General features: G+C 63.6%; 49 protein-coding genes, 1 tRNA gene and 1 riboswitch (2 of these 51 cut by a window edge). Of the genes, 30 read left to right on the top strand and 20 right to left on the bottom strand.

Features of this window, described 5'->3' with window-relative positions; all coding sequences use genetic code 11:
• From LB551_RS20980 to LB551_RS20960, 5 genes are all read left to right on the top strand, one after another.
• Positions 1-1,013, top strand: partial view of an ABC transporter ATP-binding protein gene (locus tag LB551_RS20980; protein WP_140552730.1) — the 3' portion only. The gene continues 85 nt to the left of window position 1, outside the view; the window shows 1,013 of its 1,098 coding nt (coding positions 86-1,098); its start codon lies off the left edge, out of view; its stop codon occupies positions 1,011-1,013.
• A gap of 31 nt (positions 1,014-1,044) precedes the next feature.
• Complete coding sequence (locus LB551_RS20975; protein WP_224660329.1) at positions 1,045-2,208, top strand: mandelate racemase/muconate lactonizing enzyme family protein; 1,164 nt, start codon at positions 1,045-1,047, stop codon at positions 2,206-2,208.
• Between the two features lie 23 nt (positions 2,209-2,231).
• The gene (locus tag LB551_RS20970; RefSeq protein WP_224660328.1) at positions 2,232-2,972 is read left to right on the top strand and encodes a ribonuclease activity regulator RraA; all 741 of its coding nucleotides are present in this window, start codon (positions 2,232-2,234) and stop codon (positions 2,970-2,972) included.
• Between the two features lie 789 nt (positions 2,973-3,761).
• Positions 3,762-4,097, top strand: a complete 336-nt coding sequence (locus tag LB551_RS20965) for a hypothetical protein (RefSeq protein ID WP_224660327.1) — start codon at positions 3,762-3,764, stop codon at positions 4,095-4,097.
• 31 nt (positions 4,098-4,128) lie between these two features.
• Positions 4,129-4,473, top strand: a complete 345-nt coding sequence (locus LB551_RS20960) for a hypothetical protein (RefSeq protein ID WP_140496551.1) — start codon at positions 4,129-4,131, stop codon at positions 4,471-4,473.
• Positions 4,474-4,582: 109 nt separating this feature from the next.
• Here the strand turns inward: LB551_RS20960 and ggt are convergent, their stop codons facing one another.
• From ggt to LB551_RS20945, 3 genes are all read right to left on the bottom strand, one after another.
• Positions 4,583-6,322: a gamma-glutamyltransferase gene (gene ggt, locus LB551_RS20955; RefSeq protein ID WP_224660326.1), complete on the bottom strand. Its 1,740-nt coding sequence runs from the start codon at positions 6,320-6,322 to the stop codon at positions 4,583-4,585.
• A 110-nt stretch (positions 6,323-6,432) separates the two neighbouring features.
• Complete coding sequence (gene rhaI / locus LB551_RS20950) at positions 6,433-7,725, bottom strand: L-rhamnose catabolism isomerase (RefSeq protein ID WP_224660325.1); 1,293 nt, start codon at positions 7,723-7,725, stop codon at positions 6,433-6,435.
• 175 nt (positions 7,726-7,900) lie between these two features.
• The gene (locus LB551_RS20945; RefSeq protein WP_224660324.1) at positions 7,901-10,003 is read right to left on the bottom strand and encodes a bifunctional rhamnulose-1-phosphate aldolase/short-chain dehydrogenase; all 2,103 of its coding nucleotides are present in this window, start codon (positions 10,001-10,003) and stop codon (positions 7,901-7,903) included.
• Positions 10,004-10,190: 187 nt separating this feature from the next.
• Here LB551_RS20945 and LB551_RS20940 point away from each other — a divergent pair, with 187 nt between their 5' ends.
• From LB551_RS20940 to LB551_RS20910, 7 genes are all read left to right on the top strand, one after another.
• Positions 10,191-10,994 (top strand): DeoR/GlpR family DNA-binding transcription regulator, encoded by an 804-nt coding sequence (locus tag LB551_RS20940; protein ID WP_224660323.1) that lies wholly within the window; start codon positions 10,191-10,193, stop codon positions 10,992-10,994.
• Between the two features lie 56 nt (positions 10,995-11,050).
• Positions 11,051-12,046 carry a rhamnose ABC transporter substrate-binding protein gene (gene rhaS / locus LB551_RS20935; protein ID WP_224660322.1) on the top strand — a complete coding sequence of 332 codons (996 nt, stop codon included), beginning with the start codon at positions 11,051-11,053 and terminating at the stop codon, positions 12,044-12,046.
• Between the two features lie 185 nt (positions 12,047-12,231).
• A complete protein-coding gene (locus LB551_RS20930; protein ID WP_224660321.1) occupies positions 12,232-13,773 on the top strand; it encodes a sugar ABC transporter ATP-binding protein in 1,542 nt (513 codons plus the stop codon).
• Positions 13,770-14,747 (top strand): ABC transporter permease, encoded by a 978-nt coding sequence (locus LB551_RS20925; protein ID WP_224660320.1) that lies wholly within the window; start codon positions 13,770-13,772, stop codon positions 14,745-14,747. Before LB551_RS20930 ends, LB551_RS20925 begins: the two co-directional genes overlap by 4 nt.
• A gap of 5 nt (positions 14,748-14,752) precedes the next feature.
• Positions 14,753-15,748: an ABC transporter permease gene (locus tag LB551_RS20920; protein WP_224660341.1), complete on the top strand. Its 996-nt coding sequence runs from the start codon at positions 14,753-14,755 to the stop codon at positions 15,746-15,748.
• Positions 15,748-16,065 (top strand): L-rhamnose mutarotase, encoded by a 318-nt coding sequence (rhaM, locus tag LB551_RS20915; RefSeq protein WP_224625015.1) that lies wholly within the window; start codon positions 15,748-15,750, stop codon positions 16,063-16,065. The genes LB551_RS20920 and rhaM overlap by 1 nt, the downstream gene beginning before the upstream one ends.
• Positions 16,062-17,438 carry an FGGY-family carbohydrate kinase gene (locus LB551_RS20910; RefSeq protein WP_224660319.1) on the top strand — a complete coding sequence of 459 codons (1,377 nt, stop codon included), beginning with the start codon at positions 16,062-16,064 and terminating at the stop codon, positions 17,436-17,438. The genes rhaM and LB551_RS20910 overlap by 4 nt, the downstream gene beginning before the upstream one ends.
• Before the next feature lie 16 nt (positions 17,439-17,454).
• On the opposite strand, the gene LB551_RS20905 is transcribed toward LB551_RS20910, so the two are convergent.
• Both LB551_RS20905 and galE read right to left on the bottom strand, forming a co-directional pair.
• Positions 17,455-18,705 (bottom strand): D-amino acid dehydrogenase, encoded by a 1,251-nt coding sequence (locus tag LB551_RS20905; RefSeq protein WP_224660318.1) that lies wholly within the window; start codon positions 18,703-18,705, stop codon positions 17,455-17,457.
• A gap of 102 nt (positions 18,706-18,807) precedes the next feature.
• Positions 18,808-19,803 carry a UDP-glucose 4-epimerase GalE gene (gene galE / locus LB551_RS20900; protein WP_224625012.1) on the bottom strand — a complete coding sequence of 332 codons (996 nt, stop codon included), beginning with the start codon at positions 19,801-19,803 and terminating at the stop codon, positions 18,808-18,810.
• 276 nt (positions 19,804-20,079) lie between these two features.
• On the opposite strand from galE, the gene hemA reads away from it, so the two are divergent.
• Positions 20,080-21,357, top strand: a complete 1,278-nt coding sequence (gene hemA / locus LB551_RS20895) for a 5-aminolevulinate synthase (protein WP_140513285.1) — start codon at positions 20,080-20,082, stop codon at positions 21,355-21,357.
• Positions 21,358-21,429: 72 nt separating this feature from the next.
• Here the strand turns inward: hemA and LB551_RS20890 are convergent, their stop codons facing one another.
• Both LB551_RS20890 and mscL read right to left on the bottom strand, forming a co-directional pair.
• Positions 21,430-22,596 carry a pyridoxal phosphate-dependent aminotransferase gene (locus LB551_RS20890; RefSeq protein WP_224660317.1) on the bottom strand — a complete coding sequence of 389 codons (1,167 nt, stop codon included), beginning with the start codon at positions 22,594-22,596 and terminating at the stop codon, positions 21,430-21,432.
• Positions 22,597-22,706: 110 nt separating this feature from the next.
• Positions 22,707-23,129 carry a large conductance mechanosensitive channel protein MscL gene (gene mscL / locus LB551_RS20885; RefSeq protein WP_140552746.1) on the bottom strand — a complete coding sequence of 141 codons (423 nt, stop codon included), beginning with the start codon at positions 23,127-23,129 and terminating at the stop codon, positions 22,707-22,709.
• A 238-nt stretch (positions 23,130-23,367) separates the two neighbouring features.
• Between mscL and LB551_RS20880 the strand changes: the two genes are divergently transcribed.
• Positions 23,368-26,874 (top strand): NahK/ErcS family hybrid sensor histidine kinase/response regulator, encoded by a 3,507-nt coding sequence (locus LB551_RS20880; RefSeq protein WP_224660316.1) that lies wholly within the window; start codon positions 23,368-23,370, stop codon positions 26,872-26,874.
• Between the two features lie 2 nt (positions 26,875-26,876).
• On the opposite strand, the gene LB551_RS20875 is transcribed toward LB551_RS20880, so the two are convergent.
• Entirely contained in the window at positions 26,877-27,533 is a 657-nt protein-coding gene (locus LB551_RS20875) for a TetR family transcriptional regulator (protein WP_140552748.1), read from the bottom strand.
• Positions 27,534-27,627: 94 nt separating this feature from the next.
• Between LB551_RS20875 and LB551_RS20870 the strand changes: the two genes are divergently transcribed.
• Both LB551_RS20870 and LB551_RS20865 read left to right on the top strand, forming a co-directional pair.
• Complete coding sequence (locus LB551_RS20870) at positions 27,628-28,284, top strand: O-methyltransferase (RefSeq protein WP_224660315.1); 657 nt, start codon at positions 27,628-27,630, stop codon at positions 28,282-28,284.
• Between the two features lie 124 nt (positions 28,285-28,408).
• Positions 28,409-29,695: an MDR family MFS transporter gene (locus LB551_RS20865; protein WP_224660314.1), complete on the top strand. Its 1,287-nt coding sequence runs from the start codon at positions 28,409-28,411 to the stop codon at positions 29,693-29,695.
• A gap of 21 nt (positions 29,696-29,716) precedes the next feature.
• Here LB551_RS20865 and LB551_RS20860 read toward each other — a convergent pair whose 3' ends face one another.
• On the bottom strand, positions 29,717-30,376 hold the full coding sequence (locus tag LB551_RS20860) for a response regulator transcription factor (RefSeq protein ID WP_140552750.1): 660 nt from the start codon (positions 30,374-30,376) through the stop codon (positions 29,717-29,719).
• 126 nt (positions 30,377-30,502) lie between these two features.
• On the bottom strand, positions 30,503-30,937 hold the full coding sequence (locus LB551_RS20855; RefSeq protein ID WP_224625006.1) for a hypothetical protein: 435 nt from the start codon (positions 30,935-30,937) through the stop codon (positions 30,503-30,505).
• Positions 30,938-31,044: 107 nt separating this feature from the next.
• Between LB551_RS20855 and LB551_RS20850 the strand changes: the two genes are divergently transcribed.
• Both LB551_RS20850 and LB551_RS20845 read left to right on the top strand, forming a co-directional pair.
• Positions 31,045-31,395, top strand: coding sequence for a DUF952 domain-containing protein (locus LB551_RS20850; RefSeq protein ID WP_224660313.1), 351 nt, complete (start codon positions 31,045-31,047; stop codon positions 31,393-31,395).
• Positions 31,392-32,471 carry a quinone-dependent dihydroorotate dehydrogenase gene (locus tag LB551_RS20845; RefSeq protein ID WP_224660312.1) on the top strand — a complete coding sequence of 360 codons (1,080 nt, stop codon included), beginning with the start codon at positions 31,392-31,394 and terminating at the stop codon, positions 32,469-32,471. Before LB551_RS20850 ends, LB551_RS20845 begins: the two co-directional genes overlap by 4 nt.
• On the opposite strand, the gene LB551_RS20840 is transcribed toward LB551_RS20845, so the two are convergent.
• Entirely contained in the window at positions 32,464-33,804 is a 1,341-nt protein-coding gene (locus tag LB551_RS20840) for an MATE family efflux transporter (RefSeq protein ID WP_224660311.1), read from the bottom strand. The genes LB551_RS20845 and LB551_RS20840 overlap by 8 nt on opposite strands.
• A gap of 132 nt (positions 33,805-33,936) precedes the next feature.
• Between LB551_RS20840 and LB551_RS20835 the strand changes: the two genes are divergently transcribed.
• Positions 33,937-34,839 (top strand): histone deacetylase, encoded by a 903-nt coding sequence (locus tag LB551_RS20835; RefSeq protein WP_224660310.1) that lies wholly within the window; start codon positions 33,937-33,939, stop codon positions 34,837-34,839.
• A gap of 3 nt (positions 34,840-34,842) precedes the next feature.
• Here the strand turns inward: LB551_RS20835 and LB551_RS20830 are convergent, their stop codons facing one another.
• Positions 34,843-35,106: a DUF6460 domain-containing protein gene (locus tag LB551_RS20830; RefSeq protein ID WP_140496599.1), complete on the bottom strand. Its 264-nt coding sequence runs from the start codon at positions 35,104-35,106 to the stop codon at positions 34,843-34,845.
• A 446-nt stretch (positions 35,107-35,552) separates the two neighbouring features.
• Between LB551_RS20830 and LB551_RS20825 the strand changes: the two genes are divergently transcribed.
• The 4 genes from LB551_RS20825 (at position 35,553) to LB551_RS20810 (ending at position 40,416) form a co-directional block, all read left to right on the top strand.
• Positions 35,553-36,581 (top strand): glycosyltransferase family 2 protein, encoded by a 1,029-nt coding sequence (locus LB551_RS20825; RefSeq protein WP_140552756.1) that lies wholly within the window; start codon positions 35,553-35,555, stop codon positions 36,579-36,581.
• Positions 36,582-36,650: 69 nt separating this feature from the next.
• Positions 36,651-38,141, top strand: a complete 1,491-nt coding sequence (locus LB551_RS20820; protein ID WP_224660309.1) for a hypothetical protein — start codon at positions 36,651-36,653, stop codon at positions 38,139-38,141.
• 201 nt (positions 38,142-38,342) lie between these two features.
• Entirely contained in the window at positions 38,343-40,235 is a 1,893-nt protein-coding gene (locus LB551_RS20815) for an acyltransferase family protein (RefSeq protein ID WP_224660308.1), read from the top strand.
• 107 nt (positions 40,236-40,342) lie between these two features.
• A tRNA-Gly gene (locus tag LB551_RS20810) sits at positions 40,343-40,416 on the top strand.
• A gap of 541 nt (positions 40,417-40,957) precedes the next feature.
• Here LB551_RS20810 and LB551_RS20805 read toward each other — a convergent pair.
• Entirely contained in the window at positions 40,958-41,947 is a 990-nt protein-coding gene (locus LB551_RS20805) for a LysR family transcriptional regulator (RefSeq protein WP_224660307.1), read from the bottom strand.
• Positions 41,948-42,237: 290 nt separating this feature from the next.
• On the opposite strand from LB551_RS20805, the gene chvE reads away from it, so the two are divergent.
• The 4 genes from chvE to araD1 all read left to right on the top strand — a co-directional run bounded on the left by chvE (position 42,238) and on the right by araD1 (position 47,420).
• On the top strand, positions 42,238-43,308 hold the full coding sequence (gene chvE / locus LB551_RS20800; protein ID WP_140496611.1) for a multiple monosaccharide ABC transporter substrate-binding protein: 1,071 nt from the start codon (positions 42,238-42,240) through the stop codon (positions 43,306-43,308).
• Between the two features lie 98 nt (positions 43,309-43,406).
• The gene (gene mmsA, locus LB551_RS20795; protein ID WP_224624998.1) at positions 43,407-44,939 is read left to right on the top strand and encodes a multiple monosaccharide ABC transporter ATP-binding protein; all 1,533 of its coding nucleotides are present in this window, start codon (positions 43,407-43,409) and stop codon (positions 44,937-44,939) included.
• Positions 44,936-46,228: a multiple monosaccharide ABC transporter permease gene (mmsB, locus tag LB551_RS20790; protein WP_140550026.1), complete on the top strand. Its 1,293-nt coding sequence runs from the start codon at positions 44,936-44,938 to the stop codon at positions 46,226-46,228. The genes mmsA and mmsB overlap by 4 nt, the downstream gene beginning before the upstream one ends.
• 199 nt (positions 46,229-46,427) lie before the next feature.
• Positions 46,428-47,420: an AraD1 family protein gene (gene araD1 / locus LB551_RS20785; protein WP_140550479.1), complete on the top strand. Its 993-nt coding sequence runs from the start codon at positions 46,428-46,430 to the stop codon at positions 47,418-47,420.
• A 48-nt stretch (positions 47,421-47,468) separates the two neighbouring features.
• Here the strand turns inward: araD1 and LB551_RS20780 are convergent, their stop codons facing one another.
• Both LB551_RS20780 and LB551_RS20775 read right to left on the bottom strand, forming a co-directional pair.
• Positions 47,469-48,242 (bottom strand): ABC transporter substrate-binding protein, encoded by a 774-nt coding sequence (locus LB551_RS20780; protein WP_140523972.1) that lies wholly within the window; start codon positions 48,240-48,242, stop codon positions 47,469-47,471.
• A gap of 98 nt (positions 48,243-48,340) precedes the next feature.
• Complete coding sequence (locus LB551_RS20775; RefSeq protein ID WP_224660306.1) at positions 48,341-49,435, bottom strand: 2'-deoxycytidine 5'-triphosphate deaminase; 1,095 nt, start codon at positions 49,433-49,435, stop codon at positions 48,341-48,343.
• Positions 49,436-49,512: 77 nt separating this feature from the next.
• A riboswitch (SAM riboswitch) is annotated at positions 49,513-49,590 on the top strand.
• Positions 49,591-49,647: 57 nt separating this feature from the next.
• Between LB551_RS20775 and LB551_RS20770 the strand changes: the two genes are divergently transcribed.
• Positions 49,648-50,838, top strand: a complete 1,191-nt coding sequence (locus LB551_RS20770; RefSeq protein ID WP_224660305.1) for an O-succinylhomoserine sulfhydrylase — start codon at positions 49,648-49,650, stop codon at positions 50,836-50,838.
• Between the two features lie 22 nt (positions 50,839-50,860).
• Here the strand turns inward: LB551_RS20770 and LB551_RS20765 are convergent, their stop codons facing one another.
• The gene (locus LB551_RS20765) at positions 50,861-52,012 is read right to left on the bottom strand and encodes a ceramide glucosyltransferase (protein WP_224660304.1); all 1,152 of its coding nucleotides are present in this window, start codon (positions 52,010-52,012) and stop codon (positions 50,861-50,863) included.
• 231 nt (positions 52,013-52,243) lie between these two features.
• Between LB551_RS20765 and apaG the strand changes: the two genes are divergently transcribed.
• Positions 52,244-52,636, top strand: coding sequence for a Co2+/Mg2+ efflux protein ApaG (gene apaG, locus LB551_RS20760; RefSeq protein WP_140639917.1), 393 nt, complete (start codon positions 52,244-52,246; stop codon positions 52,634-52,636).
• Positions 52,637-52,694: 58 nt separating this feature from the next.
• Here apaG and LB551_RS20755 read toward each other — a convergent pair whose 3' ends face one another.
• The 3 genes from LB551_RS20755 to LB551_RS20745 form a co-directional block, all read right to left on the bottom strand.
• Positions 52,695-53,726 carry an Hsp33 family molecular chaperone gene (locus tag LB551_RS20755; protein WP_140550032.1) on the bottom strand — a complete coding sequence of 344 codons (1,032 nt, stop codon included), beginning with the start codon at positions 53,724-53,726 and terminating at the stop codon, positions 52,695-52,697.
• Positions 53,727-53,849: 123 nt separating this feature from the next.
• Positions 53,850-54,761, bottom strand: a complete 912-nt coding sequence (argF, locus tag LB551_RS20750; RefSeq protein ID WP_140550033.1) for an ornithine carbamoyltransferase — start codon at positions 54,759-54,761, stop codon at positions 53,850-53,852.
• Between the two features lie 15 nt (positions 54,762-54,776).
• Positions 54,777-55,976: an aspartate aminotransferase family protein gene (locus LB551_RS20745; protein WP_224624990.1), complete on the bottom strand. Its 1,200-nt coding sequence runs from the start codon at positions 55,974-55,976 to the stop codon at positions 54,777-54,779.
• Between the two features lie 355 nt (positions 55,977-56,331).
• On the opposite strand from LB551_RS20745, the gene LB551_RS20740 reads away from it, so the two are divergent.
• Positions 56,332-56,850 (top strand): GcrA family cell cycle regulator, encoded by a 519-nt coding sequence (locus tag LB551_RS20740; protein WP_224660303.1) that lies wholly within the window; start codon positions 56,332-56,334, stop codon positions 56,848-56,850.
• Positions 56,851-56,977: 127 nt separating this feature from the next.
• Here the strand turns inward: LB551_RS20740 and LB551_RS20735 are convergent, their stop codons facing one another.
• Positions 56,978-57,671, bottom strand: the 3' portion of a protein-coding gene (locus LB551_RS20735; RefSeq protein WP_224624989.1) for a magnesium and cobalt transport protein CorA. 314 nt of this gene lie beyond the right edge of the window; 694 of the gene's 1,008 nt are visible here — the last part of the coding sequence; the start codon falls outside the window, past its right edge — the gene reads right to left on this strand; it ends in the stop codon at positions 56,978-56,980.

The following is a 57,671-nucleotide window of genomic DNA, read 5'->3' as shown; positions in this document are numbered from 1 at the left end:
GCGAGTTCGTTGCGCTGGTCGGCCCTTCAGGCTGCGGCAAGACAACCACGCTCAATCTCGTCGCGGGGCTGACCTCGATCACATCGGGCGACATCGTCATCGGGGACCGGGTGGTCAATGATCTCGACCCCAAGGACCGCGACATCGCCATGGTGTTCCAGAACTACGCGCTCTACCCGCAGAAATCGGTCTACAAGAACCTGGCGTTCCCGCTGCAGATGCGCAAACTCTCCAGGGACGAGATCGACAAGAAGGTCAGGGAAGCTGCGCGCGTTCTCGACATGACGCACCTGCTCGAGCGCAAACCGCGGGAACTTTCGGGCGGGCAGCAGCAGCGCGTGGCCCTTGGCCGTGCCCTCGTCCGCGATCCCGCCGTGTTCCTCATGGACGAGCCGCTCTCCAATCTCGACGCCAAACTGCGCGTGCAGATGCGGTCCGAGATCAAGCGTTTCCACCAGGACCTCAAGGCAACGATCATCTATGTGACGCACGACCAGCTCGAAGCCGTGACCATGGCCGACAAGATGGCGGTGATGAATGGCGGCTATCTGCAGCAATACGATTCACCGGCGCAGGTCTTTGCCCATCCAGTCAACATGTTCGTCGCCAGCTTCATCGGCAGCCCGGCGATGAGCCTCATTCCGCTGGAGGCTTCAACGGCGAACGGCAGCACCGCGTTGACCAGCGCGGAAGGCTGGACGCTTGAGCTGTCGCAACTCAACGCGCGCAAGGTTGAGGGGGCGACCACCAAGAAGGTCGTGCTCGGAGCGCGGCACTCGACGATCAAGCTGCACAAAAGCGCGGTTCCCGGCGCCATTCCGGCCAAGGCCTATACGGTGGAGCCGACCGGAGACGTCACTTTCGTGCAAGCATTCCTGTCGGGCGCCATCGTCAATATCAGCGTGTCGCCCAACGTCGCCGTCAAACCTGATGAGCGGATCTGGCTCGAGTTCGACCAGGAGCGGATGCATCTGTTCGACGGCGAAACTGAAATGGCCCTCAAGGTCGACTGAGATAGGGGATGCGCGTGGAACGCGGGCGTGGATGACTAAGAACCTGAAGATCACCGCGATCAAGCCCTACCCGGTGTGGGTGGGAACGCGCAACCAGATGCTCGTCAAGGTCGAGACCGGCCAGGGTATCTTCGGCTGGGGCGAGAGCGGCTTGAGCGGCCGCGAGAAAGCCGTGGCGGGCGCGGTCGAGCACTATCGCGAATTTCTCATCGGCCGCGACCCGATGCAGATCGGGCGTATCTGGCAGGAGGTTTATCGCAGCCAGTACTTCGAAGGGGGTCGGGTCCTGCAGGCGGCGATTTCCGCCATCGACATCGCCCTTCATGACATCAAAGGCAAGGCGCTGGGGGTGCCAGTCTACGAGCTGCTTGGCGGCAAGCAGCGCGACCGCGTGCCCACCTTCGCCTCGACCGGAGACGAGGCCGAGGGCGATGTTGCGATCGAACGCGCCCGCGAACTGCGCGCGCAGGGGTGGCAGGCGATCCGCTTCTTCCCCATCGGACAAAGCAGCAAGGACGTCTTCGAGCCGCGTGAATCGATCGGCCCTACGGCGAGCATGCTGAACAAAGCGCGCGAGGCGCTGGGCGATGAGGTGGTGCTCGGCGTCGATTATCATCACCGGTTGTCGGTGGCCGAGGCGGCGAGCTTCTGCAACAAGCTCGGCCGCGGCGTGCTTGATTTCCTCGAGGAGCCTATACGGGCCGAGACACCAGAGGCGTACGAGTCCCTTCGTACGATGACCGACATCCCCTTTGCCATCGGCGAGGAATTTGCCAGCAAGTGGCAGTTCCTGCCTTACATCGAGCGCGGCATCCACCAGTTCAACCGGCTCGATGTCTGCAATGTCGGCGGGCTCACCGAGGCGATGAAAGTCGCTGGCTGGAGCGAGGCGCACTATGTGGACCTGATGCCGCACAATCCCCTTGGCCCGGTGTGCACGGCCGCAACCGTGCATCTCGCCGCCGCGGTGCCCAACTTCGCGTGGCTAGAGACCAGGATCCCCGAAAGGAAGCTGGGTTTCGACAATTCCGACTTTTTCCCCGTACAGCCAAGGCTCGACGGGACCGATTATCCGGTCAGCGACCTGCCGGGGCTCGGCGTCGAGGTCAATGAAGCGGCGGTCCAGGCGCAGAGTTTCCGTTTCTGGGAAGCGCCACATCTCAAGCGCCGCGACGGCTCTGTCACCAACTGGTAATTCAATTCAACCGGAGTCCGAAAATGACGCATACTCCCGATATCACGCGGCCGCCCAAGGACCTGATCGACGCGCTAAGGGAGATCGGCGCCGCTACGGTCGCGGGCACACTTGGCCATATGGGCTTTCGCAATCCGCACATGGTCGGCCCGGTGCCGCAGAACCATGGGAAGTCGATCGTCGGGCCGGCACTGACATTGCAGTTCATGCCGCAGCGACCGGACCTCTTCACCGAGGGAGAATATGCCGATCCGGAGACGCAACTTCACAGACATGTGCTCTACCATGCGCAGGAGGGCGACGTGGTCGTCGTCGACGCGCGCGGCGACATGAGCTCCGGTGTCTTCGGCGATATGATGTCAACCTATTTCAAGGGCAGAGGCGGCGCGGGCATCGTCATCGACGGGTGCATGCGCGACCGGCCCAATGTCGAAAAGCTAGACCTGCCTCTTTGGCTGCGCGGCTGGACGCCAAATTATCATGTGCAGACCAGCATCTATCCCAATGCGGTCAACGTTCCGATTGCCTGCGGCGGTGTCACGGTGATTCCCGGCGATATCATCGTCGCCGATGACGACGGGGTGGTGGTGCTGCCCGTCGCAATGGCCCCGAAGGTCATCGAAGAATCCCAGAAACATCACGATTGGGAGGAATTCTCACGAATGAAGCTCATGGGGGGAGCGCCGTTGCAACGCTACTACCCACTGCACCCAAGCGCGAACGACGAGTACGAGGCTTGGCGGAAAGCCAACGCCAAATCTTGATAGACAGGATAAGCTGACAGTCGCCGGCGCGCGTCAGCGATTCCCCCCAATTTATCCTGGTGCCGCATTGTGCATCGAACAGGTGCGCCTTTGCGCACCATCATCTCCAGCCCGATCTCCTGATCAGGTTTGAATGGCGGTCGATCCGGCTCTCCGCCCGCTCGTTGACCTAAGCTGGATTTAGTCCCTAGCCACTCCAGACCTGTCCCTGCCGAAAGCCGGCGGCTTTTGCATCGGGAGATACCTGACCGCGCTGGTGGCGACACATTACCGTAACGGAAGCGGCCCTATCATTCATTCGGTGATTTTGGGCGGGGGCCGGAGGATCGCAGGCCGGGACCGTCAGAATTAGGGGACCTGATATGGCCACGCAGCTTTGTCACATAGAGACAGCATCCTCGGGAACGGGCTCGGCAATGGCTCCAAAGTTCGCGGAATCATGCGCTTGGGCAAGTGCACGAGGCGTAACAATCTATCAGCGTTCAAAAACGGTATGGATCGCGGCCGGCGGCTATCGAGGCCGCGATTTGAAAGTAAAGGGCCGGTCGCCGGCCACCGCGCTCGCACTATGGATTGAGGCTGTCCAGTACAGAGGTTCGACATGGGGCTGACCAACGAGGCGTCCAAGGCACGCAAGGAGATCAGCATCCATCGCATCGCCGCCCTGATACCAGTTTAGGAGATCGCAGGCCGTCGCCGAAATTCGACCCCGAGCCGGGCTTTGTCCACGCGATCAGCCCCGGACCGCTTTCGTCGAGCTTGGTTCATCATGAGCCCGCGAGCGCCAGCATGACGCTCGCCCCAAGTGCGGAACACACCTGGCTCAACATCAAGCGGACCCCTGGAGCTGAACATTTTAAGCGGCCGCGCCTGGCGCCGCGGCTCCGGTCGCGTAAAAATGCTTCTGCCGAAGCCGAATCAACTCCGCCATCATGTTTTTTCCAGAAGAAGCGCCCATATTTAAAAACAGGTGGGCGGACCGTTGCCATTCGGGCAGACACCGCTGGAGTTGCGGCGATGATCCGAACCCGCCAAAACGGTTGGCGCGCCCAGCCGGAACGGTTTGATATCGCGGTCAACACGCAGGGAGAAACACGCGATCGGGTTGCGCTCGGCATGTGTTGATGGTTTGTTGCCGGTCAGCGGAGAACGAGTGATGCGAGAATCCATCGGTCAAGACGAATACGGGTCGACCAGCCCCTTCGATCCGGATGACCTGCCGAATTTGAATGCGATCGGTCCGGCAATGGGCAGCGGTAACGACTTCGAGAGATACGCGGTCGCCGTCATAATCGTGTTCGGCGCCCTGATCATAGGCGGGCTGATGGCCGCGTCGATGACCTTCGGCCACCGCAACGGTTTCCTGTTCGCGCTCGGCGGCGCCACATCTGCCTGGATATCGGGAAACGCGCTTCTGCTCGACCGGCCGCGCATCTACGCACTGTTCGTCGGCATCGCGGCCCTGATGCTGATCGCATCCACCGTCACGCTGATTTCGTGACGGCTTGATCGCCAATCAGGGCGGTCGTTTCACGGAAACTAAACCGCCCTGTCTTTTCGTCTTCGACGCGATTGCGGACGCGGGTTCACGCGCCTTCGGAGTGCGCCAGTCAATAGCCGAGCGCCTCGCCGGAGGCGGCGCGGCTGTCGATGGCGCCGTTGTAACGGGCGCCACCCCCCTTCTCGATTTCCGCCAGGCTCTTGCCGCCGACCAGGATGCCGGCCGCCTGGCCCCAGGTCTTGTCGCCGATGTCGAGATGATAACCCATGCCGGCCAGCAGCCTTTCGGTGTCGGGCGAGAGTCCGAACGGCTCGATATAGACCGTGTCGGGCAGCCATTGGTGATGGATGCGCGGCGCGTCGATCGCCTCCTGGATGTTCATGCCGTGGTCGATGACGTTGACGATGGCTTCCAGCGTGATGGTGATGATGCGCGAGCCGCCGGGGCTGCCGATGACCATGAACGGCTTGCCGTCCTTGGCCACCACGGTCGGGCTCATCGACGACAGCGGCGTCTTCTTCGGCTGGATGGCGTTGGCCTCGCCCTGGACCAGGCCGTAGAGGTTGGGCACGCCGGGCTTCTGGGTGAAATCGTCCATCTCGTTGTTGAGCAGGATACCGGTGCCGTCGGCGACCACGCCGGCGCCAAACGAGCCGTTGAGTGTGTAGGTGACCGCGACCGCGTTGCCGTCCTTATCGACGATCGAATAGTGGGTCGTCTCCTTGCTCTCGCCGAACCCCTTCGGCATCAGGTCCTGAGAGACGCCGGCCCGGAACGGATCGATCTTGTCGCGGATGTCCTTGGCGTAGGCCTTGTCCAGCAGTTTCGAGACCGGATTGTCGACGAAATCGGGATCGCCGAGCGCCGAGTTGCGATCGACATAGGCGTGGCGCATCGCCTCGACCATGACATGCACGGTCTCTGCCGAACCGGCGCCGAGATAGGAGAGCGGATAACCTTCCAGCACGTTGAGGATTTCGCAGATGATGACGCCGCCGGAGCTCGGCGGCGGCGAGGAGATGATCTCGTAGCCGCGATAGGAGCAGGTCACGGGTTTTAGTTCGCGCACCGCATATTGCTCGAAATCACCCTTGGCCAGGATGCCGCCCTTGGCGCCGCTCGCCTTGACGATGGCATCGGCGATGGCGCCCTTATAGAAGGCGTCGGGGCCTCTCTCGGAAATCGCCGAGAGCGAAGCGGCAAGATCTGGCTGGACGAGCCGCTCGCCGATGCCATAAGGCTTGCCGTCGGGTTTCAGGAAGATGGCGGCCGCTGCGGGGTCCTTCGCCAACCTGTCGGCGTTCCCGGCAAAAGACGCGGCGTCGCCCTGGTTGAGGATGAACCCGTCCTTGGCATAGCGAATGGCCGGCGCCATCAGGTCCTGCCGGGACAAGGTGCCGTATTTTTCGCGCGCCATTTCGAAGCCGGCCACCGAACCCGGCACGCCGACGGCGAGGTAGCCATCGAGGCTGGCACCCTTCACTGGGTTGCCGTCCTTGTCGAGATACATCGTCTTGGTCGCCGCCAGCGGCGCACGCTCGCGGAAATCGAGGAAGGTCGACCTGCCGTCCTTGAAGCGGACGGTCATGAAGCCGCCGCCGCCGATATTGCCGGCATTTGGATAGACGACGGCGAGCGCATAGCCGACAGCGACCGCCGCATCGACGGCGTTGCCGCCCTTCTTCAGGACTTCGACGCCCACCTCCGACGCCAGATGCTGCGCGGTGACAACCATGCCGTTCTCGCCCTTGGCAGGCGCTGGCGAGGCGGCGATGGCGGCCGCCCATGGCGTGAAAGCGATCGTGAAGGAGAGGCTGACGGCGATCAGCGTGCGGCGAGTGATATGCATGGCGGGGCTCCTGGCGAGGACGCCTAGGAAAACCCGTTAGGGCGGGTGAGTCCAGCCAATAGTAAAGGTTTCACACCCCCCGTCTTATCGACGGAGAGCCTGAGCAAGGTCTACACGATCCCACCGCTGCCGCCGGCAACCGCCGGGCGTTCCGCCGCGACCTTGGCGCGGTAGCCTGCCGCCCGGTAGGCGGCGACCGGGTCGATGGCGCCGCCGGCGTTCAGCCGCGCCATGGCCAGGATCGGCTCCACGTCGGTGCGGTAGGCCGCCTTCAGCGTCTGCGTCGCCATAAGCGCATCATTGGCCTCCTGAAAACCTTCCAGCGCCTTGCGGTCGACCAGCAGCGCCTGCGCGTAGGCGCGTTGCACCTCGACGGCGGACAGCATCAAGCTCTCGATGGGATCGGTGACGTTGTGGCTCTGGTCGAGCATATGCGCCGGATCGAACCCTTCGGCGCCGGCCAGTTCGGCATCGACCAGTTCGTTGAAGACCAGGAACAGCCGGTAGGGGTCGATCGAGCCGGCATCGAGGTCGTCGTCGCCATATTTCGAATCGTTGAAATGGAAGCCGCCCAGTTTCCTGAACTGGATCAGCCGCGACACGATCATCTCGATGTTGACGTTGGGCGCGTGGTGGCCGAGGTCGACCAGGCAGAAGGCCTTGTCGCCCAATTCCCTTGATATGATGTAGTTGGTGCCCCAGTCTTGGACGACGGTGGAATAGAAGGCCGGCTCGTACATCTTATGCTCGGTGAACAGCTTCCAGTCGGCGGGCAGTCCGGCATAGACCTCCTTCATGGCGTCGAGGTAGCGCTCGAACGCCTTGGCGAAATTGACCTGGCCCGGAAAATTCGAGCCATCGCCGATCCACACGGTAAGCGCCTTCGATCCAAGCGTCTTGCCGATCTCAATGCATTCGAGATTGTGCTCCACCGCCTGGCGGCGGGTGCCGGCATCGGCATGCGACAGCGAACCGAATTTGTAGGACAGCGTCTGGGCCCTGGCGTCGGAGAAGGTGTTGGAGTTCATGGCGTCGAAGCCGAGGCCGAAACGCGAGGCCGCCTGCTTCAGCCGGTTCGGGTCGGCCTTGTCCCAGGGAATGTGCAGCGAGACGGTCGGTGTCGCCTGCGTCAATTGCTTGATGACGGCGCAATCCTCGATCTTGTCGAAGATGTCGCGCGGTTCGCCGGCGCCGGGGAAACGGGCAAAGCGCGTGCCGCCGGTACCGACTCCCCAGGAGGGGATGGCGACGGCGAATTTCTCGACCTTGTCGCGGATGACGTCGATGGCGATGCCGCGACGGTCGAGCCGCTCGCCGAGCGAGGCGTAGTCGCGGTCCAGATTGGCCTTGCGCGCGGCATTGTCCTTGTCGACGACGTCGGCGGAGATGATGGTTTCGGACACTGTTGTTCCTCCCAGATATGTTCGGTCGGCGCTGCCCCTCACCCTTACCCTCTCCCCGTGAAGAACGAGGAGAGGGGATCACCGGCGTTGGAGCGCATCCCTTCTCTCCGTCACTATACGGGGAGAAGGTGCCGGCAGGCGGATGAGGGGCGGCGCGCCCCTCAAAGACCGTCGCTTATCGCGTAAAGCTCTGCGCGTTGCCGGCGTCGACGTTGATGATGTTGCCGGTCGATTTGGCCGACATGTCGGAAGCGAAGAAGTAGATCGCTTCGGCGATGTCTTCGGGAAACACCGAGCGCTTCAGCATCGAGCGCGAGCGGTAATGTTCCTCGAGGTCGTCGGTCGACATCTTGTAGGCGGCGGCGCGCTGTTCCTTCCACTCGCCGGTCCAGATTTTCGAGCCGCGCAGTACGGCGTCCGGATTGACGACGTTGACCCTGATCTGCGCCTCCGCGCCCTCCAGCGCCAGACAACGGGCGAGATGGATCTCGGCTGCCTTGGCGGTGCAATAGGCGGCAGCGTTTGGCGAGGCGGCAAGGCCGTTCTTGGAGGCGACGAAGACGACGTTGCCGCCGATCTTCTGCACCCTGAACATCCGGAAGGCTTCCCGCGAGACCAGGAAATAGCCCGTCGACAGGATGTCCATGTTCTTGTTCCACAGCGCCAGCGTCGTGTCCTCGATCGGCGCCGAGGAGGCGAGACCGGCATTGGAGACCAGAATGTCGATGCCGCCGAACTCAACCGCTGTCTCGGCAAAGCCCGAAACGACCTGGTCTTCCGAGGTGACGTTGATCACCACCGGGCGGACGAAATCCTTGCCATGGGCTTTCGCCAACTCTTCGTTCGCGCTGGCAAGTGCTGTCTCGTCGATGTCGGCTAGCACCACGCAGGCGCCTTCGCGCAGCAGCCGGCTCGCCGTCGCGCGGCCGATGCCGCCCGCGCCGCCGGTGACGAGCGCGATCTGGCCCGCCAACGACTTCGGCTTCGGCATGCGCTGCAACTTCAGATCCTCGAGCAGCCAGTATTCGATGTCGAAGGCTTCCTGGGCAGGCAGGCCGACATAGGAGGAGACGGTGGAGGCGCCGCGCATGACGTTGATGGCGTTGACGTAGAACTCACCTGAAATGCGCGCGGTCGCCTTGTCGCCGGCGAAGGTGAACATGCCGACGCCGGGCATCAGATAGACCACGGCATTGGGGTCGCGGATGGCGGGAGAGTCCGGATGCTTGCAGCTGTCGTAATAGGCCTGATAGCCGACCCGGTATTCGGCGATATCGTCGGCCAGGCGCGCAATCACCGCATCGACATCGGGCTTCGCCGGATCGAACTCGATGACCAGCGGGCGGATCTTGGTGCGCAGGAAATGATCGGGGCATGAGGTGCCGAGTGCCGCCAGCGGGCGCAGATCCCTGGAGTTGACGAATTCGAGCACGGCGGCGGAATCGTCGAAATGGCCGAGCTTGTGGCTCTTTTCCGAGATCAGGCCGCGGATTTTCGGCATCAGCTTCGCGGCGATGGCGCGGCGTTCGGCGGCGTCGAGCGACTTGACCGCTTCGCCACCGAAAATGGCGACGCCCTCGGAGCGCCGCTCGAACCATTCGATCGCCTGGTTGATCACCGAGATCGTCGTTTCGTAGCATTCCTTCGGGCTGTCGCCCCAGGTGAACAGGCCGTGGCTTTCCAGGATAACGCCCTTGGCGGCGGGATGGTCGAGGCAGAATTTCTCCAGCCACAGGCCGAGTTCGAAACCAGGGCGCTTCCACGGCAGCCAACCGATGGCATCGCCGAAGATCTCTTTCGTGAGGGCCTTGGAATCCTTGGCGGCCGCGATGGCAATGATGGCGTCGGGATGCATGTGATCGACATAGGGCTTCGGCACGTAGGCATGCAGCGGCGTGTCGATGGAGGCGGCGCGCGGATTGAGATTGAAGGTGCAGTGGGGCAGGTAACCCACCATCTCGTCTTCATGCTCGACGCCGCGATAAAGGCCTTTGAGGGCCTGCAATTTGTCCATGTAGAGCGTGGCAAAACCATCAAGCTTGATCGAAGCGCTGTCGCCGCCAGAACCCTTCACCCACAGCACTTCCACGTCCTGGCCGGTAAGCGGATCCTTTTGCCGGATTTTCGACGATGTGTTGCCGCCGCCGTAATTGGTGACACGCTTGTCGGAGCCGAGCGTGTTGGAACGATAGACCAGAAGCTCGGGATCGCTCATCCCCCTTGCCTTCGCATCATCCCAAAGATTGGCGAGGCGCGAGCCGGAGCGCTTGTCGAGCATGGGTAATCCTCCCTTGAAGCGCGGACGGTGCGCTCCTCTTTTCGTCGGGAATGTCTACGCAAGACGCCGCCTTGTCAATCACAAACGATCAACATCAATCATATTGCACTGCACAATGAAATTATATGATCGGAAATGATTGACACTGCGCGATTTCTAATGCCAGATGGCCGTGCAGGGAGGAACCATGCACGAAAAAGAGCGCCACAGGATCATTCTGTCCGCCGTCCAGGAAAAGCCTGTGGTAACGGTGCAGGAAATGGTCGACCTGACGGAGTCGTCCGAGGCGACGATCCGGCGCGATATAGCGGCCCTGCACGTGCAAAAGCGGCTGCGCCGGGTGCGCGGCGGCGCCGAGGCAATCACGCCGCCACAGTTCATCGGCCTTGCCGGCCGGCCTTTTTCCGTCAACGAGACGCTCAATGCGGCGCAGAAGCGGGCGATAGCGCGGGAAGCGGTGGAGCTCTGCAACGACGGCGAGCCGATCATCATCAACGGCGGCACCACCACCTTCCAGATGGTGCATTTCCTGACCGGCCGCCGCATGCCGATCTTCACCAATTCCTTCCCGATCGCCGAAAGCTTGCTCAAGCACTCCAAGAACACGGTGATGCTGTCCGGCGGCACGATCTACCGCGAGCAGAACATCATCCTGTCGCCCTTCGACAATGACGTGACGCGCAATTTCTACGCGCGCCGCATGTTCATGGGTGCGCAGGGACTCGGGCCGCTCGGCCTGATGGAAGGCGACCCGCTGTTGATCCAGGCGGAACAGAAGCTGATCGACCAGGCCGACGAGCTGGTGGTGCTGGTCGATTCCTCGAAATTCCGCAAACGCTCCAGCCTGATCCTGTGCGGCCTCACACGCATCGCCACCGTCATCACCGATGACGGCATAGAGGACCGCGAGGCAAAGATGCTGGAGACAGCAGGGGTAACGCTGATCGTCGCCCGCAAGTCGGCAAAGGAAGAATCTTCGCTGCAAGCCTGAGACACCCTCACGCCCGCAGCGGCGATGGAATGCAACGCTCAAGGGAGGAATATTCGATGAGCTTTCTGAAGAAACTGATGGTAACGGCGGCCTTTTCCGCCGCCATGTTCGTGAATGCCGCCTATGCCGAGAACGTCAAGATCGCGCTGGTGGTGAAGTCGCTCGGCAACGGCTTCTTCGACGCCGCCAACAAGGGCGCCGAAGAGGCGGCCAAGGAACTCGGCGACGTCGACATCATCTACACCGGCCCGACCAAGGCGACTGCCGAAGCGCAGATCGAAGTGGTCAATTCGCTGATTGCGCAAAAGGTCAACGCCATCGCCATCTCGGCCAATGACGCCGACGCGCTGGTGCCGGTGCTGAAGAAGGCCATGGACCGCGGCATCACCGTCATCTCCTGGGATTCGGGCGTCGCCAAGGAAGGCCGCCAGCTTCACCTCAACCCGTCCGACACCGGCCTGATCGGCGAGACCATCATCAAGCTCGCCGCCGACTATTTGCCGGAGGGCGGAGACGTCGCCATCCTGTCGGCCTCCTCGACCGCGACCAACCAGAACGCCTGGATCGACGCGGCCAAGAAGGTGCTGCCGGAGAAATTCCCCAAGATCAAGCTCGTCGCCACCGTCTATGGCGATGACGATTCGGCCAAGAGCACCGACGAAGCCAAGGGCCTCTTGAAGTCCTATCCGAACCTCAAGGCGATCATCGCGCCGACCACCGTCGGCGTCGTTGCCGCCGCCCAGGTCGTCACCGATGAGAACCTGATCGGCAAGGTCAACGTCACCGGCCTCGCTCTGCCATCGGAGTTCAAGAAGTTCATCGACAACGGCGCCAGCCAGGCGGTTGCGCTGTGGAACCCGATCGACCTCGGTTACTCCGCCGTCTACCTCGCCCACGATCTGGCGGTGAAGAAGGAAGAGGCCAAGCCCGGTGCGACGCTGTCGATCGGCCGCGTCGGCAAGGTGACGCTCGACGACACCAACTCGGCTGCGATGGCTCCGCCCTTCCAGTTCGACAAGACCAACATCGAGAAGTTCTCCAAGATCTATTGATCTCGGACTGACGGCGCTGCCCCCTCATCCGGCCGCTTCGCGGCCACCTTCTCCCCAGTGGGGAGAAGAGCCTGGCGCCAAGCTCGGCAGTCTCCTCTCCCCTCGGGGAGAGATCGACCGAGCGAAGCGGAGGTCGGGTGAGGGGGAGTCAACACGGAATAGATTTGACCGGGCTTGATACAACCATGGACACGACAGCCCATCACGGCACAAAAGAGGAGCAGGCTGAGAGCCCGAGCCCACGCCTGACGCTGTCCGGCATCTCGAAGAGCTTTCCCGGCGTGCGCGCGCTGCACAATGTCAGCCTGTCGCTCTATCCGGGCCAGGTGACGGCGCTGATCGGGGAAAACGGCGCCGGCAAGTCGACGCTGGTCAAGATCATGACCGGCATCTACCAGCCCGATGCGGGCATGATCAGCATAGACGGGCAGGACGTCACCCTGCCCAGCGCGCATGCCGCCTTCGGCCATGGCGTTACCGCCATCCATCAGGAAACCGTGCTGTTCGACGATCTGAGCGTCGCCGAAAACATCTTTCTCGGGCACGCGCCGCGCACCCGCTTCGGCACCATCGACTGGCGCACCATGCGCAGAAATGCGCGCGAAGTGCTCGACACGATGCATGCCGGCCATATCGACGCCGATGCAAGGCTGAAGGACCTCGGCATCGCCAACAAGCATCTCGTCGCCGTGGCGCGGGCGATGTCGATCGACGCGCGGATCGTCATCATGGACGAACCGACGGCCGCCCTTTCGATGAAGGAGATCGAAGAGCTCTTTTTGCTGATCGAGTTCCTCAAGAGTGAAGGCAAGGCGATCCTGTTCATCAGCCACAAGTTCGACGAGATCTACCGCATCGCCGACCGCTACACCGTGTTCCGCGACGGCGAGATGGTCGGCGAAGGGCTGATCAAGGATGCCGCCCAGAGCCAGATCGTGCGCATGATGGTCGGCCGTGCGGTCGACCACATCTTTCCACAGCGCAAGGCCGAGATCGGCGCGCCGGTGCTGTCGGTCTCCGGCCTGTCGCACCCCACCGAATTCAACGACATCGGCTTCGAGCTGCACAAGGGCGAGATTCTCGGCTTCTACGGCCTTGTCGGCGCCGGCCGCAGCGAGGTGATGCAGGCGATTTCAGGGATCACCCGCACCTCCGGGGGTACGATCACGCTGGACGGCAAAACGATCGCACCGAAATCGGCGGCGGATTCGATCGAGGCGGGCATCGTCTACGTGCCCGAGGAACGCGGCAAGCAGGGCGTGGTGATCGGCCTGCCCATCTTCCAGAATGTTTCTCTCCCGTCGCTGGCACGCACGTCCAAATCCGGCGTGCTGCGGCTGGCGGAGGAGTTTTCGCTCGCCCGCTCCTACACCGAGCGGCTCGACCTCAGGGCCTCCTCGCTCAGCCAGGATGTCGGCACGCTGTCGGGCGGCAACCAGCAGAAGGTGGTCATCGCCAAATGGCTGGCGACCACGCCCAAGGTCATCATCCTGGACGAGCCTACCAAGGGCATCGACATCGGCTCCAAGGCCGCCGTGCACGGCTTCATGGCCGAGCTGGTGGCGCAAGGCCTGTCGGTGATCATGGTGTCTTCGGAGCTGCCCGAAATCCTCGGCATGTCCGACCGCGTCGTCGTCATGCGCGAGGGCCTTGTCGCGGCCGTCTACGACAATAAGGGACTGGACGCCGAGACGCTGGTCCGGACGGCGGCGGGGATTGCGGCATGAAAACTTTGCTGAAATACCGCGAAATCTGGCTGCTGGCGGCAATCGTCGTGCTGATCGGGCTGATCTCGACGCGTTTTCCCGCCTTCGTCGACCCCGGCAATTTGCGCCAGGTGTTCAACGACACCTCGATCCTGATGATCCTGGCGCTCGGCCAGATGGTGGTCATCCTGACCCGGTCGATCGACCTGTCGATGGCGTCGAACCTCTGCTTCACCGGCATGGTGGTGGCGATGCTCAACGCCGCTCACCCGGCGATCCCGATCCCGCTGCTGATCGTCATCGCGCTGGTCGTCGGCCTGGTGCTCGGCGCCATCAACGGCCTTCTGGTGTGGCGGCTGAACATCCCCTCGATCGTGGTGACATTGGGCACGCTGACCATCTATCGCGGCGCCACCTTCGTCCTGTCCGGCGGCGCCTGGGTCAATGCCGACAAGATGAGCCCGGAGTTCATCGGCTTCCAGCGCGCGGCCTTGCTCGGCATCCCGGTGCTGTCCTGGATTGCCATCCTGGTCATCGCGCTGTTCTTCATCCTGATGACGCGCACCGCGCTCGGCCGCTCGATCTATGCCATCGGTGTCAACCCGACGGCGTCGGTCTATGCCGGCATCGATGTCGGGCGGACGAAATTCATCGTCTTCTGCATCTCCGGCATGATCGGCGGGCTCGCCGGCTACCTCTGGATCTCGCGTTACGTGATCGCCTCGGTCGAGGTCGCCAATGGCTATGAGCTCAACATCATCGCCGCTTGCGTCATCGGCGGCATCTCGATCGCGGGCGGCATCGGCTCGGTCGGCGGCGCGGTGTTGGGCGCGCTGTTCCTCGGCATCATCTCCAACGCGCTGCCGGTCATCAACATCTCGCCCTTCTGGCAGATGGCGATTTCGGGCAGCGCCATCATCCTGGCCGTGGTGCTCAACGCGCGCGGCGAACGCCAGCAGGGCCGCGTCATCCTGAGAAAGGCGGAAGCGGCATGACCAACATCGCCAACGCCCCTGCCCCGCGCCACATTCCCGACCGGTTGGACAAACCGCTCAGCTCGGCGATCTTTTCCTGGGAGGCGCTGCTGGTCGTGGTGGCGCTCGCCATCTTCGCCATCAACAGCTTCGCCTCGCCCTATTTCCTCGACCCTTATTCGCTGTCGGACCTGACCTTCAACTTCACCGAGAAGGGCCTGATCGCCTTCGCCATGGCGCTGCTGATCATTTCGGGCGAGATCGACCTCTCGGTCGCCGCCATCATCGCGCTGGCCTCGACCATGATGGGCATGGCGGTGCAGGCCGGCGCCGGCACGCCGGTGCTGGTGGCGATCGGCATCGTCGTCGGGCTCGGCTGCGGCGCCTTCAACGGGCTGCTGGTCACGAGGCTTGGCCTGCCCTCGATCGTCGTGACCATCGGCACGATGAGCCTGTTTCGCGGCATCGCCTTCATCATCCTCGGCGACCAGGCCTACAAGGGTTACCCCGGGAGCTTCGCCTTCTTCGGCCAGGGCTATGTCTGGTGGGTGGTGTCATTCGAGCTGGTGCTCTTCCTCATCGCCGCTGTCGTCTACTGGTTCGCGCTGCACCGCACCAGTTTCGGCCGCCGCGTCTTCGCCATCGGCAACAATCCGGTGGCGGCGCAGTTCTCCGGCGTGCGTGTCGGCCGCATCAAATTCATCCTGTTCTGCCTGACAGGCCTGATGTCCGGCATCGCCTCGGTGCTGATCACCTCTCGGCTCGGTTCGACCCGGCCGTCGATCGCACAAGGCTATGAGCTGGAAGTCATCACCATGGTGGTTCTTGGCGGCGTCAGTATCCTTGGCGGCGCCGGCAGCATTGTCGGCGTCGTGCTCGCCGCCTTCATCATGGGGCTGGTGACCTTCGGGCTCGGCCTGCTCAACGTGCCCGGCATCGTCATGTCGATTTTCATCGGCCTGCTGCTGATCATCGTCATCGCGCTGCCGATCCTCTGGCGGCGGCTGCGCGGGGGACGATGATGGCTGAAAAATACGCGTTCAAGATGAGGCTCAAGCCCGGCATGAAGGCGGAATACAAGAAGCGCCATGACGAGATCTGGCCGTCGCTGGTCGCGCTGCTGAAGCAGGCCGGCATCTCCGATTATTCCATCCATCTCGACGAGGAGACCAACATCCTGTTCGGGGTGCTGTGGCGGCGGGACGACCATGGCATGGCAGACCTGCCGAAGCATCCGGTGATGCAGCGCTGGTGGGCGGACATGGCCGACCTCATGGAGACCAAGCCTGACAATGAGCCGGTGGCCGTGCCTCTGGAAACCGTGTTCCATATGGCATGAGTGCCCCGCGCCACATCGCCGTCATCGACATCGGCAAGACCAACGCCAAGGTGGCGCTGGTCGACCTCGCCACGCTGAGCGAGGTCGCGCTGCGCCGAATGGCGAACGCGCCGGTGCGGCAAGCCCCCTACCCGCATCACGATGTCGAGGCGCTGTGGGCCTTCATCCTCGGCAGCCTTGCCGATCTCAACCGCGAACGGCGCATCGACGCCGTTTCGATCACCACCCATGGCGCCACCGGCGCGCTGGTCGATGCTTCGGGCGAGTTGGTGTTGCCAGTGCTCGACTACGAATTCGATGGCCCCGAGGAACTCGCGGCCGAGTATGACGCGATCCGTCCGCCGTTCGCCGAAACCGGCACGCCGCGGCTGCCGCTCGGCCTCAATCTCGGCGCGCAATTCTTCTGGCAGCAGAAGCGCTTTCCGGCGGAATTCGCCAGGGCAACGGCGATGTTGATGTATCCGCAATATTGGGCGCTGCGGCTGACCGGCATCGCCGCCAACGAGGTGACCTCGCTCGGCTGCCACACCGATCTGTGGAACCCGTGGAAAGCCGATTTTTCGGCGATGACCGACCGCCTCGGTTGGCGCGCGTTGATGGCGCCGGTGCGGCCGGCAAGGGACCGGCTCGGCCCGCTCCTGCCGGCGCTTGCCGCGCGGACCGGGCTCGATCCGCAGACGCCTGTGTTCTGCGGCCTGCACGATTCCAACGCCTCGCTGCTGCCACATCTTCTCGCGGACGCGCCGCCTTTCAGCGTCGTCTCGACCGGCACCTGGGTGGTGTCGATGGCGGTCGGCGGCAGATCGGTCGCGCTCGACCCGGCGCGCGATACGCTGGTCAACGTCAACGCGCTGGGCGATCCCGTGCCGTCGGCGCGCTTCATGGGGGGCAGGGAATTTTCCATATTGACGGAAGATCAGCCGGAGAACTGGACCGAAGACGACGTCGGTGCCGTGCTGGCAAAAAGGACCCTGCTGCTGCCGTCGATGCAGCAGGGATCGGGACCGTTCCCGCATCATGCGGCGGCGTGGCTCAACGCCGACGGCATGAACAGCGGCCAGCGCTTTGCCGCCATCTCTTTTTATCTGGCGCTGATGACGGCGACCTGCCTCGATCTGATCGGCGCCGACGGCCCGACCATTGTCGAAGGCCCTTTCGCCCGTAACCGGCTGTTTGTCGGCATGCTGGCGGCGGCGACCGCCAGAAGCGTCGTCGCCTCCGAAGCCGCCACCGGCACCAGCATCGGCGCCGCGTTGCTGGCATCGGACCAGGCAAAGGCGCATGGCAAGGGCTCGAGACAAGAACTGCCGGCCGACCCCGCCTGGACGGATTATGCAAGCAGCTGGCGTGCAGCAGTCGAAAGGCCGAGCTGACTACGGATCCGCTTGCCTAGCCTTGAAAGACCAGCCCTTGCGGATCGATTTCGGGCCTGCGGCCCGCGACGAGGTCGGCGAGGAATTTGCCCGAGCCGCAGGCCATGGTCCAGCCGACATGGCCGTGGCCGGTGTCGAGATAGAGATTTTTGTAGCGGGCCCGGCCGATGACCGGCACGGAATTGGGCATCATCGGCCGCAAGCCCGCCCAGAACACAGCCTTCTTCTCGTCGAACGCGCCCGGGAAAAGATCCTTGCCGGTGCTGATGATGGTGCTGAAGTCAGCGGGCTTGAAGCTTCGGTCAAAGCCGGTGAACTCGGCCGTCGAGGACATCCGCAAGCGGTTGCCCAGCCTGGAATAGCCGATCAGCCGGTCCTCGTCGGCGCCGCCCATGGTCGGCCCCTTGCTTTCATCCTCCAGGGGAATCGTCGCGGTATAGCCTTTCACCGGATAGACCGGCAGATCGATGCCGTAGCGGCGGCCGAGCAGGCCGCTTTCCGGGCCCATTGCGATAACAACCGCATCGCCGGCCACCGGACCTGACGAGGTGATGACGGCCCGTACCCTGTCGCCTTCGATATCGAAGCCTTCGACCGTGGTGCCGAACCGGAACTCGACACCAAGCTTCTCGGCCGCATAGGCGGCGAGCCTGTCGACAAATAGTTTGGAATCGCCGGTCTGGTCAGTGGGCGAATAAACCCCGCCGGCTATCTTGTCCTTCACCCCGGCAAGTCCCGGCTCCAGTTCGACCAGCCGGTCGCGACCGACAATCTCGATCGGCAAGCCATGCTCGGCAAGATAGCGATAATTGTCGGTTCCGGTGTCGAGACTCTTCTGCGAGCGGAAGAAGTAGAGGATGCCCTTCTTGCGCTCGTCATAGTGGATGCCGGTCGCCTCCGACAGCGCATTGATGCAGTCGCGCGAATAGAGCGCGAGCCGCAGCTTGATGTCGGTGTTGGCGCGCAGGCGCGCCACCGTGCACTGGCGCAGGAAGCGGAGGCTCCAGGCGAGAAAATAAGGATCAAAGCGCAGCCGCACCTTGATGCCGAGATCGTGGTTGTAGAGCCCGCGCAGGAAGGTCTTCAGCGCCGCCGGGGAAGCCCAGGCGGTGGCATCGCCGGGCGACACCAGCCCCGCATTCGACTGGCTGGTGCCCCGCGCCGGCGCCGGATGACGCTCGATGACGGTGACCTCATGGCCATCGCTCGCCAGATAGTAGGCGGCCGCCGTGCCGACGACGCCGGCCCCGAGCACCGTTATCTTCATGCCATCCCCCAAAGCTCGACACGGCGCGGCGCTTCCGCGCCCTCCGCCAGCGCCTTCCATAGCGCTTCGCGGAATGGCTTGCGAGCCCTTGGGAAAACCAGCTCAGCCTCGGGCGGAGTTCTTCCCCGTCAGGATGCGCTCCCAGGCAAGCGCGTCTGCAACGATCTGATCGAGGTCGTCGCGCTGCGGTGTCCAGCCGAGTTCCGTCCGGGCGAGATCGGAATTGGCAACCACCGCGGCGGCGTCACCGGCGCGGCGCTCGCCCGTCCTCACCTCGAAATCATGGCCGAAGGCGCGGCGCACGCTCTCGATCACCTCCAGCACCGAGTAGCCGTGGCTGTAGCCGCAATTGGCGACGAGGCTCGCGCCCCCGGCGCGCAGCCGCTCAAGGGCCAGGCGATGCGCCGCGGCCAGATCGCTGACATGGATATAATCGCGCATGCAGGTGCCGTCCGGCGTCGGGTAATCGGTGCCGTACACCTGCATGAACGGCCGCTTGCCGAGCGCCGTCTCGCAGGCGACCTTGATCAGATGCGTGGCGCCCGGCGTCGACTGGCCGGTGCGCCCCCTGGGATCGGCGCCCGCGACGTTGAAATACCGCAGCGCCGTATAGCGCAGGCCATGCGCTATGGCCGCATCGCGCAGCATCCATTCACTCATCAGCTTGGAGAGGCCGTAGGGCGATTCCGGCGCCAGGCGGGCATCCTCGCGCACCGGTTCCAGCCCGGCGCCGCCATAGACGGCGGCGGTCGAGGAGAAGATGAAGTTCGGCACGCCCTCGCGCACCGCCGTTTCGATCAGCGTGCGCGTCTTGCAGGTGTTGTTCTCGTAGTAGCCGAGCGGATCGGCGACGGATTCGGGAACAACGATCGAGCCGGCGAAATGGATGATCGCATCGACATTGTTGTCGCGGATGATGGAGCCGACCAATTCCTTGTCGGCGACGTCGCCGACGACCAGCTTTGCCTCCGGTGCCACCGCCCATTCGAAACCGGTCGAAAGCCGGTCGAGAACGACCACGCTTTCGCCCGCATCCAGCAATTCCCAGACCATATGGCTGCCGATATAGCCGGCGCCGCCCGTCACCAAAACCGTCATTCCGCGTCCTCGCATTCAAGATCTATCGGAAACTGTCTCAACAACCGCTCTACTGGAAAGCCGGCCCTATGACCAATAAAACCCTGCGTAACCGACTTGGCCGGCATATGGCATCATGTCGAAACAAAAGCGCCCTACAGGCCGATGTTGCCAGGAAATAGGCCATGATCCACCCTCGCTAGGAACAGGTGCGGGGCGTGGCATTTTGACCAAAACGGGCCGGTGGACGGCCAATCGGGCAATGATTATGATCCAGCGCAAAACTGGGAAGCCGACATGAATTATCAGCGGTTCTTCGAGGACGCAATCGACCAGCTCCATGCGGAACGACGCTACCGCGTCTTTGCCGACCTCGAGCGCATAGCGGGCAAATTTCCGCGCGCCATCTGGCGTGCCAATGGCCGCGCAGAGGAAATCACCGTCTGGTGCTCCAACGACTATCTCGGCATGGGCCAGCACCCGGATGTCATCGCAGCGTTCCAGAACGCGGCGGGCCGCATGGGTTCGGGCGCCGGCGGCACCCGCAACATCTCCGGCACCAGCAATCCGTTGGTCGAACTCGAGCATGAGCTCGCCGACCTGCACGACAAGGAAGCCGCACTGGTCTTCACCTCCGGTTTTGTCTCCAACGAGGCCTCGATCTCGACCATCGCGCGGCTTTTGCCCAACTGCCTGATCATTTCGGATGAGCTCAACCATGCCTCGATGATCGAAGGCGTGCGGCGCTCGGGCGCGGAAAAGAAGATTTTTCGCCACAACGATGTCGCACATCTGGAAAGCCTGCTGCAGGCGGCTGGCCGCGAACGCGCCAAGCTGATCGTGTTCGAGAGCGTCTATTCGATGGATGGCGATATCGCGCCGATCAGAGAGATCGTCGACCTCGCCGAGCGCTATAACGCCATGACCTATATCGACGAGGTCCACGCCGTGGGCATGTACGGTCCGCGCGGCGGCGGCATCACCGAGCGGGAAGGGCTTGCCGACCGCATCGACATCATCGAGGGCACGCTCGCCAAGGCTTTCGGCACGCTTGGCGGCTACATCACCGGCACGAGTGCCGTCATCGACGCCGTGCGCTCCTATGCGCCGGGCTTCATCTTCACCACCGCGCTGCCGCCGGCCATCGCCGCCGCTGCCACCACGTCGATCCGTCATCTCAAGCGCTCGCAGGCCGAGCGTGACGCCCAGCAGCAGCAGGCGACGCGGACCAAGCAGATCCTCTCCGCCGCCGGCCTGCCGGTGATGGAATCGGCGACCCACATCGTGCCAGTGCTGGTTGGCGACCCCGAGCTTTGCAAGATGGCGAGCGACCGGCTGCTCGGTGTGCACGGCATCTACATCCAGCCGATCAACTATCCGACCGTGCCGCGCGGCACGGAGCGGCTGCGCATCACGCCGACGCCGTTCCATTCGGATGCGCTGATCGCCGAGCTGCAGGACGCCCTGGTCGAGACCTGGGACGCGCTCGGCATTTCCTATGGTTCGGCAGGACGACCTTCCGTGGCCAAGACCGACCGGATCATTCCCCTGCTGGTGCCCAAGTCAGGCGGCTGAAGCCGTTTGAAACTCTACTCCGGCAGCCATCTGGCGCGCCGGAGCGACTTTCAATGCGGGCTTCGTCAACTCTCAAACAGCCGTCATCCACTTCGCAAGCCGGTGCGCCGCCTCCTCGAGCTGGTCGAGGCGGCGGTGGAAGCACAGTCTCAGGAAGGCTTCGCCGCCCGGGCCGAAGGCCGTGCCCGGCGCCAGGCCGACATTGGCCTTGTCGACGATCTCGAAGGCGGCGCTGCGCGAATCCGTAATGCCGTCGACCCTGAAGAACAGGTAGAAAGCGCCTTGCGGCACGGTGAATCGAGCGCGGTCGGTGGCGCCGAGAATGCCGCAGACCAGATCGCGCGCCTTCCTGGCCCTCTCCACCTGTTCGGCGACGAAGACATCGCCTTGATCGAGCGCCGCGACCGCGCCGCGCTGCATGAACTGGGCGACACCTGAATTCGAATATTGGATGAGGTTCTCGAACACCTGCTGCAAGCTCGGATGGGTCTTGATCCATCCGACGCGCCAGCCGGTCATCGCCCAGTTCTTGGAGAAGCTGTTGACGAACAGGATGCGGTCCTCTCCGGTCGCGACGTCGAGGAAGGACGGCGCGCGGCCTTGACCATAATGGAACAGCGAATAGATCTCGTCGGCGATGATCCAAAGGCCATTTGCCCGGGCGAGATCGAGAATGGCGCGCAAAGTCTCATGGTCGGCGGTCCAGCCGGTCGGATTGGACGGCGTGTTGATGAACAGCGCCCTGGTCCTGGGCGTGATGGCGGCCGCGATCTTCTCGACATCACACGACCAGCCATTGCCGGATTGATCGAGCGTGACCGGCACCGGCACGGCACCGGCGATGGCGGCGGCGGCGTCGAAATTCGGCCAGGCAGGCGACAGATAGATCACCTCGTCGCCGGCACCGGCGAGCGCGTCGAGCGCAAGCTGGATCGCATGCATGCCCGAGCCGGTGACGATGAATTCGTCCTCGGCGAAGTGTTTGCCGAAATGCCTGTGGTAATAGCGGGCAAGCGCCTGCCTGAGATCCGGAATGCCCTTCTGCCAGGTGTAGAACGTCTCGCCCCCGGCCAGCGCCTTCGACGCGGCATCGGTGATGAAGGACGGCGTCGGCAGATCGCCCTCGCCGGCCCAGAGCGGGATCAAGCCGTCGCGCAGCCTGCCATAGTTGACGACGGCGACGATACCGCTTTCAGGCGCAGCCAGGGCCTCCGGGCGCAGGTTCTGGATCAGGGTCATGGGCGGGTCCGTTCCAATAGGGATAGCATGCCGGCTGTTCTACTACGGGCGAAAGCAAAAAACCCCGGCCGTGAGCGACCGGGGTTTTGGTCCAGAAGAACCTGATGCCTCTATCTCCTGGCGAGGAGATCGCGGATTTCGGTCAGAAGCTGCACATCGGCAGGCGGCGGCGCGGCGGCAGGCGCGGGCTTTTCGGCCTCCAGGCGCCTGCGCAGGTTGTTCACCGCCTTGACCATAAGGAAGATGATGAATGCGAGGATGAGGAAGTTCAGCACGACGGTGATGAAGCTGCCATAGGCGAAGACCGCGCCCTCTTTCTTTGCCTCGGCCAACGTGGCCGCGTGGACGTTCGAGGACAATCCGAAGAAGTAGTTGTTGAAGTCCAACCCGCCGAAAATCGCGCCCACGATCGGCATGATGATGTCGTTGACAAGGGAATCGACGATCCTGCCGAAAGCAGCGCCGATGATGACGCCGACGGCCAAGTCCATCACATTGCCCTTGGAAATGAATTCCTGGAATTCTTTCAGCATTTCGACCCTCCGTTATGACCGCCCGCCTGCCGCCTCACCACCGTTCTCCAGCGCCGGCCAAGCCGACAATAGCAAAAACCTCCGGTTGCAAAACCGGAAAAAGGGCCAAGGCACCGGTTTGTTTTTACCCGCATCATTAGACGTCCATGCGCCGAACGCCGCGATAGACTCAGCTTCCAAGCTGTGATTGCGTGCGCGGTGGCCAGGCGTCATGCCGGCCGGGGAGGAAGCGCGAGCCGTGCAGGGCTTGTTCATCGTTGTCATCGCGATCGCTTATGTGACGCTTCTGTTCGCCATCGCCAGCCTTGGCGACCGCCGCTCGGCCAGCTCCGGGCCCGGCCGTGCGCGGCCGTTCATCTACGCGCTCAGCCTGGCTATCTATTGCACATCCTGGACCTTCTTCGGTTCTGTCGGCCTGTCTTCCGAACGTGGCCTTGAATTCCTCGGCATCTACACCGGCCCGGTGCTGGTGTTCGTGTTCGGCTTTCCCTTGCTCAACCGCCTCGTGCGGCTGGCCAAGACAGAGAAGATTACGTCGATCGCCGACTTCCTCGGCGCGCGCTACGGCAAGAGCTTCACCGTGGCCGCGATCGCCACGCTGATCGCGACCATCGGCGCGGTGCCCTATATCGCGCTGCAGCTGAAGGCGATCTCCGGTTCCGTCAGCCTGATGGTCGAGCACTACACCGGCTCGCCACCCTCGTTCGATCCCTTCGTCAGCGACATCTCGCTGGTGGTCGCCATGCTCCTGGCGCTGTTCGCGGTGCTGTTCGGCACACGCCACGCCGACGCCACCGAGCACCAGGACGGGCTGGTGCTGGCGGTGGCGGTCGAAACCGTGGTCAAGCTTGCCGCCTTTCTGGCGATCGGCCTGATGGTCACTTTCCTGATCTTCGGCGGGCCCGGCGACATGTTCGGCAAGCTGGCCGAAAATGGCCAGGTGCGGCAGGCGATGGGCTATTCGACGTCGCTCGCCACCTGGCTGGTGCTGACCTGCCTGAGCGGCTTCGCCATCATCCTTCTGCCCCGGCAATTCTACGTCACCATCGTCGAGAACCGCAGCGAGGCGGAACTGCGCACCGCGACATGGGTGTTTCCGCTCTATCTGGTGGCGATCAACCTGTTCGTGCTGCCGATCGCCTTCGCCGGCCTGTCGCTGGTCGGCACGAAGACGAGCAGCGACCTATATGTGCTGTCGCTGCCCTTGTTCAGCGGTCACGATTTCCTGGCCATGGCTGCCTTCATCGGCGGCCTGTCGGCGGCAACCGCCATGGTCATCGTCGAGAGCGTGGCGCTGTCGATCATGATCTCCAACGACCTCATCATCCCGCTGTTCGTGCGGCGGCTGCTGAGGACGACGTCTTCCGAAAACGAGGACTGGTCGACGCTCATCCTCAACGTGCGGAGGGCATCGATCTTCATCATGCTTTTCATCGCCTTCCTCTACTACCGCGAGAGCACCGACAGCGCGCGGCTGTCGTCGATCGGCCTGATGTCGTTCGCGGCGATCGCGCAATTCGCGCCGGCACTGATCGGCGGACTGATCTGGCGCGGCGCCAATGGCAGGGGCGCGGCCCTCGGCATGGTCGCGGGCATCCTGATCTGGGGCTACACCCTGCTGTTGCCATCGCTCGTCGCGCCCGAAACCGGCATATTGGTGCACGGTCTGTTCGGCTTCGAAGCGCTGCGGCCGCAGGCGCTGTTCGGCACCGTCGCGGAGCCGTTGAACCACGGCGTGCTGTGGAGCCTGTCGATCAACGCACTGTTCTTCGTGCTGGGCTCGCTGTCCCGCGCCGCGGTGCCGCTGGAGCGCATCCAGGCGTCGATCTTCGTGCCGCGCGAAGCCGGGCCGATGCCCAGCCTGCGCCGCTTCCGCACCGCCGTCACCGTCAACGACCTGAAGGACACCATCGCGCGCTATCTCGGTGTGCAGCGCACCGAGCGGTCGTTCCAGTCCTTCGAGAAAAACACCAACGTCATCCTGCATGGCAACGAGCAGGCCAGCATGGACGTCATCCGCTTTTCCGAGCAGCTTTTGGCCAGCGCAGTCGGCTCTTCGTCGGCGCGGCTGATCCTGTCGCTGCTGTTTCGCCGCCACGACCGCGACTCCAGGGATGCGTTCCGGCTGCTCGACGACGCCACGGAAGCATTGCAACACAATCGCGACCTGTTGCAGATCGCGCTCGACCAGATGGAACAGGGCATCACCGTCTTCGACCGGGATTTCCGGCTGATCTGCTGGAACCGCCAGTACCGCGAGCTGTTCGACCTGCCCGACGACATGGGCCAGGTCGGCGTCTCGCTCGACCGGATCCTGCGCCATCTGGCGGAACGCGGCGATATCCCGACCGACCAGCGGGTGACGATGCTCAACCGGCTGACCAGCTTCGTCAGCCCCTGGCAGATGGAACTGAAGACCAGCGGCCGGATCCTGGAGCTGCGCTCCAACCCGATGCCGGACGGCGGCATCGTCGCCACCTATGCCGACATTTCCGGCCGCGTCGAGCAAGACCTGGCGCTGAAGCGGGCGAACGAGTCGCTGGAACAGCGGGTGAAGACCCGCACCATCGAACTGACCAGGGTCAACGAGGAGTTGACCCGGGTCAACGAGGAACTGGCGCAGGCGCAGATGCTGGCCGAGGAGGCCAATCTGGGCAAGACGCGCTTCCTCGCCGCGGCAGGCCACGACATCCTGCAACCGCTCAACGCCGCCAGGCTCTACTGCTCGTCGCTGATCGAAAAAGCCGGCAAGGGCCCGGCCGGCAAGGCAGCGGTCAATATCGACTCCTCGCTGGAATCGGTCGAGACCATTCTGGGCGCCGTGCTCGACATTTCCCGCCTCGATGCCGGCGCCATGAAACCGGACGACACGGCCTTCAACCTCGACGGGCTGCTGCGCCAGATCGGCAACGATTTCCGGCCGCTTGCCGCGGAAAAGCAACTCAAACTGACGATCATGCCCTCGTCGCTGACGGTGGTGACGGATCGCAACCTGTTGCGCCGCCTGATCCAGAACCTCGTTTCCAATGCCATCAAATACACGCGTCACGGCCGCATCCTGGTTGGCGTGCGACGGCGTGGCGAACTGGCGGAAATCCAGGTAATCGACACCGGCATCGGCATTGCCGGCGATAAGCTGAACACGGTGTTTCGCGAATTCACCCGGCTGGACGAAGGCGCGCGCGAGGCCGAAGGCCTCGGCCTCGGCCTTTCGATCGTCGACCGCATCGCACGGGTGCTGAGGCTTGAGATCCGTATTTTCTCCAATCCGGGCAAGGGCACGCGCTTTTCCGTCATCCTGCCGGTGGCGGCCGTGCAGGAACCGCGACGCGAGGTCGAAACCAGGGCGCCGGCCCGCGTGGCGGCGTCGCTGTCCGGGCTGAGCGTGCTCTGTATCGACAACGACGCCCGCATCCTCGAAGGCATGCGGCTGCTGCTCGAAGGCTGGGGCTGTGCCGTCGAGACCGTGTCCGGCACAAAGAGCCTGGATATCGCGATCCGCCGCCCGGACGTTGTCCTTGCCGACTATCACCTCGATGGCGAAACCGGCCTCGATGCCATCGTCAGGCTGCGAGCGATCCACGGCGACGACCTGCCCGCCGTGCTGGTCACCGCCGACCGCTCCAACGAGGTACGCACGGCAGCAGCCGGGCTCGACATCCCGGTGATCAACAAGCCGCTCAAACCGGCCGTGCTGCGCTCGATGATGGCCAGGGTCAGGCCGCTGACGTCGGCGGCGGAGTAAGATCAGATTTGCTTCATTTCGGCCCCGCCGACGTAGCCCAGGCTTCCGAGATAGGCGCAGAACATGTCGGCCATCGCGTCGGCATAGGCTTCAATCTCTGCCGACGTGCGAGGCGTTTCCGAAAAATCCTTCCCGACCGCGGCGAGGGTCGTGGTGATCAGTTCGCCCGCCAATGAGCGGGTCGGCTCCGCGGCTTCAGGCAGCGCCTCTCGCATGAAGGCCTGGACGGTGCGGTCTCCCGAAGCCTTTGCCTGCTGTGCCTCGGGCGCGTCGCGGTAGAGCGGTGCGGCGTCGTTGAGCGCGACGCGCACCGCGGCCTCGTCGCATTCGGAGCGGATGAAGGCGTGGACCAGTGCGCGCAGCCGTTCGAGCGGCGCGCGCCGATCGTCCTCGAGGATGTCACGCAGCAGATCGGTGGTCTGGCGCCATTCGTCGCTCTGCAGCCGGAAGAGAAGCGCTGCCTTGTTGGGGAAATACTGGTAGAGAGACCCGACACTCACGCCGGCCTTTTCCGCCACGCGCGTGGTGGTGAAACGCTGCGCGCCTTCCCGTGCCAAAACCTGAACAGCAGCTTCCAGGATCGCCTCGACGAGCTCCGTGGCACGGGCTTGCCTGGGCTGTTTTCGTGAAGAAATCGAAGGGGTTAAGCGTCCGCTCATGGCTCGGTCCGGTAATGCGAATTGGAAAACTGAAGGATTATTCGTATTTCTAGCCCAACACAAGGACGCAACAAACTTTCGACCGGAGACACCCATGACGACGCTCACCAAAGCCCCGCTCGCGCCTCTGCTCGCCCGCCTCTTCGAGGAGGCCAAGGCGGCGGCGAGCCCCGCAATGGCGGAATTCTCGCACGAGGAACGGGACCGCCTGCTGCGCAGCAAGACCGATTATCGCGATTTCTACGGCAGACTGAAGGATCTTTGGCTCGCCGTTTCGCCTGAGACCGGCACGCTGCTTTACATGCTGGCGCGCGGCAGCGGCGCACGCGTCATCATTGAATTCGGAACCTCTTTCGGCATCTCGACCCTCTACCTTGCCGCGGCGCTCAGGGACAATGGCGGCGGCCGCCTGATCACCACCGAGTTCGAGCCGTCCAAGGTGGTGCGGGCCAAGGCCAACCTTAGGGAAGGCGGCCTCGTCGACCTCGTGGAGATCCGCGAGGGCGATGCGCTGGAGACGCTGAGCGCCGACCTGCCCGACCGGATAGACCTGCTGCTGCTCGACGGTGCCAAGGCGCTCTATCCGGAGATCCTGAACCTGGTCGAGAGCCGGCTGAGGCCCGGCGCACTGGTTATCGCCGACAATGCCGATTTCTCTCCCGACTATCTGGAGCGGGTGCGCTCACCGGCCTCGGGCTACATGTCGACGCCGTTCGGCGAGGACGTGGAGCTGTCCGTTCGGCTCGGCTGAGCAAGCCTCCGTACGAGCAAACAATCAGGATCGATAGCTCATGCTGCTCCTGGGGCGGCCGTAGGCGTTAACGTCAGCCAACGCGCAATCCCGGCCGTCGGGCCTTTGACGCGTAGGCAACATCATGATCACAATCTCATCCTCCTGGCGCGCGATGCCGCGCCCGGCGCTGCTCGGCCTTTTCCTGTTCTTCTGCGCGGGTTTCGCCGATGGGGCGCTTGTACCCTTCTTTCCGCTCTGGGCGACCGGCGAGGCCGGCATTCCCACCGGCGCCATCGGCCTGTTGTTCGGCTGCTATGCCGGCGGGGAGCTTGTCGCCGCGCCGCTGATCGGCGGCATCGCCGACCGGATCGGCCGCCGGCCGGTGCTGATTTCCTCATCGCTCGGCGTCGGCTGCGGCTTCATCGCCCTGTTCTTCGTCCACGGCGTTGCCGCCACGGCGACCGTGCTGCTTTTGACCGGCGTGTGCGAATCGGTGCTTCACCCGACGATCATGACCGCGATCGCCGATGTGACGGCGCCGTCCGCGCATCCGCGCTGGTTCAGCATGGCGCGGGTGAGCTCGAGCGCGGGGCAGATTCTCGGACCGGCCTGCGGCGCCCTGCTTGCGCTGATCTCGCTCAGCACGGTCTTCCTTGCCGCCGGTGGAGTGCTCATTTTCGGCGGCATCGTGATGCTGGCCGCATTCGCCGAGACTATCGGCGGCGGACATGCCGTCGACAGCGATCAGGACGAGGAGGAGGGACTTTCCGCGCTGCTGCCGGCGTTCCGCGACGGCCGCCTGGCGAAGCTTCTCGCCTGGGTCGTGCTGTTCGAGATCTCCGGCAACTGGATCGAAGCCATCATCCCGCTTTACGCGCGTGACGCCGGCATGCTGAGCCCGTCCGGCATCGGCACGCTGTTCGCCTATGCCGCCGCCCTGACGGTCGGCCTGCAGATGCTGGTGAGCCGTTTCGCCGAAGCGCGCCCCGCCGTCTGGTTGGCAGCCGGCGCGGGTACCTCGACGATTGCCGCCTTCGCGCTGCTGGCGGCCTCGCCGGCACCGTTATCGCTGATCGCGGCCGTCAGCCTGTGCTCTGTGGCCCAGATGCTGGTCGGGCCGCTGGTGCCGACAGCCGTCAACGCGCTTGCGCCTCCGGCTCGGCGTGCCTCCTACATGGCGGCTTCCTCGGTGGCGGTGGACCTCAAGGACTCGCTGGGACCTTCGATCGGCACGGCCCTTTACGCGCTGGCGCCGCGCCTGCCCTGGATCGCCGGCATTCCGCTCGTGGCGATCGCTTCCCTCGGGCTGGGCGCCGCGATCGGCCGTGCGTCGAGCCCTTCAACATCCGCTACCGACTGGAGCACGGGTGCGGACGCGATCAAGCCGGAAGAGCTGCGCACTCTGGTCGCCGAGCCGACATCCGAATAACCATCCGCCAGACTCGGGCGATCAGCTCACCGGCTGCAGCGGATCGCTGCCGATCTTGGACAGGAGGATCACCGCCTGCGTGCGGCTGTCGACGCCGAGCTTCTGCAATATCGCCGAGACATGCGCCTTGATCGTCGCCTCGGAGACGCCGAGCTCATAGGCGATCTGCTTGTTGAGAAGGCCTTCCGCCAGCATGCCGAGCACGCGGGTCTGCTGCGGGGTCAGCGCCTGCAGGCGCTTGATCAGGTCCGATATTTCGGGGTCGCGCTCGACACCGAGATCGATGCCGGCAGGTGCGGCGATGTCGCCCGCAAGCACCGACCGCACGGCGTCGCGGATTTCCTCCATGCTGGCCGATTTGGAGATGAACCCGGACGCGCCGAGGTCGAGCGCGCGCCGGATGGTCGCCGGGTCGTCATGGGCTGAGACCACCACCAGCGGCACCGCCGGATGGATGCCGCGCAACGAGATCAGGCCGGAAAGGCCGCTCGCGCCCGGCATCGACAGGTCGAGCAGCACCAGATCGACATCCTCGTTGGCCACGAGCAGCGCCTTGGCGCTTTCGAAATCGCCGGCTTCGTGGATGGCGGCGACATTGCCGATGCCGGCAAGCGCTTCGCGCAGCGCACCGCGAAACAGCGGATGATCGTCGGCGATGACGAAAGAATAGCCTGACGGCAAATATCCCTCCCCGGGTCCCTTGATGGTCTTCTGTTTTCTGGGACCTGACGCGACGATTATGCGGCGCTTCGCGCTGTTTTCAAGCAGCAAAGCCGGCGTCCCGGATTTTCCCCGGACGCCCTGTCTTCAGGTCTTCTGCGAGTTGGGCTTGGCTGAATCGCCGCTGTCCTTGTCCATATCCTTGACGATCCCCATGAAGCCGCGCAGGAAGCGTTCCATGTAGCTCATCGTCTTGTTGAAATCCTCCTCGCTCGGCAATGTCGATTCGAGGCGGGCCGAGAGCGAATTCTCGAGCTTGGTGACGCGCTCGTCCATCGCCTTCATCGAGGTTTGCAGGCGGTCGATTTCATCCTGGAAAGCGGCGCGTTCATCGGCCGCCATCTTGCAGACGAGTTGGCCGGAGCGCTCCTCGCAGATCGACATCGCGCCGGTCTGTGTGTCCATGCGGACATAGCCGTTATCAGACTTTTCCAGCCGGTAGCGGTCGGTTTCTTCCGAATAGGCTGACGCCGCGACCAGCGAAACGAGCGCGGCGGGGATCAAGATGTGCTGCAGACGCATGTCGTCCTCCATGGCCAAAGCCTGAAATATCGCATGTTTGCGCCGGAAATGGGGAACACCCTTTGCATGGCCTTCCCCGCACGGCTGGTTCGGACTATAGCGCAACCATGTCTCAGATTATCTACAAGATAACCCCGGAAGCGCCCTGGCGCGAGGCCGAAGCGAAGGGCCGCTTCACCGGAGCGCCGATCGATGTCGCCGACGGCTTCATCCATTTCTCCACGGCGGCACAGGTCAAGGAGACGGCGGCGAAGCATTTTGCCGGCCAGGCGGGGCTTCTGCTGGTCGCCATCGACGGGACCAGCCTGGGCGACGCGCTAAAATACGAGGCCTCGCGCGGCGGCACGCTGTTTCCGCACCTCTACGGCGTGCTCGACCTGAAAGCCGTGCTGTGGGTCCGGCCGCTGCCGCTCGGCGCCGACGGCACCCACCAGTTCCCGGCGCTGGAGGCCGAATGAGCGTGCTCGACCGGATTGGCCAGAAGCTGCTCTTCACGTTCGACCCGGAAACCGCGCATGGCCTGTCGATCGCGGCGCTGCGCTGTGGCCTGCCGGTCGGCGCACGGACGGCGCGCGATGCGCGGCTGAAGGTCAGCCTTTGCGGCCTCGATTTTCCCAATCCGCTCGGCATGGCTGCCGGTTACGACAAGAACGCCGAGGTGCCCGATGCGCTGCTCGGCCTCGGCTTCGGCTTTGCCGAGGTCGGCACGGTCACGCCGCTGCCGCAGCCTGGCAATCCGAAGCCCCGCATCTTCCGGCTTCCGGCGGATGAAGCGGTGATCAACCGGCTCGGCTTCAACAATGAAGGCCATGTCGCCGCCGAAAAGCGCCTTGCCGGCCGCAAGGGGCGCTCCGGCATCGTCGGCGTCAACATCGGCGCCAACAAGGACAGCGCCGACCGCATCGGCGACTATGAGCGCGGCGTCATCCGCTTCGCGCCTTACGCCAGCTATCTCACCGTCAATGTTTCCTCGCCCAATACGCCCGGCCTGCGCACCATGCAGGCGCGCGAACAGCTTGGCGAGCTCTTGTCGCGCGTCATGGCCGCGCGCGTCGCGGCGGCAAGGCAGCCGCCGGTGTTTCTCAAGATTGCGCCGGACCTGGTCGAAGCCGAGTTGGAAGACATCGCCGCCGAGGTCACCCACAAGGCCATAGACGGCATCATCGTCTCCAACACCACCATTTCTCGCCCGTCGCTACGCTCCAGCGGCGCGGCAAGCGAGACCGGCGGGCTTTCCGGCCGGCCGCTGTTCGAGCGCTCGACCATCGTGCTGGCCCGTATGCGCAGGCTGTTGGGGCCGGACATGGCCATCATCGGCGTGGGTGGGGTCAACTCCGCCGAGACGGCGCTCGAGAAAATCCGCGCAGGCGCCGATCTCGTCCAGCTTTACACCGGCATGATCTATGCCGGGCCGGCGCTGCCGGGGCGCATCGTCGCCGGCATGGCGCGTTTCGCCGACACGGAACGGCTCAAGTCCATCAGCGACTTGCGCGACCGCCATCTCGACCAATGGGCTTCAAGGCCGCTCAACTGAACGCCGTCCGCAGCCGCAGCCGCAGGATGGCAGCCAAGCTGAGGCCACGCACCAGCAGGAAGACATGCAATGCCGCCCACAGGCCATGATTGCCGAGAGCGGGCGCCAGCGTAACCAGCGCTGCGGCGAAGGCCAGGAACGACAGCAGCATCATGTTGCGCATGTCGCGCGACCAGGTCGCGCCGATGAAGACGCCGTCCATCTGGAAAGCCAGCACACCGCTCAGCGCGGTGAAGGCCGCCCAGGGCAGGTAGGTGTCGGCCACCAAGCGGACCTCCTGCGACGTGGTAACGACGGCAACCAGATTGGCACCGGACACGAGCAGCACCAGGGTTGCGGCCCCTGCCAGTCCGAACCCCCAGAACAGGGTCAACCGCACCGCGCGCCGGAAGGGATGCTCGGCCCGCGCACCGACGGCGCGGCCGGCGAGCTGTTCCGCGGCGGTGGCGAAACCGTCGAGGAAATAGCCTGCGACGAGGAAAAAATTCATCAGCACGGCGTTGGCGGCCAGCGTAACCGTGCCGAATTGCGCCCCCTGGCGGGTGAACAGCGCAAAGGCGGCAAGCAGCGAGAACGAGCGGATCATGATATCGCGGTTGAGCGACAGCATGCGCAGGAATGCGCTCACGTCGAGCAGGCGTTGGCGTGGCACGGGCGGGCTTGCCCTGAACCGCCTGACGACGATGGCGAGGCCAAGCAGCATGACAAGGAATTCGCCGGTGACAGTTGCCCAGGCGACGCCGGCGACACCCCAGCCAAGCTCCAGGCCAAGCAGGATGCAGAGCGCGATGTTGATGCCGTTCAGCACCAGCTGCAGCACCAGCCCGAGCCCGCCCTCGCCTCGGCCGAGGACATAGCCGAGAATGGCGTAGTTGATCAGCGAGAAAGGTGCCGCGAGCAATCTGATGCCGATATAGACGCCCATCGCCTCGCTGACGCGCGGCCCGGCTTCCATGAACCACCGCCCGCCGGCCGCGATCAGCGGCGAAAGCGCCGCCAGCACGATGCCGGCGACGACAGCGATCAGCACGGCGCGCCAGAAGACCGCCTGTTCCTCCAGCGCGTCGTTGCGGCCGAAAGCCTGGGCGACCAGACCGGTGGTGCCTGAGCGCAGGAAATTGAAGGTGGTGAAGACGACGTCGAAGACCAGCGCGCCTGCCGCCAGGCCGCCAAGCAAGGCGGCGTCGCCGAGCTGTCCGACAACAGCCGTATCGACCATGCCGAGCAGCGGCGTCGTCAGGTAGGCGAGCGTCATCGGCACGGCGATGACGAGAACCGTGCGGTTGGTGACGACAAAAGAGCCGGCATCGGCTGGGATTGCACCCTTGTCCAAAGAATTGCTGCCTTGCTGATTGCGGCTTGATCGAACAGCCGGTGTGCCCCATTTTCCGGCCACCGCGCAATCCATCCTTGCCATGGCGGCCAACCGAAATCCCGGTCTGGCGCGAGCCGCCGGATCCGGTTCATGCCCCTCCACATCGTCCATCACCCCGACTACGACGCCGGCTTCGCCGTCAACCATCGCTTTCCGATGAGCAAATATCCGCTACTGATGGAGGCTTTGCGCGTACGCGGACTGGCCGTGCAGGAGGCGCTCAGCATGCCGGAAGCAGCGCCGGCGCCATGGCTGAAGCTTGCCCATGCGGCTGACTATGTCGACCAGGTCATCAGCTGTTCGGTGCCGGAAAAGATCGAACGCGAGATCGGCTTTCCGGTCGGCCCGCGCGTTTCGCTGCGCGCCCAACTCGCCACCGGCGGGACCGTGCTGGCGGCCCGGCTGGCCTTGCGCCACGGCGTTGCCTGCAACACAGCCGGCGGCAGCCATCATGCGCGCCGCGCGCAAGGCGCGGGCTTCTGCACCTTCAACGACGTCGCCGTCGCTTCGCTGGTGCTGCTCGCCGAAGGCGCGGCCCGGAACATACTGGTGGTCGACCTGGATGTGCATCAGGGCGACGGCACGGCGGACATCCTGGCGGCCGATCCGCGCGTGTTCACCTTCTCCATGCATGGCGAGCGCAACTACCCCGCGCGCAAGATCGCCTCCGACCTCGATGTCGCACTGCCCGACGGCACGGGCGATGCCGCCTATCTCGAAAGGCTGGCCGCCATCTTGCCGGAGCTGTCCGCCCATGCGCGCTGGGACATCGTTTTCTACAATGCCGGTGTCGACGTCCATGCCGAAGACCGGCTCGGCAGGCTGGCGCTTTCAAACGACGGGCTTCGTGCCCGCGACGCCATGGTGATCGGTCACTTCCGCCCGCGCGGCATCGCGCTATGCGGCGTCATCGGCGGCGGCTATTCGACCGACGTAGCCGCGCTCGCGGCGCGCCATGCCATTCTGTTCGAGGCGGCGGCGGACTACGCCTGACCGCTATTTCCTGTAGTTGGCGATTCTGAGCAGGATGAACGCCGGAACCACGATCGCCGCACCCAGCAGAATATAACCCAGGAAGCGGTCGATGGCATGGAAGCCCAGATTCCAGAGATCCAGGAAGAATTTGCGGATGCCGTAGAGCACGTCCATCGGCGACCAGCCGAAGGCGGTCATGACGAGGCCGACGAGGAACGACACCACCAGCAACTTCAGGAGTACCCTGAGCGGGGTGTCGCCGAGAAAGCGCGTCAATGCGGACAAGACCTGTCTCCGGCTCTGATCGCCCCGATTCGGCGACAGGATGAGAAATACGCACTTGGCCGCCCCGCTTCAAGCCGGGCGGGCCGAGGCGCCGAACCCTGGCCGACAAAGCCTGTGACGGCCAGTCCGGCTCTGCCGGGGGTTTTCCTATTAGGATTTTTTTCCTTGACCGGGTGAAGGCAACTATGGTAGATATTCGGTTATGGTGCTGAGTTGCGCCAAGGGACCCGCCGCACCGGCGGGTTTTTCCGTTCAATGCTCCGTCAACAGCGCGCCGTCGAAGGCTCCGAAGGAACTCGTTAACGCGGATCGTGCCCTGACACCAAGCCGGCGACCACAGGCGCATGGCAGGCGAGCGGCCGGCGGCGGCGGCAGATCGCGGCCGGCTTATCTGTTTTCTAACCAATTGCCGCTATTGCCATTCCTGGAGCGGGAGCCAGGCTTTGATGGAAGCGGAAAAAATCGGCGCGCGCCGCGCGGTCATGCTTTCGGTTGTCGTGCCGTGCTATAACGAGCGGGACGGCGTGGCTGAGCTTCACCGACGCGTCACCGCCGCTTGCCTGGCGCAAAACCCTTCCTACGAGATCGTGCTCGTCATCGACGGGGCGACCGACGGCACCCGCGAGGCCGTTTTCGAACTGGCGCAAACGGACGACCATGTCGTCGCCATCGACCTTGCCCGCAACTATGGCCACCAGATCGCGCTGAGCGCGGGGCTGGAGTTCTGCCGGGGCCAGCGCATCCTCATTCTCGATGCCGACCTCCAGGATCCGCCTGAACTGCTCGGCGCGATGATGGCAAAGATGGATGAAGGCTTCGACGTCGTTTACGGTCAAAGGGTCAAGCGTGATGGCGAAGGCTGGTTCAAGCTGGCTTCCGCGTCGATGTTCTACCGGCTGCTGCGCCGGATGGTCGACGTCGAGATCGCGCCGGACACGGGTGATTTCAGGCTGATGAGCCGCCGCGCCCTCGACCATCTGAACGCCATGCCGGAGCGCTACAGGTTCATTCGCGGCATGGTGAGCTGGATCGGGCTGAGACAGGCCGCCTTCTCCTATGAGCGGCAACGGCGTTTCGCCGGCGCCACCCACTATCCGCTGAAGAAGATGGTTCTCCTGGCAGTCGACGCGATGACCAGCTTTTCCATCGCGCCGTTGCGGTTTGCCTCGCTTCTGGGAATGCTTTCCGGCGTGCTGGGGATGGTCGTGCTCGGCTATACGCTGCTCGAATGGTCGCTGGGAAACGTGCTGCCGGGCTGGACCAGCCTTGCCGCGATCATGCTGATCCTGGGTAGTGTTCAGCTTCTGGTGCTCGGCATATTCGGCGAATATCTCGGCCGGATGTACATGGAGACGAAGCGGCGGCCGCTCTATTTCGTCAACGAGATCGTTTCGCGAAGCGATGTGGCCGTCGAAAACCAGGACCTGCCTGTTCACCGCCTCCAGGAAATGGTGAAGAGAGCCGCGCGTGGCTAAGGCGACGATCGACTGGCCGCAACGGGACCTCTCGACCGGAACGAACGCGAAATGGTCGGGAGCCGCGACATGAATCAGGCCACGGCAATCGCGATGGCTACGCCGTCGCTCGAAGACGCACAGCGCAGCAGACTATTGTTCTGTCTTTTCTGCGCCTGCACCGTTGTCTACGTGCTGATGAGGCATGCCAACTCCCTGCTTCTGGATCCCGACAGCTGGTGGCAGGTGAAGGTTGGGCTCGATTTCCTGGCGAACCGGACATTTCCGACCGTCGACCCCTATTCCTATACCTTCAACGGCCAGCCCTGGATCGCCAAGGAATGGCTGGGGCAGGTGCTTCTGGCCCTCGCCTATGGCGCCGGAGGCTGGAATGGCGTCGTCACGCTGATCATCGCCACGATCGGCCTGACAGTCTTCCTGATGGGATGGTTCCTCAGCGCATGGCTGAAGCCGGTATTAGCGGTAGTGCTGGCTTTCGTCACGGCTTTCCTCGTGGCCCCGATCTATACGGCGCGCCCCCACGTCTTCACTTTGCCGATCATCGTCATTTGGACGGCAATGCTGTTTCGCGCGGCGCAGGACGAAAGAGCGCCATCCCCGTGGCTGCTCGCGCTCGTCGTGTTGTGGGCGAACCTGCATGCCACATTCACCTTGAGCTTCGTCATCGCCGGCTTTGCCGGTCTGTATCTCCTGTCGCGAACAGGCCTGTCGAAACCGGTTCTCCTGGCGAAATGGATCGCGTTCGGCCTGCTTTGCCCAGTGGTCAGCCTGGTCCATCCCTATGGCGTCAAGGCCATCCTGGCGACGCTTACCGTCGCCTATGGCAACGAGGCGGTGCCGCTTATCCTGGAGTGGCGGCCCTTCAACGCTCAGGAAGAGCTCATCAAGGAAGCTGTGATGCTGCTGGCGCTTTTCGGGCTGTTGGTGTCACGGCTGCGGATCGGCTGGGCCAAGGCGCTGTTCATCGTCTTCACCTTGCATGCCTTTCTCAGCCATCAGCGGTTCATGTACCTGTTCTTCCTGCTGGTTCCGTTGGTGATCATGGTTGAGGTCGCACAGCAATATCCCGCACTTTCAGCCGCCACCTGGCTGGCGCAAAAGCGCGACGGATTGGAAAAATTCTGCGCCAGGCATTACTACGCGATCTCGGGCGCGGTGGCCGTCCTGCTGATCGGCGCGGTCTCGGTCCTCGGCAGTGTCCAACAGATCGCGCCGAGCCCGAAGACGTCCGCCAGCGGAGCGCTCGCCTTCGCAAGGGATCAGCACCTGTCCGGCAACGTGCTGAATTCCTACAATTTCGGCGGCACGCTGATCTTCCACGGGATCAAGACCTACATCGACGGCAGGACGGACCAGCTGTTCCTGGACGGGTTCACGAAAACCGACGACGCGACCGGACACAGTGACGGCAAACCGCTGCTCGAGGCCCGGCTGAAGAAATACGCCATAGGCTGGGCGCTGCTGGCGGCCGGCGACACCCGCATTCCCTTCTTCGAGGAATTGGGCTGGAAGCGGGCCTACGCGGACGACTACGCCGTGATCTACCTGCCCGGCGCCTGATCTGCGGCGCCGGCCCAAACCGGCTTCAGCCCTCCAGCATTCGCCTTGACACCGATGTTGCGGTGCAGCAAATTGTACCAGAGAGGACGAACAAGTGGGACCGAGAACCAAGGTTTTCTCGCATCGCCGTAACGCCGCAGCATGGGCCGGTGTACCGGGTGCGCCGCGACTGCCGCCGGCCACGGCGCGCGAACCGGTCGCATGAATTACAGGCGCGACATCGACGGCCTGCGGGCCATAGCGGTGCTGCCTGTCGTCCTCTTCCATTTCGGCTTGTCCGCCATCCCGGGCGGCTTCACCGGCGTCGACATCTTCTTCGTCATATCGGGCTATCTGATCAGCGGCAGCCTGCTCGACGATCTCGAACGCGGCCAGTTCTCGATCGGCCGCTTCTATTGGCGCCGCGCGCGGCGTATCCTGCCGGCGCTGACCTTCGTCATCGTGCTTGCAAGCATTGCCGCCTGGTTCATCCTTTTGCCGTCGGACCTGCACGAATTCAGCCTCAGCGTCATCGCGGCCTCGACCTTCTGGTCGAACATCTATTTCTGGAAGACGACGAACTATTTCTCGATCGACGCCGAACTGCGGCCGCTGCTGCACACATGGTCGCTCTCGGTCGAAGAGCAATATTACATCTTCGCGCCGATACTGGTGTACCTGATCTATCGCTATGCCTCGAAACGCTGGCTGACGATATTGCTGCCGATCGCGATCGGCAGTTTTGCCCTGGCGGTCATGGCGACCTCGATGGCGCCCACGGCGGGTTTCTACCTGTTGCCGACACGCATCTGGGAACTGGCGCTGGGGGCCATGCTGATGCTGAGAAAGCCGCCGGCACTTGCCAGCCGGCCGGCGATGGAACTGATCGGCCTCGCCGGCTTTGCCATGATCGCCTTCGGCTTCGTCACGATTTCGGAGAGCGATCCGTTTCCGGGCTACAATGCCTTGTTCCCCTGCATCGGCACCGCCCTGCTCATCTATGCCGGCCACGACAGGGCGGGCGAACAGCGGCCGGCAACCATCGCCACGCGGGTGTTGCAGTTCGCCCCGCTGGTCTGGATCGGCCTCATTTCCTATTCGCTCTACCTCGTTCACTGGCCGATCAATTCCTTCGTCCATTACGTTTCGCTGAAAGCCATCGGCGTGCCGACGATCATCGCCATGACCGTGGCGAGCTTCGCCCTGGCGACGTTCTCGTGGAAATATGTCGAGCAGCCGTTTCGGCGGAAACGGGCCTACACCGCGCCGCTGCCCATCTTCGCCTTTTCGGCGACGGCTATCGTCCTGCTCTGTGCCGGCGGCGTGGCCGGGGCGCTCGGCAACGGTTTTCCGCAGCGCTTCCCGGACTTTTCAACGGAACGGATCCAGGTTGGCGACTGGCGCAACGGCATCTGCTTCAACGAAGGCTCGAACCGGATCGAGGACTGGAACCTTGCCGCCTGCACCCGAACAAGCGGCTTTGCCACCAATGTGCTGTTGTGGGGCGATTCCTTCGCCGCCCACTATGTCTCGGGACTTGAAGCCAATGCCCAGAAAATCCAGGCCAACGTCATCCAATACACCTATGCCGGCTGCCCCCCGGATCTGACCTATTTTTCCTATGCCCGGCCTGCCTGTACCGACTTCAACGAACGGGCCCTGTCGATCATCCGCGAAGCCAACATTCAGGCGGTGGTCCTGAGCGGCCGATGGACCGACTACGAGGTCAGGGGCTTCGGCGGTCTCCAGAAGACGATCGACCGGCTTCGCCAGATGGGCGTCAAGGTCTACGTCATCGGCCAATCTCCCGAATTCATCGCCGACGTCCAGAAAATCGCCTTCTTCGCAAGACGAGGAGATGCCGCGAACATGTCCTGGCCGATGGCCATGGATCCGGACATCAACAAGCGGGTGCTGCCTTTCGTCAAAGGCGCTGACTTCATAGACCCGCTGACATATCTGTGCGACGCCGCCGGCTGCTCGTATGCCGATGCCGGCAACAAGCAATTTCTCTATTTCGATTATGGTCACTTCTCTTCCGCGGGCGCAGCACTCGCCATCTCGAAATACTGGCCGAGCTTTGCCGCCGGCACCGAGATCGCGAAAGTGAAATAGCAGACAGAACCGGCGTGCGGCACGCTGACCGCTGGAAGGTAGCGTGTGGAAAGCGAGCCGCTTTGCGATTGCCCGATGGCCAGCCCTCATGGTAACGAGGCTGCTGCGCGGGTATGATGTAATGGTAGCCTGTCAGCTTCCCAAGCTGAACGCGCGGGTTCGATTCCCGCTACCCGCTCCAGCGTGCAACGCAAGGGCTACGGCCAGGCCAAGCCGCTTCAACTATCGGTTTCGTGCGCAATTCCGGGAAAACCGCTCAAGCCGTTTTCCCGGCATGGCTTCAGAGCCAGACCCAGACGCGCCTGCGCCAGCAGCGGACACGACGGCGGCCGCGGCGCCAATAGCTACGGCAGACCCTGCGCCAGACGCGGCGACGCCTACGGCGTCCATAGGGACGATGCCACCGGCGATGCGAGATCTGCTCCACCTCGGCTTGATCGTCTCCTTCGAAGACGGCCCCATCCGCCCTGTCGAGGTCGTCCTTGTCGAGCTCGTCAAGGATTCCGTTGCCGTTCGGGACCCCGGCAACTGCTCTGCCGGGCCTGGCCAGGCCTGCAAAAGCAACTGCTCCCGCGACGCCAAGCATTCCAGTAAGAAACAACCGACGTTCCATCAAAATCTCCCGAGTTGTTTGCCATCGGCGTATCGTTCCCCAGCTCAAAACGAGCCCCAGCGCGAACGCCGACTGGCCTTTGAACGCACTTACCTGGTTTTTGTTCCGGTCACCCCACTTCGCGCAGGATGAAGTCATGCAGCATCTTCGCCGCCGGCGACAGCGCGCGGTTCTTCACCGTGATCAGGCTGTAAGGCCGGACCTCGATGTCGAATTCGGTCTGGACGACATCGATGGCGCCGGCCAGCCCCTCGGGATTCTGGATGAATTTCGCCACCTGGACCGAGACAGGCGCGATGGCGTCGGAGTGCGCGACCATGACCAGGGTCAGGAGCAGCGAGCTGGTGTTGAGGATGCGGTCCGGCAGCGCGATGTTGCGGTTCAGGAAATTGCTCTCCATGGCCTGGCGCAGCGGCGAGCCGCCGGACTGGAAAACCCAGTCATAGGCCGCGGTTTCCTCCAACCGCACCGCCTTGCCCTCGGTCAGCGGATGGCCCCGGCGCACGATCAGGCAGGCTTTCTCGACGCCGATGACACGGGACTCGAACAGCCGCGGGTTGAGATCGTCGGGGATGCGCGCGATGATGAAGTCATGGCGCGATGCGATCAGCTCGCGCGCCAGCACGTTGGAGGTCTCGACCTGCATGGTGATCTCGATGCGCGGGTAGATGCGGCGGATTTCCCGGATCGCCGGCACCGCGAGCTCGATCGCGGGCGCCGTCACCGCACCAAGGAACACCGAGCCGCCCTTGCCCGCCTTGAGTTCGGAGAGCTCGCGATCGACCTCGCGCATCTCCAGCAGGATGGAGCGCGCGCGCCTGGCCAACGCCTTGCCATAGGGCGTCAAGGTGACGCCGCGCGGCAGCCTTTCGCAGAGCGTGACGTCCAGCACGGCTTCCATCTCGGCGATCATGCGCGAGGCCGCCGGCTGTGAGATATTCATGACCTGCGCGGCGGAGCTGACCCGGCCGTGATCGTCCAGTGCTACGATCATGCGCATATGGCGCAGGCTGAGGCCGCTGCGCAGCAGGGTCTCGCCGTCACCGGGGAGCACCTCGTAACCTTCTGAAATCCCACCAGGATTGCGCAACGTTGCCATGGATTTCCCTTCGCTCCCAATGCCCCTTGAGTTCAGCCTCAACGTATACCAGTTTCGGTATAGCAATCATCAAAGATCGCATTTGACAGTTATGGCAAAGGGACACACCCTTCGCGCGTCCTGGGGCGTGCCAGTCGATGACGAGGAAAATCGTGTCGGTTGAAATCAGTCCCAGGGCCGATTGGGAGGATACCGGAGATCGATAGACGACAGCGGCGCTTGCGCTCCTGCTCGCCTGCGCGGCCCGCGAAGCCCCGAGGTGTCGCGTCCATCAACCAGGGAGAGTAATTGTGAAGATCATCAAGACGCTGGCCGCCGTCGCGGCCCTTGGCATCGCTGCCATGACCTATTCGGCGCACGCCGCCGACAAGGGTCTCGTCGGCGTGCTGATGCCCACCAAGACCTCGCAGCGCTGGATCAACGACGGCGACGCCGTCAAGTCCCAGCTCGAGGCTTTGGGCTATACGGTCGACCTGCAATATGCGCAGGACGACATCCCCAACCAGCTCAGCCAGCTGGAAAACGAAATCACCAAGGGTCCGAAGGCGCTGATCATCGCCTCGATCGACGGCACCACCCTGTCGGATGCGCTGCAGAAGGCCGCTGACGCCGGCGTCGTCGTCGTCGCCTATGACCGCCTGATCAAGAAGACGCCCAATGTCGACTACTACACCACGTTCGACAATTTCGGCGTCGGCGTGATCCAGGCGAATTCACTGGTGAAGGGCCTCAAGGAGCGCTTCCCGAATACCAAGCCGTGGAACGTCGAGCTGTTCGGCGGCTCACCCGACGACAACAACGCCTTCTTCTTCTACAACGGCGCGATTTCCGTGCTGCAGCCGCTGATCGACGACGGTTCGATCAAGATCAAGTCCGGCCAGACCGGCATGGACAAGGTCGGCACGCTGCGCTGGCTCGCTGCCACCGCCCAGGCTCGCATGGACAATCTGCTGTCGGCCAACTACTCGGACGGCAGCCGCGTCGATGGCGTTCTGTCGCCCTATGACGGCCTGTCGCGCGGCATCACCGCCTCGCTGCGCGCCGTCGGTTACGGCACGGAAGCCCAGCCGTGGCCGATCGTGACCGGCCAGGACGCCGAGACCGCCTCGGTGAAGCTGATCATCTCGGGCGAGCAGTACTCGACCGTGTTCAAGGACACCCGCGAACTGGCCAAGGCCACCGTCGAGCTCGTCGACAAGGTGCTCTCGGGCGGCAAGCCGGAAGGCCTCGACACCAAGACCTACAACAACGACGTCAAGGTCGTTCCCTCGATCCTGCTGACGCCGCATGAGGTCGACAAGTCGAACTACCAGGCTCTGGTCGTCGACTCCGGCTACATCAAGGCCGACGAACTGAAGTAAATTCGGTTTTATAGCCAGGGGTCCTGCGCAACGCAGGGCCCCTTTTCGTTCACCAGCGACCCCGGTATTGTTGCGGGTCTCGCAGGAGCACTTTTACCATGGCCTCGACGATTTTGGAGATGCAGGACATCACCAAGACGTTTCCCGGCGTCAAGGCGCTGTCGAACGTGAACCTTCGGGTCGAGGAAGGCGAGATCCATGCCGTGGTCGGCGAGAACGGCGCCGGCAAATCGACGCTGATGAAGGTGCTGTCTGGCGTCTATCCCTCCGGCACCTATGACGGCCAGATCATCTTTCAGGGCCAGGAATGCCAATTCAAAGGCATTCATGACAGCGAGCGCAAGGGCATCGTCATCATCCACCAGGAGCTTGCGCTGGTGCCGATGCTGTCGATCGCCGAAAATATCTTCCTCGGCAACGAACACGCCCGATACGGCGTCATAGACTGGAATGCCAACGAGGCGCGCACCAGCGCCTTGCTGAAGAAGGTGGGCCTCAAGGAGGACCCCAAGACACTGATCACCAATATCGGTGTCGGCAAGCAGCAGCTGGTCGAGATCGCCAAGGCGCTGAGCAAGGAGGTCAAGCTCCTGATCCTCGACGAGCCGACGGCGTCGCTCAGCGAGAAGGACAGCCAGGCGCTGCTCGACCTTCTGCTCGAATTCAAGCGACAAGGCATGACCTCGATCCTGATCTCGCACAAGCTCAACGAGGTGAACCGGGTCGCCGACAAGGTGACCGTCATCCGCGACGGGCGAACCATCGAGACGCTGTCCAGGAAGGACATCTCGGAAGACCGCATCATCACCTCGATGGTCGGCCGTTCGCTCGACGACCGCTATCCGCCGCGCGAGCCTGCTATCGGCGAGGTCGTCTTCGAAGTGAAGAACTGGTCGGTCTTTCACCCGCTCCATGCCGAGCGGCAGGTGATCAAGGGCATCGACATCAATGTGCGCAAGGGCGAGGTGGTCGGCATTGCCGGGCTGATGGGCGCCGGGCGAACCGAATTCGCCATGAGCCTGTTCGGCCGCTCCTATGGGCGCCGCATCACCGGCGAGGTGCTGCTCAAGGGCAAGCCGATCGACGTCTCCTCGGTGAGCAGGGCGGTCGAACACGGCATTGCCTATGTGACCGAGGATCGCAAGACTTACGGCCTCAATCTCATCGACCACATCAAGCACAACATTACGCTGGCCAATCTCGGCGGCGTGTCGCGCCACAGCGTGATCGACGATTTGCGCGAGCTTGCCGTCGCCAACGACTATCGCAAGCAGACCAACATCCGCGCCTCCAGCGTCTATCAGATGACCGGCAATCTTTCCGGCGGCAACCAGCAGAAGGTGGTGCTGTCGAAATGGCTGTTCGCCGACCCGGAAGTGCTGATCCTGGACGAGCCGACGCGCGGCATCGATGTCGGCGCCAAATATGAAATCTACACGATCATCGCGCGCCTCGCCGCCGAAGGTAAGGCGATCGTGGTCATCTCGTCGGAAATGCCCGAACTGCTCGGCATCACCGACCGCATCTATGTCATGAACGAAGGCCGCATCGTCGGCGAAATGCCCGCGGCGGACGCAAGCCAAGAAAGAATAATGCGCGCCATCGTTCGGGGAGAAGGAAAAGCAGCATGAGCACGGAAAGCGCCCCCGCCCCGCAGAGCAACGTCGCCGAAGATGTCGGGCAGCGTCCACGCATCGCCGTATCGGCGCTGGCGACGAACCTGCGCGAATACGGCCTGATCCTGGCGCTGATCGCCATCATGGTGTTCTTCCAGTTCACCACTTCGGGAACGCTGTTCAAGCCGGTGAACCTGAGCAATCTGGTGCAGCAGAACTCCTTCATCATCGTGATGGCGCTCGGCATGCTGCTGGTCATCGTGTCGGGCCATATCGACCTCAGCGTGGGGTCCGTGGCGGGCTTCATCGGGGCGCTGGCGGCGATGATGATGGTGATCTGGCCTCTCGGCATATTCAGCAACCCGCTGGTGGTTTCCATCGTCTGCCTGATCGTGGGCGGCCTGATCGGCGCGGCGCAAGGCTACTGGATCGCCTACCACCGAATACCGAGCTTCATCGTGACGCTGGCCGGCATGCTGATCTTCCGCGGCATCTGCCAGGCGCTGCTCGGCGGCGGATCTTCGGTCGGGCCGCTGCCGCCCGAGTTCAAGGCGCTCAGCTCCGGCTTCATTCCAGATGTCATCGGACCGCTGACGCTGATCCCGCCAACGGTGAATGCAGCCGGCAAGACGATTATGGGCAGCGGCCTGACGCTGCACATGACGACGATCGTGCTGGGCCTGGTCGCCGTGCTGGCCTACGCCTATTTCGGGCTGCGGACGCGACGCAAACGCGAACGCCACGGCTATGAGGCCGAGCCCTTTACCCTGTTCGTCATCAAGACGCTGGTCGGCAGCGCGCTGGCGCTGTTCCTGGTCTACCAGTTCGCCAGCTACCGGGGCCTGCCGGTGGTGCTGCTCGTCATGGGCCTGCTGATCTCGCTGTTCGTCTTCGTCACCAAGCGCATGACGATCGGCCGGCGCATCTATGCGATGGGCGGCAATGCCAAGGCCGCGCAGCTGTCGGGCATCAAGACCGAGCGCCTGACGCTCTACGTGTTCGTCAATATGGGCGTGCTGTCGGCGCTTGGCGGCCTGATCATCGCGGCGCGCCTTGGCCAAGCCGTGCCGGCGGCAGGCCTCGGCAGCGAGCTCGACGTCATCGCCGCGGTGTTCATCGGCGGCGCCTCGGCGATGGGCGGCGTCGGTCAGGTCATCGGCGCGGTGGTCGGCGGCTTCATCATGGGCGTGATGAACAACGGCATGTCGATCATGGGCGTCAATGTCGACTGGCAGCAAGTGGTCAAGGGCCTGGTGCTGCTCGGCGCCGTTATCTTCGACGTCTACAACAAGAACAAGGCCTGAACAGGCTTCAGGCGAGGCAAGCAGGAGGCATACGGTCGCGGCGTTGCCGGCAATTCGCCGGCTTGAAGAAGTCCTTCAGGGACCGGGCTCGCGAGCGCAATCCGGACGAAGAGTTCAACCCGTGGCACGGCTAGTCCGAGCCGCGCAGGTCAGGGTTTGCCAGAAGGCAGCCATGCCAAGATATGAGAGAGGACTGATCATGCTGATCTCGCAGATTCTCGACGACGCCGAGACCATCCGTGTCGTTGCCCGCACGGGCGGCAAGACCCGGATCATCAACGGCGCGCGCAGCGTCTATTCGCTGGCGATGGAAGCCGCTCGTACCGGCGTCGGCCTTGCCGCGCTGATCGAACGCAAGGGGCTCGGCGAGACCGTCGATCTCGACGCCGCCTACAAGAAGGGGCGGCTGCTGTCGCCGATCAATCATCCCGATCCGGCGCATCTGCATCTGACCGGCACGGGGCTGACGCATCTCGGCTCGGCGGCGACGCGCGATTCCATGCACAAGAAGCTCAGCACCGACGGCGAGGAGCAGCTCACCGATTCCATGAAGATGTTCCGCATGGGGCTGGAAGGCGGCAAACCCGCGAAAGGCCAGATCGGGGTGCAGCCGGAATGGTTCTACAAGGGCAATGGCACGATGGCCGTGGCGCCGGGTGCCGCGCTCCTGTCACCGGCCTTCGCCAAGGACGCCGGCGAGGAGCCCGAGGTTGCCGGCATCTATGTCATCGGCGACGACGGCGCGCCGTTCCGGGTCGGCTTCACGCTGTCGAACGAATTTTCCGACCATGTGACCGAACGCGTGAACTACCTCTTCCTCGCCCATTCCAAGCTGCGCAACGCCTCCTTCGGACCGGAGATCCTGGTCGGCGACCTGCCCGCCGACATCAGGGGCTCCTCGCGCATCTGGCGCGACAGCAAGTTGATGTGGGAAAAGCCGTTCCTGTCGGGCGAAGCGAACATGTCGCACACCATCGCCAATCTCGAACACCACCATTTCAAATATTCGGCTTTCCGCCAGCCAGGCGACGTGCATGTGCACATGTTCGGCACCGCGACCCTGTCCTTCGCCGACGGCATCAAGACCGAAGCCGGCGACGTGTTCGAGATCGAGGCCGGGGATTTCGGCCTGCCGCTGCGCAACCCGCTCGAAATCGAAAAGCCGGTGAAGGTGGCGGTGAAGGCGCTGTGAGATGAGCGCGATCTCCTCCCTGGTGGGAGGAGATCGGCAGCTTCCATCTCAATAAATATCGAAGTCGAAATACTTGTCCTGGATCTTCTTGTAGGTGCCGTCGGCGACGATGGCGTCGATGGCTGCGTTGAGCTTGTCGCGCAGCGCCGTATCCTCGAGACGCACGGCAATGCCGGCTTCGGTCTCGGTGCCCTTGACGTCGCCGACCATCTTGCAGCAACCGTCGCTCGCCTTCTTCATCCAGTCCATCAGCACGAACTTGTCGGAAAGGACGGCATCGAGGCGGCCGTTCTGGAGATCGGTGATTGCCTCTTCCTGGGTGGGATAGAGCTTCGCTTCGGCGCCGGCCTTGCCATAGACGTCCTGGGCGTAGTTGGCCTGCGTGGTCGCCGCCTGGGCGCCGACCGTCTTGCCGGCGAGCGCCGCCGGTTCGGTCGAGGCGATGTCGCTGTCCTTCAAGGCGACGAGCGACAGCGGCGTCGTATAGTATTTGTGGGTGAACGCGACCTGCTTCTTGCGCTCCTCGGTGATGCTCATCGAAGCGATGATGGCGTCGAATTTCTTGGCCTGCAGCGCCGGGATGATGCCGTCCCAGTCCTGGGTGACGATCTCGCATTCGACCTTCATCTGCGCGCACAAGGCGTTGGCGATGTCGATGTCGAAGCCCTCGACCTTGCCGTCGGGCGTGATGGTGTTGAACGGCGGGTAGGCGCCCTCGGTGCCGATCTTGATTTTCTCCGCCGCATGCGCCGACAGGGCGCCGGCACCAAGCGTCAGCATGGCGGCGGCCGCCGCCGATATGATCCATTTCGAAATCTGCATTTTCATTCCCCTTGAGCACCGCCACGTCGGCGGCCGGCGAGGCAGCCAAGCATGGCGGGCCGGCGCAGGCAAGTATCTTGCCTGACGGTGTTGAGCGTTCAGGATGCGGCGCGAAAGTGCTTGGACAGCTTCAGGCCCTGCGCCTGGTAGTTGGAGCCGAGCTCGGTGCCGTAAAGCGCCTGCGGCCGCTTCAGCATATGCTCGTAGACCAGCCGGCCGACGATCTGGCCATGATCGAGGATGAACGGCACCTCATGGCTGCGCACTTCGAGCACGGCGCGGCTGCCGGTGCCGCCGGCCGCCGAGTGGCCGAAGCCCGGATCGAAGAAGCCGGCATAGTGGACACGGAACTCGCCCACCAGGGGATCGAAGGGCGTCATTTCGGCCGCGTAGAGCGGCGGCACATGCACCGCTTCCTGGCTGACGAGGATGTAGAACTCGTCGGGATCGAGCACCAGCTCGCCGGCGCCGCTCTTGTGGATCGGCTCCCAGAAGTCGACGATCTCCTGCGCCGCGCGCTTGTCGACATCGACGAGGCCGGTATGGTGCTTGCCGCGATAGCCGACCAGCCCGTCACTGTCGCCGTTGAGATCGATCGACAATGCGATGCCGCCGCCGGAGATGTTCGGCGGTTCGGTGGCGACCAGCATTTCGGCCCGGTGCAATTGATGCAACTCTGCTTCCGAGAGCAGCGCATTGCCGGTGCGGAAGCGTATCTGCGAAAGGCGCGAGCCGGCGCGTACGACGATCGGGAAGGTGCGCGGGCTGACTTCAAGATAGAGCGGACCGTGATAGCCGGCGGCGATCTTGTCGAACTCGTGGCCGCGATCGGTCATCACGCGGGTGAAGATATCGAGCCGCCCGGTCGAGCTCTTGGGATTGGCGGACGCCGAAATTTCCGTCGGCAGCGCCAGGCTTTCGAGCAGGGGCACGATGTAGACGCAACCGGTTTCCAGAACAGCGCCGTCGGCCAGGCTGATCTCGTGCAGCTTCAGCCGGTCGAGTTTTTCACTGACCTTGTGGTTGGGACCCGGCAGGAAGGACGCGCGCACCCGCCACGCCTTGTCGCCGAGCCTCAGATCAAGGCTGGCCGGCTGGATCTGGTCGGCGTCGAGCGCACGCGACGACTTCAGCGCGCCGGACTGGAACAGCGCCGCAATGTCCTGATCGGGAAGAATTCCTGTCTGCCGCAAAGTCTGGCTCCGCTCTGCTGGTACAAATCTCTTAATGAAGCCGGCAATTGACGCAAGCGTGGCGCGGGTCTAAAGGGTCGTTATCCCGTGGTGATTTGGCCGGTCGGCTTGCAGCCACGTTAAACAAGTCGCTAAAGGACCGTCGGGCCGCAAGGCCGTATGGACCGGTTGCGACTTTTTCGCGGCCGGTTTTTTTGTGTTTGGATAGGACGATGACGAGCAAGACGCGCAACTGGAAGCCTCAGACCGCACTCGTGCATGGCGGGACCCTGCGTTCCGGCTTCGGTGAAACCTCCGAGGCGATATACCTGACCCAGGGTTATGTCTATGAGACGGCCCAAGCCGCCGAAGCCCGCTTCAAGGGGGAGCAACCCGGCTTCATCTATTCGCGCTACGCCAATCCGACAGTCGACATGTTCGAGAAGCGCATGTGCGCGCTCGAAGGCGCCGAGGACGCGCGCGCCACCGCGTCCGGCATGGCGGCGGTGACGGCAGCCCTCCTGTGCAGTGTCAAGGCCGGCGATCATATCGTTGCGGCGCGCGCGCTGTTCGGCTCCTGCCGCTGGGTGGTCGAGACGCTGGCGCCGCGTTACGGCATCGAGGCGACGCTGGTCGACGGCACCGACATCGCCAACTGGGAAAAGGCGGTGCGGCCCAATACCAAGCTGTTTTTCCTGGAAAGCCCGACCAACCCGACGCTTGAGGTGGTGGACATATCAGCCGTCGCTTCGCTTGCCAATTCGATCGGCGCGCGGCTGGTCGTGGACAATGTCTTCGCCACGCCGCTGCAGCAGAAGCCGTTGCAGCTCGGCGCGCATGTCGTGGTCTATTCGGCGACCAAGCACATCGATGGCCAGGGCCGCTGTCTCGGCGGCGTCATCCTGTCGGACAAGAAGTGGATCGACGAGAACCTGCACGATTATTTCCGCCATACCGGCCCCAGCCTGTCGCCGTTCAACGCCTGGACGCTGCTCAAGGGCCTGGAAACGCTGCCGCTGCGCGTGCGCCAGCAGACGGAAAGCGCCGGCAAGATCGCCGATTTCCTGGCCGAGCAGCCGGAGATCGCCCGCGTCATCTATCCCGGCCGCGCCGACCATCCGCAGGCCGATATCGTCAAGAAGCAGATGTCGGGCGGCTCCACCCTGATCTGCTTTGACGTCAAGAGCGGCAAGCAGGGTGCCTTCGCCTTGCAGAACGCGCTCGACATCGTCCTGATCTCGAACAATCTCGGCGACGCCAAAAGCCTGATCACCCATCCGGCGACGACGACGCACAAGAACCTCAGCGACGAAGCGCGCGCCGAGCTCGGCATCGGACCCGGCACGCTCAGGCTGTCGGTCGGGCTGGAAGATACCGACGACCTGCTGGACGACATCGCGCAGGCGTTGAAGGCCGCGAAATAGAGGGCGAACTCAACCGCCGACATCAAGCGCGCGACGGCGTCTCTTCGAGCTCGGCCGCCTTGGTGCCGATGGTCATGGCGTTGCCGCGCCAGTCGACGGCCCCGCCCAGCCAACCGCGCACCCAGATCGCGGGCAACATCAGGTCGCGTGCGATCATCGAGGCGACGATGCGCGGCGACAGATACCAGCCCTTTGCCGAGGCGAGCATGCATTCCGGCAGATAGGCGAGCGCCAGCACGCAAAGCGCTGTCATGGGCAGGCTGACGCCGGCGCTGGCCGCGGCGATCAGCGCCAGCACGAGCGGGGCCGCCACGCCGGTCAGGATCTCGGGGGCGAAGAACAGCGGGAAGGTGACGCGGCGCAGGCGCGCCCAGCGGGCCTGGCGCGACCAGATCTCGCCCGGCATGCGCCACCCGAGCGGCTGCTCGAACGGCGACGCGACGAGATTGACGCGCAGGCACAGCCTGTTGACCAGTTTGGTCGACGCGGCATCCTCCGCGATCTCGGCGGCGAGCGCACGGATGCCGCCATTGGCGTCGAGCATCTGCTTGTTCCACAACATGCTTTTGCCCTGGGCAAAGCCGAGGCCAAGCGCCTCGCCGGCATATTGCCAGCGCGCCTGCAGCGTGTTGAGGAAGGCGCATTCGACTTCTGCCCAGAAACCGTCAGGGCGTGAACCGATCGGCGTCGAGCAAACCAGGCCGGTGTCCCGCCGCCATGCCGCCATCAGGTGCTGGACGTAGTCTTTCGGCATCAGCACGTTGGAATCGGCGAGAATGACCCAGTCGTGGCGCGCAGCCTCCCAGCCCTTGACGCAATTGTTCAGTTTCGGGTTGGCGCTGATGCGGTCGTCGCCGGTGAGCAGGCGTGCCGGTACGGCTGGAAAGCGGGCGATGGCGGCGCGGATCGGCTTGACCGCGGGGTCGTCGGCATGGGCGACACAGAAGATCAGTTCGTAGCGCGGCCAGTCGAGCGAGAAAGCGCGCTCAAGCGTCTCATGGGTAAACGGCTCGACGCCGCGCGCCGGGATGACGATCGACACAGGCAGCGGCTTGCCCGCCGGCGGCGCGATGGCGGCGCGCCGTTTCAGGCGCGAGCAGGCGAGCAGGATGCTGGCGAGATTTGAGGCGATGAGAGCGATCGAAAGCGAGCCGGTTATGAGAGCGAGTTCCATCGATATCCGGTCACTCCAGAAAAACCGGCCCGCTTGGCCGCCGTTTTCGACAGTTCGACAGAGCGCCCGAGTCGCCCGGCATTGCTGGCGCACACCATCATTGTCATGTGTCACTCAAATGACATTGTTTGTCGGCACTGCCCCCTGGAGGTGGCAACTCGGACGCGCACGGTTGATCGAACCGCAAAGAGCGTCGAATGTTCCACACCGGATGTGTTTTTGGAGCCGCTCATGTACCGCGCCGTCACGCGCAACATCGAAGTGCAGGTCAGGCCGTTCTATCTCGAGGACCGCTCGGATCCTACGGAAAACCGCTATGTCTGGGGTTACCAGATAACAATCGACAACCAGTCCGACGAATTCGTGCAGCTGTTGTCGCGCTATTGGCACATAACCGACGGCGCGGGCCGCGTCGAGGAAGTGCGAGGCGCCGGCGTGGTCGGCGACCAGCCCGAACTCAATCCCGGCGACAGCTACCAATACACGTCGGGCTGTCCGCTCTCGACGCCGTCGGGGATCATGGTCGGCCACTACACCATGCGCAACGAGCGGGGCGAGACATTCGACATCGCCATCCCCGCGTTTTCGCTGGATCTGCCAGGGACGAGGCGAACGGTGAATTAGCGAAAGCGGCGGCGACAGCCTCTTTCTCCCCGTTACTATACGGGGAGAAGGAAGCACTTCACTGCGCCGCAAACTCGGCCGGGTCGAAGTCATATTGCGTCGAGCAGAACTCGCAGGCGACGTGGATGCCACCGTCCTCGGTGCTGTCCTTGATCTCCTGCGCGGAGAAGCCCTCGAGGATGCCGCGGATCTTGTCGCGGGAGCATGAGCACTGGTCGGCGACGGGAACGCCGCCGAAGACGCGCACGCCATGCTCGTGGAACAGACGGTAGAGCAGCCGCTCGGCGCCGATGGTCGGATCGATCAGTTCGGTCGGCTCGATGGTGCCGAGCAGCGCCAGCAATTCCTGCCAGGAATTGTCTGTGGGATCGTGGATCTCCTCGCGCGGATCGCCATCCCCGCCGGGCAGGTCAGGAACGCGCATGCGCTCGGAGGCCTGCGGCAGGAACTGCGCCAGGATGCCGCCCGCCCGCCACTGCTCGCGCGCCCCGCCGGGGCCGGGCGTCAAAAGCTTTGCGACGGAAAGCCGGAGATCGGTCGGGATCTGCTCCGACTGGCGGAAATAGGTGCGCGCGGCCTCTTCCAGGGTCTCGCCGTCGAGCTGGACGATGCCCTGGTAGCGCTGCGTGTGAGCACCTTGGTCGATGGTCAGCGCCAGCACACCGTTGCCGAGCAGCGTTTGCTGCGAAGTCTCGCCGGCCGCAATCAGCGCCTCCAGCCGGTCGGCATCGAAGCGCGCATAGGCACGCAGCGCCGAGGGCGTGGAAAAATCCGCGACCAGCATGTCGACAGGCCCGTCGGTGCGGGTCTGCAGGATGAACTTGCCCTCGAACTTGAGCGAGGTGCCTAGCAGCACCGTCAGCACACAGGCTTCCGCGAGCAGCCGGGCGACCGGCTCGGGATAATCATGGCGGCCAAGGATCGCATCGAGCATCGGCCCGAGCTGAACGGTGCGGCCGCGCACATCGAGCGGGCCGACCTCGAAGGGCACGACGTGATCATCGCCGGCGTAACCGAATTCGCCGAGTTTGGGGTGATGTTCAGCCACTTGATGGGTTTCCAGCATGACAAAGCTCCAGGGCGCGGCCATGCCGCCCTTTGGGGAGCAGGCGTCTAAACGCGCTTGATTTGCGTGATGCCGCGCAGATAGGCATCGCGCCTCCGGAGATCAAGTTCCCCGGCACGTCAAGCGCCAAGACACTTCAAGTCCACTTCAGGCCCCAAGACACCAGGCAAGCACGGCCTTCTGGGCGTGGAGCCGGTTCTCGGCCTCGTCGAAGACCACCGAATGCGGACCGTCGATGACCTCGTCCGTCACTTCCTCGCCGCGATGCGCCGGCAAACAATGCATGAACAGCGCGTCGGGCTTTGCCTTGGCCATCAGCTTGGCGTTGACCTGGTAGGGCGAAAACACGTTATGGCCGCGCGCGCGGTGCTCCTGGCCCATCGACACCCAGCAGTCGGTAACGACGCAGTCGGCCTGGTCGACGGCTTCCTCTGGCGAGCGGGTAAAGGAGAGCTTGCCGCCATGCGCTTTTGACCAGTCGACATGCTTCTGCGCCGGCTCGCTGCCTTCGGGCACCGCGACGTTGAGGTTGAAGCGGAACCGCGCCGACGCTTCCAGCAGCGAATGCAGCACGTTGTTGCCGTCGCCGGTCCAGGCGATGGTCTTGCCGGCGACCGGACCGCGATGCTCCTCGAAGGTCATGATGTCGGCCATCAGCTGGCAAGGATGGGTATCGTCGGTGAGCCCGTTGATCACCGGGATGGTCGCATTCTCGGTCAGCTCCAGCAGCCGCTCATGCGAGGTGGTGCGGATCATGATGGCATCGACATAGCGCGACAGAACCTTGGCTGTGTCGGCGATGGTCTCGGAGCGGCCGAGCTGCATCTCGGTGCCGGTCAGCATGATGGTCTCGCCGCCAAGCTGACGCATGCCGACATCGAAGGAGACGCGCGTGCGCGTCGACGGCTTGTCGAAGATCATCGCCAGCACCTTGCCTTCGAGCGGTTTCGAGCGCTCGCCGGCCTTGAGGCGCGCCTTGCGCTCCACTGCGTCGGTCAGCATGGAGCGTAGGTCGCCTTCGGAAACGGCGGAGAGGTCGGTGAAATGACGAAGTGACATCAGGAGCTTTCGAATTTACTTCGCGGCTTCAGCGGCGATGGCCTCGGACAGGGCCTTGGCGCCGGCGCGAATGCGCTCGAGCGCTTCATGGATCTCGCTGTCCGTGACGGTGAGCGGCGGCAGCAGGCGAATGACGTTGTCGCCGGCCGGAACCGCGAGCAGATGCTGGTCGCGCAGCGCCATGTTCACCTTGCCGTTGGGCATGGCGCATTTGAGGCCCAGCATCAGCCCCGTGCCCCTGATGTCCTCGATGACCTCGGGGAATTCGTCGGCCACCCCCGCCAGCCCTTGCTTCAACAACAGCGCCTTGCGCTGCACATCCGCCAGGAAGCCCTCCTCCAGCACCACGTCGAGCACGGCATTGCCGACCGCCATGGCCAGCGGGTTGCCGCCGAACGTAGTGCCGTGGACGCCCGCGGTCATGCCGACAGCCGCCTCGTCGGTGGCAAGGCAGGCGCCCATCGGGAAGCCGCCGCCAATGCCCTTGGCGATGGCCATGATGTCGGGAGCGACCCCCGACCATTCATGCGCGAACAGCTTGCCGGTGCGGCCGATGCCGCACTGGACCTCATCGTAGATCAACAGCAGGCCGTGCTGGTCGCAGAGCTGCCGCAACCGCTTCAGCGACTGTGTCGGCACCGGGCGGATACCGCCCTCGCCCTGCACCGGCTCGATCAGGATGGCCGCGGTTTCCGGCGTGATCGCTTTTTCGGCGGCGTCGACATCGTCGAAGCCGACCTGGTCGAAACCCTCGACCTTGGGGCCGAACCCTTCGAGATATTTGTACTGGCCGCCGGCCGCGATGGTCGCCAGCGTGCGGCCATGGAAGGCACCCTCGAAAGTGATGACGCGGAAGCGCTCGGGATGCCCCTTGACGAAATGGTAGCGCCGCGCCGTCTTGATCGCGCATTCAAGCGCCTCGGCGCCCGAATTGGTGAAGAACACCTTGTCGGCGAAGGTGGCATCGACCAGCCGCTCGCCGAGCCGGTTCTGCCCCGGGATCTCGTAGAGGTTGGAGACGTGCCAGAGCTTGGCAGCCTGCTCGGTGAGCGCCGCAACCAGATGCGGATGGCCGTGACCCAGCGAATTGACGGCTATGCCGCCGGCAAAATCGAGATATCGCTCGCCCTTGTCGGTAACCAGCCAGGTGCCTTCCCCATGGTCGAAGGCCAGGGGTGCGCGAGCAAAGGTCTCGAAAAGCGCCGAACCGCTCATTATATGCGTCTCCGGAACCGGAAAATCAAAAAAGCCGCCAAAGCGGCGGCCTTTGCGGCTTATCGGGTTTTTCAGCCATGAAGTCAACGAAAACGTCGCGTAGTGGCGCGCGGCAAGCCTCCCGACGGGACGCCGGCTCATAAGTGAGCTGGCAAGTTGGGGAAAACCGAAAAAACCGATTCGTGTTGCACTTCGGACTCTTGTCACCGAGTCAGCGCATAAGGTAGTTGTAGTCGGGAAATAACTAGATTTCGTGCGGCGGACCTAATCACCAGATATATGTGGTGTCTGCCCCAGCAGTGGTGCTGGGCCGGGAATGGATTCCGATTGCCGTACGCTTAGCAGGAGCGCGGTCATGAATTGGACTGACGAGCGGGTCGAACTTCTCAGGAAACTGTGGTCGGAGGGTCTGAGCGCAAGCCAGATTGCTGCCCAGCTTGGAGGGGTCAGCCGCAATGCGGTCATCGGCAAGGTGCACCGGCTGAAATTGTCGGGCCGCGGGCGCGCCACGGCGGCGCCGGCACGCCAAAAGAAGACGGCGCAAGGGTCGGGCGCGCAGAAATCGGTGTCGCGCGCCGCGAGTGCGACCCGCCACGTCACGACGTCGATCGGAGCAACGGCGCTGCAGGCGCAGTTCGATGCCGAGCCGGCGGCCCGCCACTATATCCGCCCGGTCGAGAATGTGGTGGTGCCGATCTCGCGGCACCTCCAGCTCACCGAACTCACCGAGCGCACCTGCAAATGGCCGAACGGCGATCCGCTGTCGGAGGACTTCAATTTCTGCGGCAACGAAGCCGCCGAAACCGGGCCGTACTGCAAATATCACGCCCGTGTGGCTTTCCAGCCGGCGGCGGAGCGGCGGCGGAATAGATAAGGGAGTAAGGCAGTAGGGCAGGATGTGCGCTCGCGAGCGTTCTCTTAACCTACTGCCCTACTGCCCTACTGCCCTACTGCCCTACTGCCCTACTGCCCTACTGCCCTACTGCCCTACTGCCCTACTCTCACAGCCATCCATTCTTGCGAAACCGCCAGTAGAGGAAGCTGCAGATCAGCGCGATCGCCAGCAGCACCATCGGGTAGCCGTATTCCATTTTCAGTTCCGGCATGTCGCTGAAATTCATGCCGTATATGCCCGCGAAGGCTGTCGGCACAGCCAGGATTGCCGCCCATGAGGCGAGCTTTTTCGAGATCGCCGTTTCCTGGCTCTGGCCCACCAGCAGGCTCGCCTCGAAGGCGAAGGCCAGCACTTCTCGCAAGCTGTCGATCTTTTCCTGGACGGTGCGGATATGGTCGGTCACGTCGCGAAACAGCGGGTGCATGGCTGAATGGATCTGCGGCAGGTCGGCGCTGGTCAGCCGGCGGCAGACCTCCACCAGCGGCAGTGCGGCATTGCGCAGCCGCAACAGATCGCGGCGCAGCATATAAAGGCGTTCGATATCGGGGCCGCTCATCGGCTTCAGCAGGACCCGGTCCTCGATTGCCTCGACCTCATCCTCGATCTGCTCGAGCACCGGCATGTAGTTGTCGACGATGAAATCAAGAATGGCATAGAGGACGAAATCCTCGCCCTTGGCCAGTGAATGCGGGCAGCTTTCCCAGTGCTGGCGCACGACAGCATAGGATGTCGAAGGGCCGTGCCTGACGCTGACGATGTAGCCGCTGCCCACGAACAGATGCGTCTCGCCGAAGGTGACG

It is taken from the genome of Mesorhizobium sp. BR1-1-2, from assembly GCF_020165435.1.
GTDB lineage: Bacteria > Pseudomonadota > Alphaproteobacteria > Rhizobiales > Rhizobiaceae > Mesorhizobium.
This window is presented reverse-complemented; position numbering and strand designations above follow the sequence as displayed.

Excerpts from the sequence above, each read along its gene's own strand:
- LB551_RS20975 (WP_224660329.1), top strand. The coding sequence starts at position 1,045 with ATGACTAAGAACCTGAAGATCACCGCGATCAAGCCCTACCCGGTGTGG.
- LB551_RS20970 (WP_224660328.1), top strand. The coding sequence starts at position 2,232 with ATGACGCATACTCCCGATATCACGCGGCCGCCCAAGGACCTGATCGAC.
- LB551_RS20965 (WP_224660327.1), top strand. The coding sequence starts at position 3,762 with ATGACGCTCGCCCCAAGTGCGGAACACACCTGGCTCAACATCAAGCGG.
- LB551_RS20960 (WP_140496551.1), top strand. The coding sequence starts at position 4,129 with ATGCGAGAATCCATCGGTCAAGACGAATACGGGTCGACCAGCCCCTTC.
- ggt (WP_224660326.1), bottom strand. The coding sequence starts at position 6,322 with ATGCATATCACTCGCCGCACGCTGATCGCCGTCAGCCTCTCCTTCACG.
- LB551_RS20945 (WP_224660324.1), bottom strand. The coding sequence starts at position 10,003 with ATGCTCGACAAGCGCTCCGGCTCGCGCCTCGCCAATCTTTGGGATGAT.
- LB551_RS20940 (WP_224660323.1), top strand. The coding sequence starts at position 10,191 with ATGCACGAAAAAGAGCGCCACAGGATCATTCTGTCCGCCGTCCAGGAA.
- rhaS (WP_224660322.1), top strand. The coding sequence starts at position 11,051 with ATGAGCTTTCTGAAGAAACTGATGGTAACGGCGGCCTTTTCCGCCGCC.
- LB551_RS20930 (WP_224660321.1), top strand. The coding sequence starts at position 12,232 with ATGGACACGACAGCCCATCACGGCACAAAAGAGGAGCAGGCTGAGAGC.
- LB551_RS20925 (WP_224660320.1), top strand. The coding sequence starts at position 13,770 with ATGAAAACTTTGCTGAAATACCGCGAAATCTGGCTGCTGGCGGCAATC.
- rhaM (WP_224625015.1), top strand. The coding sequence starts at position 15,748 with ATGGCTGAAAAATACGCGTTCAAGATGAGGCTCAAGCCCGGCATGAAG.
- LB551_RS20910 (WP_224660319.1), top strand. The coding sequence starts at position 16,062 with ATGAGTGCCCCGCGCCACATCGCCGTCATCGACATCGGCAAGACCAAC.
- LB551_RS20905 (WP_224660318.1), bottom strand. The coding sequence starts at position 18,705 with ATGAAGATAACGGTGCTCGGGGCCGGCGTCGTCGGCACGGCGGCCGCC.
- galE (WP_224625012.1), bottom strand. The coding sequence starts at position 19,803 with ATGACGGTTTTGGTGACGGGCGGCGCCGGCTATATCGGCAGCCATATG.
- hemA (WP_140513285.1), top strand. The coding sequence starts at position 20,080 with ATGAATTATCAGCGGTTCTTCGAGGACGCAATCGACCAGCTCCATGCG.
- LB551_RS20890 (WP_224660317.1), bottom strand. The coding sequence starts at position 22,596 with ATGACCCTGATCCAGAACCTGCGCCCGGAGGCCCTGGCTGCGCCTGAA.
- mscL (WP_140552746.1), bottom strand. The coding sequence starts at position 23,129 with ATGCTGAAAGAATTCCAGGAATTCATTTCCAAGGGCAATGTGATGGAC.
- LB551_RS20875 (WP_140552748.1), bottom strand. The coding sequence starts at position 27,533 with ATGAGCGGACGCTTAACCCCTTCGATTTCTTCACGAAAACAGCCCAGG.
- LB551_RS20870 (WP_224660315.1), top strand. The coding sequence starts at position 27,628 with ATGACGACGCTCACCAAAGCCCCGCTCGCGCCTCTGCTCGCCCGCCTC.
- LB551_RS20865 (WP_224660314.1), top strand. The coding sequence starts at position 28,409 with ATGATCACAATCTCATCCTCCTGGCGCGCGATGCCGCGCCCGGCGCTG.
- LB551_RS20855 (WP_224625006.1), bottom strand. The coding sequence starts at position 30,937 with ATGCGTCTGCAGCACATCTTGATCCCCGCCGCGCTCGTTTCGCTGGTC.
- LB551_RS20850 (WP_224660313.1), top strand. The coding sequence starts at position 31,045 with ATGTCTCAGATTATCTACAAGATAACCCCGGAAGCGCCCTGGCGCGAG.
- LB551_RS20845 (WP_224660312.1), top strand. The coding sequence starts at position 31,392 with ATGAGCGTGCTCGACCGGATTGGCCAGAAGCTGCTCTTCACGTTCGAC.
- LB551_RS20835 (WP_224660310.1), top strand. The coding sequence starts at position 33,937 with ATGCCCCTCCACATCGTCCATCACCCCGACTACGACGCCGGCTTCGCC.
- LB551_RS20825 (WP_140552756.1), top strand. The coding sequence starts at position 35,553 with ATGGAAGCGGAAAAAATCGGCGCGCGCCGCGCGGTCATGCTTTCGGTT.
- LB551_RS20820 (WP_224660309.1), top strand. The coding sequence starts at position 36,651 with ATGAATCAGGCCACGGCAATCGCGATGGCTACGCCGTCGCTCGAAGAC.
- LB551_RS20815 (WP_224660308.1), top strand. The coding sequence starts at position 38,343 with ATGAATTACAGGCGCGACATCGACGGCCTGCGGGCCATAGCGGTGCTG.
- LB551_RS20805 (WP_224660307.1), bottom strand. The coding sequence starts at position 41,947 with ATGGCAACGTTGCGCAATCCTGGTGGGATTTCAGAAGGTTACGAGGTG.
- mmsA (WP_224624998.1), top strand. The coding sequence starts at position 43,407 with ATGGCCTCGACGATTTTGGAGATGCAGGACATCACCAAGACGTTTCCC.
- mmsB (WP_140550026.1), top strand. The coding sequence starts at position 44,936 with ATGAGCACGGAAAGCGCCCCCGCCCCGCAGAGCAACGTCGCCGAAGAT.
- araD1 (WP_140550479.1), top strand. The coding sequence starts at position 46,428 with ATGCTGATCTCGCAGATTCTCGACGACGCCGAGACCATCCGTGTCGTT.
- LB551_RS20780 (WP_140523972.1), bottom strand. The coding sequence starts at position 48,242 with ATGCAGATTTCGAAATGGATCATATCGGCGGCGGCCGCCGCCATGCTG.
- LB551_RS20770 (WP_224660305.1), top strand. The coding sequence starts at position 49,648 with ATGACGAGCAAGACGCGCAACTGGAAGCCTCAGACCGCACTCGTGCAT.
- LB551_RS20765 (WP_224660304.1), bottom strand. The coding sequence starts at position 52,012 with ATGGAACTCGCTCTCATAACCGGCTCGCTTTCGATCGCTCTCATCGCC.
- apaG (WP_140639917.1), top strand. The coding sequence starts at position 52,244 with ATGTACCGCGCCGTCACGCGCAACATCGAAGTGCAGGTCAGGCCGTTC.
- LB551_RS20755 (WP_140550032.1), bottom strand. The coding sequence starts at position 53,726 with ATGGCCGCGCCCTGGAGCTTTGTCATGCTGGAAACCCATCAAGTGGCT.
- argF (WP_140550033.1), bottom strand. The coding sequence starts at position 54,761 with ATGTCACTTCGTCATTTCACCGACCTCTCCGCCGTTTCCGAAGGCGAC.
- LB551_RS20745 (WP_224624990.1), bottom strand. The coding sequence starts at position 55,976 with ATGAGCGGTTCGGCGCTTTTCGAGACCTTTGCTCGCGCACCCCTGGCC.
- LB551_RS20740 (WP_224660303.1), top strand. The coding sequence starts at position 56,332 with ATGAATTGGACTGACGAGCGGGTCGAACTTCTCAGGAAACTGTGGTCG.